The sequence below is a fragment of the Pseudotamlana agarivorans genome, from assembly GCF_001642835.1.
GTDB classification, from domain to species: Bacteria; Bacteroidota; Bacteroidia; order Flavobacteriales; family Flavobacteriaceae; genus Pseudotamlana; species Pseudotamlana agarivorans.
Genome location: NZ_LXEI01000014.1, coordinates 1 through 57,671 on the forward strand (window position 1 = coordinate 1; position 57,671 = coordinate 57,671).

Annotated in this window: 51 protein-coding genes, 2 tRNA genes and 1 riboswitch (1 of these 54 running past the window's edge); of the genes, 21 read left to right on the top strand and 32 right to left on the bottom strand. The window is 32.6% G+C overall.

The genetic code is table 11. The annotated features are described in order from the left end of the window. Window positions 1–251: 251 nt before the first annotated feature. The 14 genes from A6I66_RS13155 to A6I66_RS13225 all read right to left on the bottom strand — a co-directional run bounded on the left by A6I66_RS13155 (window position 252) and on the right by A6I66_RS13225 (window position 22,657). Window positions 252–428 carry a histone H1 gene (locus A6I66_RS13155; protein ID WP_067150168.1) on the bottom strand — a complete coding sequence of 59 codons (177 nt, stop codon included), beginning with the start codon at window positions 426–428 and terminating at the stop codon, window positions 252–254. A 177-nt stretch (window positions 429–605) separates the two neighbouring features. After that, the gene (locus tag A6I66_RS13160; RefSeq protein WP_067150171.1) at window positions 606–2,936 is read right to left on the bottom strand and encodes a hypothetical protein; all 2,331 of its coding nucleotides are present in this window, start codon (window positions 2,934–2,936) and stop codon (window positions 606–608) included. A 4-nt stretch (window positions 2,937–2,940) separates the two neighbouring features. After that, window positions 2,941–4,152 (bottom strand): hypothetical protein, encoded by a 1,212-nt coding sequence (locus A6I66_RS13165; protein WP_067150174.1) that lies wholly within the window; start codon window positions 4,150–4,152, stop codon window positions 2,941–2,943. Between the two features lie 257 nt (window positions 4,153–4,409). Beyond that, complete coding sequence (locus A6I66_RS13170; RefSeq protein WP_067150177.1) at window positions 4,410–5,090, bottom strand: hypothetical protein; 681 nt, start codon at window positions 5,088–5,090, stop codon at window positions 4,410–4,412. After that, on the bottom strand, window positions 5,044–11,511 hold the full coding sequence (locus A6I66_RS13175; RefSeq protein WP_067150180.1) for an AAA family ATPase: 6,468 nt from the start codon (window positions 11,509–11,511) through the stop codon (window positions 5,044–5,046). Before A6I66_RS13175 ends, A6I66_RS13170 begins: the two co-directional genes overlap by 47 nt. Before the next feature lie 347 nt (window positions 11,512–11,858). Further along, window positions 11,859–13,145 carry a site-specific integrase gene (locus A6I66_RS13180; protein ID WP_067150184.1) on the bottom strand — a complete coding sequence of 429 codons (1,287 nt, stop codon included), beginning with the start codon at window positions 13,143–13,145 and terminating at the stop codon, window positions 11,859–11,861. Window positions 13,146–13,453: 308 nt separating this feature from the next. Next, window positions 13,454–13,528, bottom strand: a tRNA-Pro gene (locus A6I66_RS13185). 182 nt (window positions 13,529–13,710) lie between these two features. Continuing rightward, a complete protein-coding gene (gene trxB / locus A6I66_RS13190) occupies window positions 13,711–14,691 on the bottom strand; it encodes a thioredoxin-disulfide reductase (RefSeq protein WP_067150191.1) in 981 nt (326 codons plus the stop codon). A 156-nt stretch (window positions 14,692–14,847) separates the two neighbouring features. Next, entirely contained in the window at window positions 14,848–16,977 is a 2,130-nt protein-coding gene (locus A6I66_RS13195) for a peptidylprolyl isomerase (protein ID WP_067150194.1), read from the bottom strand. A gap of 132 nt (window positions 16,978–17,109) precedes the next feature. After that, window positions 17,110–18,399, bottom strand: a complete 1,290-nt coding sequence (locus tag A6I66_RS13200) for a hemolysin family protein (RefSeq protein WP_067150197.1) — start codon at window positions 18,397–18,399, stop codon at window positions 17,110–17,112. Between the two features lie 270 nt (window positions 18,400–18,669). Beyond that, entirely contained in the window at window positions 18,670–19,224 is a 555-nt protein-coding gene (lptC, locus tag A6I66_RS13210) for an LPS export ABC transporter periplasmic protein LptC (RefSeq protein ID WP_067150203.1), read from the bottom strand. After that, complete coding sequence (locus tag A6I66_RS13215) at window positions 19,224–20,603, bottom strand: hypothetical protein (protein WP_067150207.1); 1,380 nt, start codon at window positions 20,601–20,603, stop codon at window positions 19,224–19,226. The genes lptC and A6I66_RS13215 overlap by 1 nt, the downstream gene beginning before the upstream one ends. A 15-nt stretch (window positions 20,604–20,618) precedes the next feature. Then, window positions 20,619–21,929: a hypothetical protein gene (locus tag A6I66_RS13220; protein WP_067150210.1), complete on the bottom strand. Its 1,311-nt coding sequence runs from the start codon at window positions 21,927–21,929 to the stop codon at window positions 20,619–20,621. Further along, complete coding sequence (locus A6I66_RS13225; protein ID WP_067150213.1) at window positions 21,926–22,657, bottom strand: type III pantothenate kinase; 732 nt, start codon at window positions 22,655–22,657, stop codon at window positions 21,926–21,928. The genes A6I66_RS13220 and A6I66_RS13225 overlap by 4 nt, the downstream gene beginning before the upstream one ends. A 180-nt stretch (window positions 22,658–22,837) precedes the next feature. Here A6I66_RS13225 and A6I66_RS13230 point away from each other — a divergent pair. Next, a tRNA-Phe gene (locus A6I66_RS13230) sits at window positions 22,838–22,910 on the top strand. 340 nt (window positions 22,911–23,250) lie between these two features. On the opposite strand, the gene A6I66_RS13235 is transcribed toward A6I66_RS13230, so the two are convergent. Continuing rightward, window positions 23,251–23,487, bottom strand: coding sequence for a helix-turn-helix domain-containing protein (locus A6I66_RS13235; protein WP_067150216.1), 237 nt, complete (start codon window positions 23,485–23,487; stop codon window positions 23,251–23,253). A gap of 745 nt (window positions 23,488–24,232) precedes the next feature. Between A6I66_RS13235 and A6I66_RS13240 the strand changes: the two genes are divergently transcribed. From A6I66_RS13240 to A6I66_RS13315, 15 genes are all read left to right on the top strand, one after another. After that, window positions 24,233–24,790, top strand: coding sequence for a hypothetical protein (locus A6I66_RS13240; RefSeq protein ID WP_157614213.1), 558 nt, complete (start codon window positions 24,233–24,235; stop codon window positions 24,788–24,790). 23 nt (window positions 24,791–24,813) lie between these two features. Beyond that, a complete protein-coding gene (locus A6I66_RS13245; protein WP_067150222.1) occupies window positions 24,814–25,239 on the top strand; it encodes a hypothetical protein in 426 nt (141 codons plus the stop codon). Between the two features lie 1,003 nt (window positions 25,240–26,242). Further along, window positions 26,243–27,649, top strand: a complete 1,407-nt coding sequence (locus A6I66_RS13255) for a hypothetical protein (RefSeq protein ID WP_157614215.1) — start codon at window positions 26,243–26,245, stop codon at window positions 27,647–27,649. Window positions 27,650–27,766: 117 nt separating this feature from the next. Further along, window positions 27,767–28,345, top strand: coding sequence for a restriction endonuclease subunit S (locus tag A6I66_RS13260; RefSeq protein WP_067150231.1), 579 nt, complete (start codon window positions 27,767–27,769; stop codon window positions 28,343–28,345). 215 nt (window positions 28,346–28,560) lie between these two features. Next, entirely contained in the window at window positions 28,561–28,785 is a 225-nt protein-coding gene (locus tag A6I66_RS13265) for a DUF2188 domain-containing protein (protein ID WP_067150234.1), read from the top strand. A 60-nt stretch (window positions 28,786–28,845) separates the two neighbouring features. After that, window positions 28,846–30,333 carry a type I restriction-modification system subunit M gene (locus A6I66_RS13270; RefSeq protein ID WP_067150237.1) on the top strand — a complete coding sequence of 496 codons (1,488 nt, stop codon included), beginning with the start codon at window positions 28,846–28,848 and terminating at the stop codon, window positions 30,331–30,333. After that, complete coding sequence (locus A6I66_RS13275) at window positions 30,330–30,731, top strand: hypothetical protein (RefSeq protein WP_067150240.1); 402 nt, start codon at window positions 30,330–30,332, stop codon at window positions 30,729–30,731. The genes A6I66_RS13270 and A6I66_RS13275 overlap by 4 nt, the downstream gene beginning before the upstream one ends. 2 nt (window positions 30,732–30,733) lie before the next feature. Continuing rightward, window positions 30,734–31,999, top strand: a complete 1,266-nt coding sequence (locus A6I66_RS13280; RefSeq protein WP_084399685.1) for a restriction endonuclease subunit S — start codon at window positions 30,734–30,736, stop codon at window positions 31,997–31,999. Window positions 32,000–32,010: 11 nt separating this feature from the next. Next, a complete protein-coding gene (locus A6I66_RS13285; protein ID WP_067150243.1) occupies window positions 32,011–32,352 on the top strand; it encodes a hypothetical protein in 342 nt (113 codons plus the stop codon). A gap of 23 nt (window positions 32,353–32,375) precedes the next feature. After that, complete coding sequence (locus A6I66_RS13290) at window positions 32,376–32,669, top strand: hypothetical protein (protein WP_067150246.1); 294 nt, start codon at window positions 32,376–32,378, stop codon at window positions 32,667–32,669. A gap of 4 nt (window positions 32,670–32,673) precedes the next feature. Next, complete coding sequence (locus tag A6I66_RS13295; protein ID WP_067150249.1) at window positions 32,674–33,342, top strand: DUF3800 domain-containing protein; 669 nt, start codon at window positions 32,674–32,676, stop codon at window positions 33,340–33,342. A 4-nt stretch (window positions 33,343–33,346) separates the two neighbouring features. After that, window positions 33,347–33,886, top strand: coding sequence for a hypothetical protein (locus A6I66_RS13300; protein ID WP_067150252.1), 540 nt, complete (start codon window positions 33,347–33,349; stop codon window positions 33,884–33,886). A gap of 167 nt (window positions 33,887–34,053) precedes the next feature. After that, on the top strand, window positions 34,054–37,317 hold the full coding sequence (locus A6I66_RS13305; protein WP_067150255.1) for a type I restriction endonuclease subunit R: 3,264 nt from the start codon (window positions 34,054–34,056) through the stop codon (window positions 37,315–37,317). A 3-nt stretch (window positions 37,318–37,320) separates the two neighbouring features. Beyond that, on the top strand, window positions 37,321–38,025 hold the full coding sequence (locus A6I66_RS13310; protein ID WP_067150257.1) for a M48 family metallopeptidase: 705 nt from the start codon (window positions 37,321–37,323) through the stop codon (window positions 38,023–38,025). A gap of 30 nt (window positions 38,026–38,055) precedes the next feature. Further along, window positions 38,056–38,886: a uracil-DNA glycosylase family protein gene (locus A6I66_RS13315; RefSeq protein WP_067150260.1), complete on the top strand. Its 831-nt coding sequence runs from the start codon at window positions 38,056–38,058 to the stop codon at window positions 38,884–38,886. Between the two features lie 232 nt (window positions 38,887–39,118). On the opposite strand, the gene A6I66_RS13320 is transcribed toward A6I66_RS13315, so the two are convergent. The 10 genes from A6I66_RS13320 to A6I66_RS13365 form a co-directional block, all read right to left on the bottom strand. Continuing rightward, the gene (locus A6I66_RS13320; RefSeq protein ID WP_067150263.1) at window positions 39,119–39,337 is read right to left on the bottom strand and encodes a hypothetical protein; all 219 of its coding nucleotides are present in this window, start codon (window positions 39,335–39,337) and stop codon (window positions 39,119–39,121) included. Between the two features lie 77 nt (window positions 39,338–39,414). Then, window positions 39,415–39,504: riboswitch (SAM-I-IV-variant riboswitch) on the bottom strand. 16 nt (window positions 39,505–39,520) lie between these two features. Then, the gene (locus tag A6I66_RS13325; RefSeq protein ID WP_157614216.1) at window positions 39,521–40,738 is read right to left on the bottom strand and encodes a hypothetical protein; all 1,218 of its coding nucleotides are present in this window, start codon (window positions 40,736–40,738) and stop codon (window positions 39,521–39,523) included. After that, window positions 40,707–40,997, bottom strand: a complete 291-nt coding sequence (locus A6I66_RS13330; RefSeq protein WP_067150269.1) for a helix-turn-helix domain-containing protein — start codon at window positions 40,995–40,997, stop codon at window positions 40,707–40,709. Before A6I66_RS13330 ends, A6I66_RS13325 begins: the two co-directional genes overlap by 32 nt. Window positions 40,998–41,432: 435 nt before the next feature. Next, a complete protein-coding gene (locus tag A6I66_RS13335; RefSeq protein ID WP_067150272.1) occupies window positions 41,433–42,773 on the bottom strand; it encodes a site-specific integrase in 1,341 nt (446 codons plus the stop codon). 222 nt (window positions 42,774–42,995) lie between these two features. Next, the gene (locus A6I66_RS13340; RefSeq protein WP_067150275.1) at window positions 42,996–43,955 is read right to left on the bottom strand and encodes a glycoside hydrolase family 25 protein; all 960 of its coding nucleotides are present in this window, start codon (window positions 43,953–43,955) and stop codon (window positions 42,996–42,998) included. Window positions 43,956–44,360: 405 nt separating this feature from the next. After that, window positions 44,361–44,810, bottom strand: coding sequence for a ferritin-like domain-containing protein (locus A6I66_RS13345; protein WP_067150279.1), 450 nt, complete (start codon window positions 44,808–44,810; stop codon window positions 44,361–44,363). A 204-nt stretch (window positions 44,811–45,014) separates the two neighbouring features. Further along, entirely contained in the window at window positions 45,015–45,452 is a 438-nt protein-coding gene (locus A6I66_RS13350) for a hemerythrin domain-containing protein (protein WP_067150282.1), read from the bottom strand. Window positions 45,453–45,523: 71 nt separating this feature from the next. Then, window positions 45,524–45,727 (bottom strand): hypothetical protein, encoded by a 204-nt coding sequence (locus tag A6I66_RS13355; RefSeq protein WP_067150285.1) that lies wholly within the window; start codon window positions 45,725–45,727, stop codon window positions 45,524–45,526. 53 nt (window positions 45,728–45,780) lie between these two features. Then, window positions 45,781–46,128, bottom strand: coding sequence for a hypothetical protein (locus tag A6I66_RS16860; protein WP_067150288.1), 348 nt, complete (start codon window positions 46,126–46,128; stop codon window positions 45,781–45,783). A 6-nt stretch (window positions 46,129–46,134) separates the two neighbouring features. Beyond that, on the bottom strand, window positions 46,135–46,506 hold the full coding sequence (locus tag A6I66_RS13365) for a YtxH domain-containing protein (RefSeq protein ID WP_317047691.1): 372 nt from the start codon (window positions 46,504–46,506) through the stop codon (window positions 46,135–46,137). A gap of 191 nt (window positions 46,507–46,697) precedes the next feature. Between A6I66_RS13365 and A6I66_RS13370 the strand changes: the two genes are divergently transcribed. After that, complete coding sequence (locus tag A6I66_RS13370; protein ID WP_067150291.1) at window positions 46,698–48,059, top strand: NAD-dependent succinate-semialdehyde dehydrogenase; 1,362 nt, start codon at window positions 46,698–46,700, stop codon at window positions 48,057–48,059. A 25-nt stretch (window positions 48,060–48,084) separates the two neighbouring features. Beyond that, window positions 48,085–49,608, top strand: a complete 1,524-nt coding sequence (locus A6I66_RS13375) for a GH3 family domain-containing protein (protein WP_067150560.1) — start codon at window positions 48,085–48,087, stop codon at window positions 49,606–49,608. On the opposite strand, the gene A6I66_RS13380 is transcribed toward A6I66_RS13375, so the two are convergent. Both A6I66_RS13380 and A6I66_RS17115 read right to left on the bottom strand, forming a co-directional pair. Further along, complete coding sequence (locus tag A6I66_RS13380) at window positions 49,605–50,372, bottom strand: hypothetical protein (RefSeq protein ID WP_317047692.1); 768 nt, start codon at window positions 50,370–50,372, stop codon at window positions 49,605–49,607. The two genes, A6I66_RS13375 and A6I66_RS13380, sit on opposite strands and share 4 nt — an antisense overlap. Window positions 50,373–50,382: 10 nt before the next feature. Next, window positions 50,383–50,700 carry a four-helix bundle copper-binding protein gene (locus A6I66_RS17115; RefSeq protein WP_067150296.1) on the bottom strand — a complete coding sequence of 106 codons (318 nt, stop codon included), beginning with the start codon at window positions 50,698–50,700 and terminating at the stop codon, window positions 50,383–50,385. Between the two features lie 275 nt (window positions 50,701–50,975). Between A6I66_RS17115 and A6I66_RS16785 the strand changes: the two genes are divergently transcribed. The 3 genes from A6I66_RS16785 to A6I66_RS13395 all read left to right on the top strand — a co-directional run bounded on the left by A6I66_RS16785 (window position 50,976) and on the right by A6I66_RS13395 (window position 52,364). Then, window positions 50,976–51,119 (top strand): hypothetical protein, encoded by a 144-nt coding sequence (locus A6I66_RS16785; RefSeq protein ID WP_169815734.1) that lies wholly within the window; start codon window positions 50,976–50,978, stop codon window positions 51,117–51,119. A 178-nt stretch (window positions 51,120–51,297) separates the two neighbouring features. Next, window positions 51,298–51,807: a peroxiredoxin-like family protein gene (locus tag A6I66_RS13390; RefSeq protein ID WP_067150298.1), complete on the top strand. Its 510-nt coding sequence runs from the start codon at window positions 51,298–51,300 to the stop codon at window positions 51,805–51,807. Between the two features lie 104 nt (window positions 51,808–51,911). After that, window positions 51,912–52,364 carry an arsenate reductase family protein gene (locus A6I66_RS13395; protein WP_067150301.1) on the top strand — a complete coding sequence of 151 codons (453 nt, stop codon included), beginning with the start codon at window positions 51,912–51,914 and terminating at the stop codon, window positions 52,362–52,364. 380 nt (window positions 52,365–52,744) lie between these two features. Here the strand turns inward: A6I66_RS13395 and A6I66_RS13400 are convergent, their stop codons facing one another. The 5 genes from A6I66_RS13400 to A6I66_RS13415 all read right to left on the bottom strand — a co-directional run. Then, on the bottom strand, window positions 52,745–53,773 hold the full coding sequence (locus A6I66_RS13400; RefSeq protein ID WP_067150304.1) for a helix-turn-helix domain-containing protein: 1,029 nt from the start codon (window positions 53,771–53,773) through the stop codon (window positions 52,745–52,747). Between the two features lie 26 nt (window positions 53,774–53,799). Next, entirely contained in the window at window positions 53,800–53,943 is a 144-nt protein-coding gene (locus A6I66_RS17120; RefSeq protein ID WP_157614219.1) for a lmo0937 family membrane protein, read from the bottom strand. A gap of 541 nt (window positions 53,944–54,484) precedes the next feature. Then, window positions 54,485–57,079 (bottom strand): ATP-binding protein, encoded by a 2,595-nt coding sequence (locus tag A6I66_RS13405; protein WP_067150307.1) that lies wholly within the window; start codon window positions 57,077–57,079, stop codon window positions 54,485–54,487. Window positions 57,080–57,084: 5 nt separating this feature from the next. Continuing rightward, window positions 57,085–57,531, bottom strand: a complete 447-nt coding sequence (locus tag A6I66_RS13410; RefSeq protein ID WP_067150309.1) for a response regulator — start codon at window positions 57,529–57,531, stop codon at window positions 57,085–57,087. Between the two features lie 17 nt (window positions 57,532–57,548). After that, a protein-coding gene (locus A6I66_RS13415) for a helix-turn-helix domain-containing protein (protein ID WP_067150312.1) crosses the window boundary here: on the bottom strand, window positions 57,549–57,671 show its 3' portion. Its footprint extends 429 nt past the window's final position; 123 of the gene's 552 nt are visible here — the last part of the coding sequence; the start codon falls outside the window, past its right edge — the gene reads right to left on this strand; its stop codon occupies window positions 57,549–57,551.

Sequence of the window (57,671 nt, forward strand, 5' to 3'; positions counted from 1 at the left end):
TTTTTAGGGAAGGCTACATTTTTAGGGAAGGCTACAGAAATGCAGGGAAATGTACTGAAATGAACTATTAATAATACGTTGCATGAGGGGTAGCAGCGGCATCCTTTTGTGATTCCTAAAAATCACAAAAGATATAGCGGATAACCCGGCCCACTTACATTTTACATTTAAAAATGCAAGTGGCGTCATGCCCAAATAAAAATCCCCTCAATAACTTGAAGGGATGCTATAATTCCAAAAAATAAAATTTTTTATTTTTTGGACTCCTCTAAAGATACCTTACGAAATTCTTTCATAAGCTTAGTCATTTCTAAAGTGGCTTTACGAGCTCTGGTTCCTGCGGCTTTATTTCCACTATCTAACTGAGCATTAGCATCTTTGGCGAATGCTTCGAATTGTGCATTGATTTGTTCTACAAGTTCTTTCATAATGTGTTCCTTTTTTATTTTATCACTGCTAATGTAACATAAAATAAGAATATCTAAAGCCTATTCAAACACTTCATCTGAGATATTTCTGAAACCTCCCGCTTCTATAACTACAAGATAATAAACGCTTTTATATTATAAACAACATTATTGATAAACGAAATAAAAAATCACAATTTACCTATAAAACTTAGGCAACAATTTCTTTTCAAGATACATAACAAAACATTCTACAATTTCAACTTGAATTTCACGTTTTAGCAACCTAATTATATCCAATAAATGTTCTTTCTTCAAAGACAATTTTCCAATTGCCATTGCGTATAAAAACTCTAACAAAGCTTCTCCTTGATCATCATCATAATATTTAATAATTGTTTCCAACACTCCTTTCATTTCATAAGATAAATCATCATCTATAAAATAACTTAGTTCAGTAGAAAAAGCACTTCTTAAAATTGAAGCTTGAATAATCCCGTCATTGAAACGGTTAAAATTATTGGGAGAAAATAGATTTCTCACAAAAGGTGTTTGGTTTAAAGATTTATCAATTTTACTAGAATTTCTTAAATCATTTATAACATTATTAAAGGTAAAATAAATGTCTGATTGAGTTACGTGATTGACATAACCTTCAAAATTAAAAAAGGCAAAATTATTTCTAATCTGCAACACATCTTTCAAATTTTTAATTGGTGGAAAAAACAAATTATTAGATAATCCTTTTATCTCTTTTGAATAACTTTTATTTATAACATTCTTTCTTATCTCAAAAAACTTAAGTGAGGAATCATATTTCTCTTCATCTTTCAGTAAATCAATTATACTTTTCAAAAACTCCAATTCTTGTTGCCAATTATTATTTTTCGAAATGTTTGAACAATATATATTTTCTACCTCAATATATGTGCTTGTTTCAGGACCATACATACCCTGCTTTAGGTTAGATTTCAAAACTCTATGTAAAGAAGCATTTGTAACTCTAGTAATTCCGACAAAATAAACCACTCTTAATCCTTCATAGTTCCTCAATGCTCTACTTAAGTACAAAAGGTTTTTTCCATTAGATATACATGAACCAACAACCAAAACACTTCCCTCTGGACTTCTTTGAACCACTTTCGAAAATTCATCTTGGCTTACCACCTCTGGGATTGAATTATTGTTGTAATTCATTTTTATTTTATCTAGAATATAATTAGACAAATCTTTCGAAGAATCATCATTTAAATGAATTATGCACCGTGTATTACTAGGAACAAATTGATTTATATATGCATTTAACTTCTTTTTATAGTCACAAAACCTACCACTGTCACTCCTAATTCCTTTTAAAATTTCAGAATATTCTATATAGATATCATACTTATTTGAAGTTTCACTTTCTTCCTTATAATTTACTTTCAGAACAGTATCTTTCTTAGAGTATGACATAAATTCTTCTACAAAAGAGGAAAGCCTTTTATTTGCATCTGCAATTCCAATTAGAACAGGATTAATTTTTGGTTTTTCTAACAAGAAAACATCTCCGGAGACTTCAACTGGATAAGACCCTCGTTTACAATGCAAACAATCATCTTCTGTGTATGAATTATAAGCTTTAACCCCATTGGGGTTTGTTGTTTCATCATAAGTTAAATTACAAAGAACATTATCCCTTATATCAGAGTAATTTCCTTTTAAATCCAAGTAGTAAAGTACAACAATATTAGACCTTGCTATTTCCTTATGCTTACTGGTAATATAATTTAATATATTTCCTGATGTGGAGGCTGATATTATTAATAAAGCATTATTCTTATAATTAAGTTTATTTGAATACAACCCTTCATAAGAACTAAAACTTTCAATAGAGACTTGTGAGTCAACACCCTTTAAAAATCTACTTTTCAAACTTGACAAAGCTAAACCTATAGAATTTATAGATGAACTATCACAATAAATCTGACTATGTATTTCATCATTAAAATAATTTAACATTGAAAAAGCAATAAAGTTTATCTCGCAGCTATGCAAAAGTATATTTCCCGTTCTTAAAAATTTATCACAATGCTTACCTGATGGGAATACATAGTGGTGGCTTCCTTCTGTTTCTACTAATCCTCCTCTATTTATAAAAATATTTTGCAATCCTTCATTAAGAAATCCTTCCTTAAATTTTCGGGTAATATTTTTCCCTTTTAATTCTCTCAATTCTCCTTGCTTACCAAAGGTCAAAATGTAAATATTATCAAACAAAGAAGTTTCGTCTCTTTTTGGAATTTTTTTAAATGTTTTCTCCTTTCCTGTATCAAAAACCTCCAACAATCGACCCTCTAAATATTCACCACCTAACGCATAAATTTCATCTGTTTGAGAAAAACACTCATAAAACCTTCCTATTTCATCTATTAATATACTTTGATCAATTATTGTATTATCACAAAATATAACAGTGGTTGAAACTGTAACTAAATTAGATTCCCTTAATTTTTTATAATCGTATTTATATATATAAAAATTGTGCATAATATTAGCGATTAATAGATAATGGGTATATTATTGTTATTACTGAACCAGAAACATTTTGATAGTCTGAAAATTTTACATCAGAATTTTTAGACCAATCAAACAATTTCATTTCTTCAATTTTATCCGTTTCAATATTTATATATGGTTCTGTTATCAAATTTCTATAAACACAACTTTTCCCTGTTTTAATTCTTAACCAACCTTTTCCATTTAAAATTTGAAGAATTCTATCCAAACCTATCCCCTTATCAGATTTATTTAATCCTTTTGCTGAAGTATTATGCTTTATTAAACATTTCTTTATTATTTCTAGCTCTGTTAAATCTTCATTCCCCTTATTAAGAGATTTAAACTTCTTTATAAAGCCAGAACCACTATCAAAAACAGAAATTTCTAAAAAATAAACTTCTCCTTTATCATTCTCTTTTAAACGCTTGTTCTCAAAAAAATTTGAAATAGCTTTACTGGAAGAATAATGGTCTAACAATTTTGTACGTACCCTTTTATTCATTTTAATCAACACACCTCGTATATTAGGGTCAAATGGAACTCCTTCTTCATCTGTTTTAGCCCATTCAAAAGTATTCTTCATCAATTCGTAAACAATACTATTCAAATCTTTTTTTACTTCTTTATAAATAGTATGAATATCATTTCCGTAATTTCTTAATACATCATCTATCATCACTTTTTCTAAACTTATAGCCAAATCCCTTTCATTTGATATATAACTGCCATTTGATTCAAAGCATGGTAACCCCCCCATATCTCCAGGAAGGTGATCCAAATTAGTTAATAACAACTTATCACCTTTTAAAGCCTCTACTTTTGCCATTTTAATAAAGACTTTATTTAATTCAGTCCTCAATTGTTTCCTTAAACTATTTCCATCTAAATCATAAACTCCATTATTATTCCAAACTAATCCAATCAAAGGAAATAGATAATCGTTCCTACTGATACTTTCTAAAAACTTGGAATAATCTTTTTTTACGTCGATTATTAATTTTCCACTATTTTCACTTCTCAACCATGTAGATACAAACTGAATAATATTTGGAGTTAAACCCAAATAATCATTTTTCATTTCATAAGGAATAATAAGATCAATTAAAATTTCCTTTCGCTTTTTTAAAGTAGCTAACTCAACATATAATTTGTCAAGTTCTAGAAGATCAATATCCTTATTAATTTTTATTTTATTATTTGCCATAAATTTAAGTTTTACTCTCCTATTTAGTTAACAATAATACATTCAGTATAAAAATTATACAGAACAGGCTTTAATAGTTAAACAATCTAATACAGAGAAACAATCTATTTTAATTCACTAATAAGCTTCGTATACTAACAGTTTCAACCACTGTAATTTTTTATCATAAATCCATTATTAACAAACCGTCTTTCTTTATGTCCTTTGATTGGATTAGTTTCGAATAATTAAAATTAAAAACATATTTAGAAAACATCCTAAATCAGTCTACTTTTTACCTTCAACAATTCTTCTTTCTGCTTGTTTATTAGGGATTCCAATTCATCAAATATAAATTCAACTCTTTGCAAATTATCATCTGACACTTCGAAATTGTTAAAATCTATAACATCATTTTTAGTACGGGTTTTATCCATAACGTCAATAAGTTCAAGAAAATTGACTTGTTCTTTGTTAAGAAACGTTTTGTTCTCTTTCATCCACTCTTTATCCTTGCCCAAAATATCCTTATGCAAATTCATCTGAACAACTTTACTAAAAATTTTTTCAGAGTTATTCTTAACAATATCAACAAAAGTTGCCCATTCATTTTCTCGTTGAAGCGGATTATATTCTAACCATCGAGGTAATATCCTCAATTCTTTTTCTTCATTTATAATTTGTAAAATCTCTATTACAGGCTTTAAATCGTCTAAAGGTTTTCTAATTGGAACATTTTCTTTTTGAGCCCATATTTTTAAAATTATGTCGCAACATTCCGTTTGCAATAGTTTCTTCTCTTCTTTGGACTTTGTCTTTTCAACTTCTTGGATTAACTCTGCAATGTAGTGAGACATCCATCGCGCTAAGGTATTTAGAGAATATTCTAAATCTAATTCCTTTACTATTTTTTCACCCAATTTTAAAATCTCTTCCTCTGAGTGTTTTGACTGTTCCATCTGGCTTTATTAAAAAAAGTTTAACTTTATTTCTGTTATCATCATAATTTTTGCGATAAATTCTTTCTTCAAGCTGCCTTTCAATTACGCATTTAATTATTAATGATTTCTGTTCTGCTTTCAAAAATCTTATCAAGAAATCACTACTCACTTGAAATATACTTCCTGAGGTTAAAACTTGTGAATTGTATTTGCGATTTTCATATTCGTCATCTGTTATTTCGTTCCAATTTTTGTATTCACAGATAAGTTCATTTTCCATATACCCTTTTCTATATAGTACATTATAATCAATATCAAAATAACTATGAACTGTATTGCCAAACCGTATAAAACCTTTTGAAGTACCATTGAATAATGGGTCGTGTTTATCAATTCCTTCGTATTCACTCGTTATATCCAATAGCCATCCCTTTAAAGAAAAACCGTTTTCATCAATTGCCTTATCATCATATCTATACTCATCGTCGAAATCAACCTCTTCATAAGGAATCACATAATCATGACTGTCTTTTGTTGTTTGCAAGGCACGAAGCAGGGCGTCAGCTCCTTTATTGGATACTAAACAAGACTGGACACTCAATGACTCTTCATTAACTCCAATATGTTTGGTTGTTCCTCCGCAAACGATTAACCATTCATTTTCTACAGTGCTAATAAATCCTATCTTTTCATCGAAATACTCGTCTGCAATATTACCCCTCCACTCTTTATCAAACTTATCTATTTCGCTTTTCCAATACTGTGATTCAAGGGGAATAGGGTCTCTTAAATCAGATAACCATAAATCATCAAAAGCGTTAGCCTCAGAATCTAACCAATATTCCCAACTGTCCCAAGATTCTGTTTTTAGTAAGGGTTCTTTTTCTAACAAAAAATTAGCGGAACAGAACATTGCGTGATATTCAAAGTAACTCTCTAAATCCTCGATTTCAGGATTATTTCCGTGTCTTCTATACATTTTGCTCCAATCTCTTTCATATAACTGTCCTCTCAAATAATCATCATCTAAGCAATCGCCTGTGTATCCCCATTTTTCTGTAATAAACTTATCTGCCACATCTGCTACATCATATTCTGATAAATTAAAACACCTTCCAAGCCTACTATACCAGTATGGTAAAGTATCCATTGAATCGAACTTAAATTGCCAATCTTTTTCTGATTTTGATGAATATTTCCTTTGTTCTCTACTTAATGTTTTTTCTTCAACATATCCTAATTTTGTTTGATTTATAGATTTTATGTTTTGAACCTCAATATGTGTAAATAAGCTATCATCATAAGCATTAAGATTTAAGCAGGTCTTCTTAATGAATTGTCTTATTAATACATGAGGTAAATCTTCGTTCATCAATTCATCATAAAAGACATCTTTAAATTGAATAAGAATATTAGGGTTTTCGAGAGAAATTCTATCTATTGCTATCCAAAGGTACAACTTTGCAGACATACAATAATAGATATACTCCTTGTTCTGAAAAGGAAAACAATCTTTCTCGTTTTGTTTTTCTAATAAAACTTTAAGTATTTCTGTTTTATCGAGTTTTGCTAGTCTTCTAATCGAATGAATGGCTCTCCATCGTAATTTCTTATCAGGATAACCTAAAAGGAATCTCAAAAAATAAGCTATGTTTTGATTACTATCTGTTGGAGGTGTTAGTTCATCACGCCAACCACCATCTGCAAAACCGGGCTTAATTTTAGCATTCCATCTTTCAAGAATCCACTCTAATAACTCTTCATTTTCTCTTGGTTTGAGTTTATGTTTAATAACCTCAAAAGAACTATATATTGATTCATCTGAAAGTAAATCTATTTTTTGAGGCAAAATTTCTATCATAACATCTGCCAGTTTTTTAGCATCAATAGAAAATAAGTTAGCGAATTTCTTTAAAGACCAAATACTTAAAGCAATACCATAATCAAAGTGTTGAAGTTTATTCAACAAGATATATTTAAACTTTTCTTGCTTCCATTTTTTAATTTCTGGATAATAATCCCATTCATTTATAGCCTTTTCTATAATATTTTCAAATGTGTGAAAATCGAGTAATTTCTCATTGACATCAACTAAAGCGTTTAGAAATTGGGTGTATTCATTCGGAGCACATTTATCTACAATGTCTGATAGAAAATTTTCAATACCCCAACGATGATTGTAGCTATTAGCACTATTAACAATAATAGAATCAATTGCTTTTTCCAATTCTTTTGTTGAGGAAGTATCTATTGCTGATAGAACGATAATATGCTTAAAATCTCCTTTATTAAAACCGCTGATATTTGTTTCTTTATCATTTTTCTTCTCAAGTGAATCTAAAAAATCTATATAATTTTTGATTTCTGATACTGTGTTTTTATCTATGAACTTTCCAGACTTTACTTCATTATATATCTTTCTCACAAAGTGTTTGTCCTTATCCAATCGCAGATTATGAAATTCTGACTTTATGAATATGTCTTTAGTTTCTGGATTGCCTACCTCATCAAACTTCTGAATAAGCAACTTATATAATTGTTCTAATTCTTCATAATTGTAATTTGTTTTTATGGGGAGTAAAGATGCTGCCGTTATATGGTCAATATATTCATTTTCCAACGCCCTCTTGGACAGGTAATTTATTCTACTACCAATTGAAGCAATATTTCTATGATGCCATCTGCAAATTGTTGCAAACATTGAGGAAGTGTCTATATTACCAATGCCTAACAAACCTTCTAAATATGGAAAGTGCTTTTTATCATAATAGCCCAATTTCACATCACAATATTCAATGAAACGAGCATACTCGTAAGCTAATTTAGGATTTGGTTTCGTTATTCCAGTTCCTGACAAATAATATATAGATAAAATTTGAGTGAATGCCTCGTAATCAATCTCAGAAGTTGCCTTTATTGCTTCGTCAAAGAAATATTGCCCAAATGAATCATCTATTTTGCTACTCAAAAGCAAGCATTTAATATAATTCTCTACCATCTCATTAGCCGATAGTTCAGAGTCCTTAATTATTTTGTCTGATTGGTCTATTAATTGATATGATGTTTTCTCTATATCTCTTTGTAATATTATTTTATTCAGAACTTCAAAACGAAGCCTTAGTTTGTCTGTTTGACTGTCAAAAGAACTAATTACTACATCTATTAACTTAGTTCTATTTTTAAATAACAGAGCCACATCTGCTAATTTTCCAGATAAAAACAATAGTCTGTCATTTGACCAATGCCTGTTTTCATATTTGAAGTGATAATCATTTTTAATTTCACTACAAATGCTTTTAAATTTCGCTAAGCAAACTTTTTCATTAATTCTGTTAGTTAAAATGTCTGAATATAGTTGAAAAACAGGAATAGCGTATTTATAGAATCCTGTAAACTCCCTTTTATCACTTTCTAAATAATTTCTCTTCTCATAGTCTTCAATCTTATCTAAATCATTAAACTTCTCTGGATAGAAATTTTCTAAATCGGCTTCTTCTTCATTTAATGAAAGTATTAAAGTTTCCATGTTTAAAAAGTTACTCATTACTTTTTCTTCATCTTTATCAGAATAGCTATTGTAGAAATATGGAATCCTTTCTAATGGCTTGGTTTTTATTTTTTCCAAAATACCAAGTATTGTCTCTGTATCTATTTTGTGGTATGCTAATATTCCACAAAACTGTATAATTAACTGCTTGAAATTTTCTTTAAATTCAGTTTGAACTCTTGGTAATACATTTGCTAAGCGAATGGCAATAGAATTGATGTCGTAATTTATAGGAATACCATATTGAAAGGATTTGCAAATAATGAATACTTGAGAAACCAAACGAAACTTTGGGTATTTCAACCACGAATTAATTTCTTCATCTTTAGAATAGCTAATAATATTTTCAACTAAATAGTTGCCTACAGAAAGTCTAATCTCTTTTGGTCTCCATCTATTAATCGTTTCAATAGCTTTTTCAATACCAAATATTCTTAAAACAGCCTCCACCTCATATACTATATCAATAGTTTCAATAGTATAGTCTCTTAACTCTTCGTCCTTTTTCGACCTTCTCCAGTTAATCCATTCGCGGGCTGTTCTTAGGTGTTTTAAAACTATTTCTTTGTTTTCTACTCTACGTGAATATATTCCTGCTAATTTTAAATGAAATGAACCACCCCAAGGTTTTTCATTTGATTTCAGCTTAAGTCTGGATAATGAAACTTCATCTCCAAATCTGGAAACTAAGTCTGGATAATCAATTAATAACCGTGTAAGAGCCTTATCTGTTTTAGATTCCTCTGCTGCAATAAATAACAACTTGAAATAGGTTAGACTATCTTGAATATCCTTACTTACTTTTAAAGCCAACTTTGTTCTATTGGCATAAACTTCTTTATTTCGTATAGTGTCTTTTGGAAACTCTAATAATTCTCTCTTTAGAACTATTTCAACTAACTCTTTTTTGTAGTCGGCAGTAAACAGAAGACTTCCTAAATTAATTGAGGCATACTCATCTGTTTTTGATTTACTTAGTAATAACTTAGCTATTTGTTTTAATTCTTCCTTTGTGCTTTGATAAGTTTGCTTTACATAATTCTCGAAGTCCTCGTCTCTAAAACGAAACAAACCATCTTCTAAAATCAGACCGTTCCAAATATCAGACGAAAGGTCGCTTAAGAAACTTATTTCAACATTTAATATTTCTGATAGGTATTCAATAGGAACTGGTCTTGGAAGAGAAATTAATAGTTTAAAAAACTCCTCGACAAGAGGTCTTTTTTCTTTTCCTATTCTAATTACAGCCTGTTCAATCTTGTCTAAAATCAAATCTTCTACGACTTTTCCATTTGGTTTAAGGTAGTTTATAATTTCATTTATTCCCTGCTCTCTAAGGTCTAATGAATAGAATTGAACACGTGGAATGCCCTTTGTATATTTATGAAATTCTAAAATTTCTTCATCTGTAATGTCAGGAAAACTCTTTTTTATAAATAAAGTTGTTTCGTCTAAACTAAATGGCTTTAATTCAATATCAAGATATTTATCTGGTAGGTTAAGAGACTCCTTTCGGTAAGTTCTTGATGTCGCAATAAAATGACATCCATCTGGAATATCAATATTAAAAAGGTCTTCTATAAAACTCTTTTCCCCAAAATTTTGGGCAGCCGTTACACTATTATCTGCTGCATCTATTATGAATACAAGAGAAGCAAGGGGATTTCTATTTCGTAATATTTCTACACCTTTTTCTATTCTCCTAATAAATTCTGTCAAATAAACATCATCAGATTCATTCTGTACAAGTAAGAAATCAGTCCCAACATTCTTGGCTAGTTCATTTGCTATTTGGGTAATAGCGTTCTTATGCAGATGCCTCTTGTCTTCGGGATTTTGATATTTGCCTGCTCCGTAACTATCAAATAAAATACATTCTGAATATTCAGGAAGTCTATTTTTAGCTTGATTGATAATCGTTGATTTTCCTATTCCTGCTCCTCCGTGAATACAGATTGGTAAGTAGGTCGTATTCTGTTGTATTGCAAAAACGATATCATCCAATTGTTCTCGATTTACAACCTTGGAGTTTTTTTCAAAATTTTGTGATACTGGAAATAGGTTGTCAATACTACTAAACCCAAAATTAGTAACAACATCAATCAAAGTTATTGTTCTTTCTCCATCACTTTCAGGCATCATTTTCCTCCAAATCATTTGAAATAATGAATTGAATTGATTTTGAGACTTGATGCTTGTTTCAGCTATTGATTTTATTAACTCAAAATTTAATTTTTGTCTTGAATCTGCTCCGCAATCTTCAAAATCAAGCAATCTAATAAAGTCAGTAAACTCTGTTAAATTCAATCCAGAAGCCTGTCTCAATTCATCAAATGGTTTTCTGGATAAATTAGGCAACTTATTTAGAACAACATTAAAACTTAGAGGTCTTTTATTCTTACGTAGAAAACTATGTATTTGAGTAAATTGATTAAAGAGGGTAGTGTTAACACCTCTATTACTAACCAATTTTATAATTGTTTTTCTAATTACTTCATTTCTTCCGTATTCGTCTAAAAACACTTTAAAAGTTGTTGCTAACCTATGAATAATAGACCCTTTTTTAGATTTCTTTCCATTGTAAAGTTTAGAGTAAGTAAGACTCTCATTTGCTCTCCTTGTGCTGTATTTCAACTGAGAAATAATTACCGAGTTTGCGGTTTCAAAATCAATGCCTCCATAATATTCGGTAAGGTCTATTCCTAAAAATTTTTCGCCAGTAGGGTCTAATTTTTTTGAGGCATTCTCTTCAACACCTTCAATAGTTACAGCTTTCAATCCTTTCTCATCAAAATTTAATAAATCAAGAGATTTTTTGATGGCCCATAATATATGAAAGTCATCTCCTGCACTTGATAAATCCGCATCTGGTATTCTTTTGTTTTGACTCATTTGGTAGAACGATAAATTATAAGTTGTTCAATTGAAGATATTTTTTTAAATGTAAGAAAACCAACAAAAACCCATAAGCTAATTGAAATATTTTTGAACAATACAACTCATAATAAACCCTTAGCTTTACTCCGTAGGTACAATAATAGTCATTTAGAAAATATTACCTAATTACATTAAACAAAGAAGATTTATGGTTTTTACCCAAAAAAAACAACCTATACTTTCAAAAAAAAGATTCAAAATTCACAAAACTTATTTTTATAAGATCTATCTTCTAAATTACGACGTTTGACTGGCCGTATAGAATTATAAAACTCAAATCATCTGTAGTAAATTATAAAGAATTAAACAATCCGTAAATGAACAGATTCGAACTTAGGCGGCTTTACATTATTCTTATGCTCATTTTCTTTTAATACTTGCTTAAGCCGCGAAATATCCTTACTAATTTTTTTCTCCATTACTCGCGCGTATTTTTGAGTAGTAGATAATTTTGTATGACCAAGTAATTTGGAAACAGTTTCCAGAGGCACATCATTCAATAGTGTTACGGTAGTTGCAAATGTGTGTCTAGCAACATGAAAAGTAATATTCTTATCTATATCGACTTCTTTGATAATTGTTTTTAAGTATTTATTTACTGTTTGATTTGAAAAAACAGGTAATAAACCAGAAAATCTATCATTTTCGGCATTACTCAGATACTTATTAAGAATTTCAAGTGCCTGAGGTAAAAGAGGCACTTTCACCTTCGTTTTAGTCTTTTTTCGCCTTACATCTATCCATAATTTACCATCAACACCTTCAACAATACCTTCTTTCGTTAAACTTTTAATTTCAATGTAACTCAGACCAGTATAACAAGCAAACAAAAACATATCTTTTACAGTCATTAGACTAGAGTCATTTGAATTGAATCCATTTAAACATTTTAATTCCTCCGGTTCTAAAAAATCACTATCGTAATTTTCAAATTTTAATGAATACATATTAAATGGGTTTGTAATGATGCAACCTAATTTAACAGCTATATTAATTAACTTTTGAAAGCGCTCCATATGTTTCATTATCCCATTATTACTTAAAGGCTGTGATGCTTTCAACGAAGGTGTGGTTCTAAGAAATTGCTCAAACTCAACAATAAACTGGTAATCTATAAAATTTAGATGCAAATCATCTTTTTTATATTTATGCCGTATAAACCTCTTTAAATATTTCTCGGTTGCATTATAATTTTTAAGAGTTCCTTTTTCCAATTTAGTAGACTCTACTTCCCAATGGTACTTAATAATATCACATAGAGTGTCGAGTGATTTATCAGTCCCTAAATACCTTGACTTAATGGCTTGCGCAGAAATAGGTTTACCCTCAAAATACAATTGTCTATGACATTCAATTAGATTGGCATACACCTCATCAAGATAAAAGTTCACATTTTCGGAGCCTTTAATTCGTGGATTTAAACGAGAAGTTTCTAAACACCAGTCTGACTCAAGTGTTGATCTTTTAACACTTAAATCAACTCGCACTCCTTCAACATGAATACGGGCATAAATAGGAATATGACCATTTGGTCTAATGGATCTTTTTTTTAACCAGAAGGTTACACTGAACGTTTTTGGGCTTTTCATCACATTTCACTTTAGTTAAACAAAACATTAAAGTGAAAGTCAAATCTAATTTTACATGCTAATAGCCTGATGATTAGTACATATCTTCTATTAATGAGGACACCTATTAGGCATCTAAACAACAAGAAAACAAACTAACACAATTCATTAACATTCAGCAATTTATAAAAAATATCCTTTATAAAAAAGGACACCTAATAGGACACAGTTATATTCGATTTCAAATGAAATCAAACAAAACCAAAAAATATTAAAACACTGAAAATCATTTAATTAAGATTTTATTAGTTTTAAAAAATCGGTTTTTGTCGGGATGACAGGATTTGAACCTGCGACCACACGGCCCCCAGCCGTGTACGCTAACCGGACTGCGCCACATCCCGATATAAATCATTAAATAAAAGTATTGTGAGATTTTAATAAAATTGATTTAAAAGTCGTTAACTTGATATTATTTGTCAGGTTGAGCTTGTCGAAACCCACAATTGGTGTGGGTACAAGAAGATATTTCGACAAGCTCAATATGACACAGTCTTGAACTTTTAAATCAATTTTAGATTTTATTTTAATTGTAAGTTGAAGTCGCTACTTCAAAATCGGCATCCTTAGACGCTAAATAGCGTTCTGCATCAAGAGCTGCCATACAACCAGTACCAGCCGCTGTAATAGCTTGTCTGTATACATGATCGGCTGCATCACCAGAAACAAATACACCTTCAATATTCGTTTTAGAAGTACCAGGCACATTAATAATGTATCCTGTTTCATCCAAATCTAAGAATCCTTTAAAAATATCGGTGTTTGGTTTGTGTCCAATGGCTACGAAGAAACCAGTTGCTGGAATCTCATGTTTTTCTTTAGTCACTTTATTATAAACTCGCACACCGTTTACAACTTGTCCGTCACCTAAAACTTCATCAGTCTCCGTGTTAAACAAAATCTCGATGTTTTCGGTATTCTTAACACGATTAGCCATAATTTTAGAGGCTCTAAACTCATCTCTACGAACAAGCATCGTTACTTTTTTACAAAGTTTTGATAAATAATGAGCTTCCTCACAAGCTGAATCTCCTGCACCTACAATTACAACTTCTTGATTTCTATAAAAGAATCCGTCGCAAACCGCACAAGCAGAAACTCCGCCACCTAGTTTTAAATATTTTTGTTCTGAATCTAATCCTAAATATTTAGCAGAAGCACCTGTTGAAATAATAACCGTATCACAGTGAATTTCTTTTTCGTCGTTTACCCATACTTTATGTACATCGCCAGAGAAATCAACTTTGGTAATCCAACCATCGCGAACATCAGCCTCGAAACGCTCTGCTTGCTTTTGCAATTCCATCATCATTTCCGGACCTGTAACACCTTGTGGATATCCAGGAAAATTCTCAACTTCATTCGTTGTTGTTAATTGACCTCCTGGTTGCGTACCTTGATATAAAACAGGATTCATGTTAGCACGAGCTGCATAAATGGCTGCTGTGTAACCAGCAGGTCCCGATCCTATAATAAGGCATTTTACTTTTTCTATTGTTTCAGACATAATCTTAACTTTTTAACATCACAAAAGTAGCTTTTTTGTTAGAAAACTTACAGTTAATTTATCAACAGTTTTTATATGTTGATAATAATAACTTATAGCTACAAAAAAGCCCCGAAAAACGGGGCCTTTTAAATTTATATTTTAAAGTAATAACTTTTACTGAATTTGCGCTTCAGCTCTGTTATCTTCAATCTCGGCAGCATCTTTTAAAGCATTGTAAAGTCTCGCATTTACGATACTCGTTTTTTGTTGCTCAACACGATTAGCAGCTGCTTGATAATTTTCTAATTTTACTGCTGGTGTTACTTTAGTAACCTGTACAGCATACACCCCTTTTTCACCTTCTAATAAACCAGAAGTTTCACCTTCATTCAATCCGAAAGCAGCACCTACAATAAAAGGCTCTCTTCCTGCCCCAGAAATTGTTGGGTTTTTCATATTGATTCCAGTAGCTGTTTTAACAGACGTTTTTTCCGCAGCAGCGATATCTTCTAAAGAAGTTGCTGAAATTCTATCTTTAATCATTTCAGCTTTCTTTTCTTTTCTAAGAATTGGTAAAACTCTAGCTGTAGCATCATCAACAGACATTAATCCTGCTTTATTTTGAGCAACAACCTGTGCGATAACATAACCTCCAGGAATATTAAAACGTTTGATATCTCCTACTTCAATATCTTTTTCAAATGCCCAACGTACAATTGGTCTTTGGTTTCCAACACCAGGAATACTTTCGTCTAACACTTTAATACCGTTAACAGGTCTAACTGTGAATTTATTTTCTTTAGCAACAGCTTCAAAATCACCTTCACCAGCTTTTATTTCGAAGTTAGAAGCGTCTCTAAACACTTTATCAGTAGTCGCTTCTGATGGCTCAATTTTTCTAGCAATCGTTCCTACTTGAACGGCTCTTTTTGGATCCTTAAGACCTTCAATTTCTATAATATGAAAACCGAATACGGTTTTAACGACACCTAAATCTCCTACTTTACCACCAAACTCAAAATCGTTGAATTCTGGTACCATAGATCCGTAAGCGTGCCAATCGTAACGCCCTTCATTTGAAACACTTCCTTGATCTGTAGAATATTCAGTAACAAATTCTGGGAATTTAGAACGATCTGTTTTTAAAACAGCTAATAAACTATCGGCTGTAGATTTCGCTTGCTCTTCAGTTTGTGTCACCTCAGCAGTAGCACTTCTAGACCCTAAGAAAGGGATTAAAATATGTCTAACTTTAGCTGAATCTGGAATTTGTTTTACTGCAACAACCTTTGAGATTTTGAAGAAACCTGATTCTTTGTATGGTCCGTAAACTTGACCTTCTTCTAAATTAAAAATATCATCAGCAAATTCTTCAGGTAAGTTTTCTTTAAATAAGAAACTCTTATTGAATTTAATATCTGAAGCAGCAACAGAGTTGATATAATCTTCATTATCGGTAGCTTCAGCAAAAGCTGTAATAACATTTTTTCTACCGTTAGCATCAACTAACTGTCCTTTTTTATATCTGTTAAGTTCTTCTTTAATCATGTTTTCATCTTCTACAGATGCTTCCTCTTTGAACTCAACAAAACGAATATCTCTTGAAGCCTCAACTTCAAATTGTTTTTTATTGTCATTAATATAATCAGAGATATCCGATTTACTAACTTTTACAAGGCTATCTGGAATAGTTGTATACGCCACTTGCACGTATTTCAAATCTACTTTATTACCTTCTAATTGGTGCTCTAATTCCCCTTCGGCTAAAGTTCCTGTTAAACCAGCTTTAACCATATTGTAATAGTTTTGGTTAAGCGCGTTTGCAGCGATTTGTTTTTCGTAATTCACCCAGCTTTCAAAACCTGCAGGCGAAGTTTCCTTAAGGTTAGCGATATATTCATTTAATTTATTCTCATCGAAAATGCCAGCCTCATTTAAAAACTCCGGGCTTGTAGCTAAAGATGTTCTTAACAAATCTCTCATTTGATCTTTCTCTACAGTAATTCCAAGCTCTTCAAACTGAGTTTCCATAATGGCTTGTCTTACTTCTTGCTCCCAAACACGGTTCATAACTTGAGTGTTTGTTGCTGTTGGTCCCGCTTGTCTTTGTGCGACTTCAACTTTTTGTAAAAAAGCTTCACGTGTAATTTCTTTACCGTTAACCGTAGCAATAACATTTTGAGATTTTGCGGTTAGCGCATCAGAGTTTCTGAACAAATCTGCTAATACAAAAGCAAAAAGTGCTAACGCAATAATTAATATTAAGAATAGTGAACGTTGTCTAATCTTGTTTAAAACTGCCATTTGTAAATTAAATTTTTAATGTCCCCATGGGGGAATTCTAGTTAAATTGCTGTCAATTATAGACTAACTGACAAAAATATCGTGCGCGAAAATACCATTTTCCTTTTAATAATAAAAGTAGAACTTTGTATTTTAATCGTCATCTAATACAATAAGTTCGACCAAATCAATTTTAGTATTGGAGACTTCTAAAATCGTGAATTGAAAGTTGTCTATTTTTACGATTTCATTTTGTGCGGGAATCTCTTCGGTATGGTTAACTATAAGCCCTCCTAGTGTTTCATAATTCTCACTTTCAGGAAGTTCGAGCTTATAATTTTCATTGAGATAATCAACTTCTAAACGCGCAGAGAATTTATAGGTTTCATCATCTAATACATCTTCAATAAGGTCTACCGAATCGTGTTCATCTTCAATTTCACCAAATAATTCTTCAACAATATCCTCTACAGTCATCATCCCTGAAGTTCCACCATACTCATCCAGCACCACAGCAATACTTCTTCTTTTTTTAGTAAGCACACTAAGCACATCTTTAATCAGTACCGTTTCTGGAACGAATTCAACAGGGGTAATCATCGATTTGATGTTTGTAGATTTTCTAAACAACTCGAAGGAATGCACGTAGCCAATAACATCGTCGATGGTTTCTTTATATACCAAAATTTTAGTACGCCCTGTTTCTGTAAATAAAGCGTTTAATGATTTAATGGAATCATTAATCTCAACGGCAATAATTTCTGTTCTAGGAATCATCACCTCTCTAGCTTTTACTTCTGAAAACTCTAGGGCATTTTGAAAAATCTGAATCTCACTATCAACATCATCATGCGCTTCAACAGACTGCATTTGTTCACTGATGTAATTCCCCAACTCGACTTTGGTAAACGCCAATTGAATTTGATCGCCTTCTGTTTTAAAAAATACTTTTAAAATGAAATCGGAAATCCAAATCACAAAATCGGACACTACTGAAAAAAAGAAATAGAAAAAATACGCTGGAATAGCCAAGGCTTTAATGAGGCTATTGGCATAAATTTGAAAAAAAACTTTAGGTAAAAATTCAGCTGTAATTAAGATTACTAAAGTGGAAATAATGGTTTGTGAGAGCAAACTTAAATCGGTTAATAGATAATCTAGAAAACCATAAGAAGTTGGTAATAAGGATTGAAACCAACTCACTAATAAATCGCCCATAAAAAAACCATATACTACTAGGGCAATATTATTACCAATAAGCATGGTAGTGATAAACTTTGATGGCTTGGCGGTAAGTTTTCTTAAAACCCTTGCCAATACACCATCCTGCTTCTTTTCAATCTCGACATGGATTTTATTTGAAGACACATAAGCAATCTCCATGCCTGAGAAAAAAGCAGAAAGTATTAAAGTTACAATGATAATGACCACGTAAATACTCATGTACTTTTACCTCTTATTATGGTTATCGTCGTATTTCTTTCGGAATTTAGATCGAAAAAAAAACATAAATACTGCTAAACCGGCTAAAGCAAAAGAGAGGTATGCCCCATTTTGGCTTACAGGCCATTTTGTAATACCGTCGTATATGAATAAAGCAGCAAAAACTAAATAAGCATATTGAAAAATCTTATAATATTTCATTATTAGTAGTGAATTGTAATAGAATGTAAAGGTAATTAAATTTGAATAGCTTAAGTTGAATAATAAAAATTACTCTTCTAAGGTAATGATTCCTGTTACTTCAAGCACTTCAGCATTTGTGAATTTTGTATTGGAATCGAAGCCATGACCATTAATAATATCTTGCTCCGATTTGAATGAAACAGCTTCATTAGTATACAGCCATTCATTTTTTTGATCGTAATACAATTGATCAGTTTTTAAAACACGATTATCGTGGGTAGTAATTACGACATTACTTTGCATGTCGATTAAGTCGGTATCGGTATATACAATAGCATAATCGGCTATCACGACACTTTTTTGATTTTTTTCATCGAAAATATCTAATTCAACACCATCAACAAACTCATGAAAAGGAAAATCTCGATTAGAATAATCTAAGGCCTTTGTACTAATTAAATTAGCTGTTACTCTTCCTGAATCAGTATATTTTAAATTCAGATTATAATCGACACCGATGGGTTCATTTTCAGAAATCCCAATTTTTTGTACTTCCTTGAAATTATCTTGGCATGAAAAAAACATAGCCACAGTAAAAACTGTGACTATGTTTAAAATTTTATATGAAATACATGTTTTCATTAGATACTTGGTACAGTTACCGAAGCACCAATCCAACAACCAATGTTGATTGTTTGACCTGCTCTTCCTGAACTGAAAATTTCAGATTTTTGTGGTGCTTTAGCTTCGTAACTTGCTGAAGACTTAGATGCCGCACTAGACATTGTAGGATCTACTTTAGAAGCTTTTCTTGCTTCACTTGCAGCTAACCAGTAAACAGCTCTTTTATCGAAGTTAGTCTCTCCACAGTTATTTGCACTCGCAGCATACATGGCAGCAATAGCGATGTGAGGTCTTCCGTTAGAAGGGTTCAAACTAAGAGCTTTTCTATAATAATCTCTTGCTTTAGAATAGCTGTGCTTTGCTTTAAACTTAGTTGCTACTCTGTAGTAAAGTTTAGATTTCTTAAAGCTATCTTTTTCTAAGCTAATCGCTTGTTCGTAAAACTTAATAGCTTCATTCGTTTTATTTTCTTTATCCTTTAAGATCCCTAAGTAATAAGCCGAGTTTGCAGACGGACTTAACTCATGGTAAGCATTTACCAATTTAAAGAATAATGGATCGTCTGTACATTCTTTTTCAGACATTTTTCCTGCAGCTCTTTGTAACCAAACAGCATTAGATTTGTTAGCTTCAAAGTCTTTTGTATATAAAGGAATAAGGTTTTCACAGTTTGCTCTATCTCCTAATTTTTGATCGATACCAGAAGCAATTTGATCGTAAGCTTTTAAGTAACTTTCATAGTACTTTTTATATTTAGCTTCCTTTTTAGTTAAAGCTGTACCAGCTTCTTCCTTTTCGATTAATTTGTTTAAGTCTTCAGAGTAATTTTGAATTTCTCCTTCAACTTTTTCAGCGATATCATCATATTTATTGAATAAATCGGCTGCAGGTTTTTTACCAGCATCATACAAATCAACCATTAAAGAGAAATAGGTATATAAACTCTTAGGGTTTGTAAAAGTATCTTTATCTAAGTTATAGGCGTCATCAAAACATTTGTATAACTCCTCATCAGTCTTCTTTAATACATCTCTGTTATCGTAAAGTAACTGACAAGATTTAGCTGCATACTCTCCCTTAGGTGTTTTAGAAGGATAGTGTAATGCACGCTCATCCCATAATTTTACAAGATCATTAATGTAAGCTATTTTATCTGCTCCAGTTGCGTTATCAATTTTATGGTTTAAAATTTTCTCCCCATCTGAATAAATAGCATTACTGTACTTTGGACATTTGTTTCTAACGGCCATCCAAGGCTCGTAAGCCGCGTCGTAATTTTTCGCTTTAGCATACTCATGAAATATTGAAAGTTTTGAGATGCACTCTTCATCTTGCTGTGCAAAACCAAAATTTAATCCAATAAATAAAAGTGTTAAAAATGTGATTTTTGTCTTCATAATTATTTTAATCTGTTAATCGTACTTTCTCTTTTGAAACCATCTATCGTTCAAAGATAGACTTATTTGAAAATTTATATAATTCTCTTGTATCAAATTGCTTTTTGTTGTTCCGCGTTTACCAAATTCAAGTCCTAGGTTTGCATTTGAAAAAAGTCTAGAATCTCCAACTGGTAATCCTGTTCCAAAAGATATGCCAAACTCTTTAATGGTCTCACCATTAATATTTAACCCTGTGTTTTCCAATCTTAAACCTCCCCTATAAACAATACGTTTAAAGTAGTTTGAGAATGAATTATACTGTGGGATAAAAAAACCTCCTAAAGAAAATCTGGAACCGTTTTCGTATACAGCTCCTGTGGTAGTATACAAAGGGTTTGAGAATTCACTCGTATTTTGAGCCATATATTCGGCTCCTAAAAACCAGCTTCTTGGCTGGCCAATCCCTACCCCAAAAGTAATTTTTGAAGGCAAAGTTAAATCGGTTTCTCTTAAACCTTTAGCCTCTAAATTGTCTTCAACCGTATTAAATATGGACTCTACCCCTGTACTTGAATTGATAATTATAGATGAGTAGCTACGTTCATTCACAGAATGTAAATTACTTTGAGCCGTATATGTTAATCCTGATACGATCTCTAATCTTTCGGTAATCTTTCTTTTGTAAGACACCCCAAGATTAAAATTAACGCCACTTAAATCCGATCGGTTATCTTCACGAGTTTGGAATTGTGTAGGTACATCGCCATCATATTGAAAAGCGATAATACTATTTTGAATATTCCCAAAATTATATTGTACATCAAAACCAACTGAAAGTCCGCTCATCACTTGGTAACCTACACCGACAAACACCTTGTTAATACCACCTTCACCTCTAAATCGATTTCCAATGTTACCATTATCATTTAAATTATCTAGTTTATATCCTACCGAGCTATACGGCATGATACCCACACCAAACCCGAACTTCCCTACTGGGAATGACATGGCTAAATAATTAAAAGTTGTAGATGATGTTTTTCCTGTATCAGTTTCACTCTTTAAGGTTGTACTTTGGTAAGACCCTCCAACCGTATACTTAACTGGCCTACTTTGTCCGCCCCAAGAAGCAAGATTCTCCCCTGCAAAAGAGGCTGGGTTTCGTAAGTTAACGTGAATACTATCGTTATAGATACTCAAACCACCCATACTCCTATTTTCTACTGTACCTTTAAAATTGAGATTACCAATCCCATAATATGAATACGGAGAAACTGTTGATTGCTGGCTATGACCTTTAATTGCAAAAATTACAATAAAAACTAATACAAGTTTTTTTATCATTCGTTTGAGTTAAGTTGTAAAATATAGTTCAATCCTTCCAAAAGAAAATTTGAATGGGCAAATATGCTACTTTTTAATTGTTTAGACAAGAATTTCGTGTCGCCTCCTGTTAAAATAACTGTTAAATCTGAATATTTATTTTTATAATTTGCTATAACACCTTCAATTTCATTAAGCACACCATATACCACACCCGAATGAATTGAAGCTGCTGTAGAGTTACCAATAAAATCTTCTGGAACCGTTAATTCTAACAACGGTAATTTTGCAGTTAAATTATTTAAAGCTTTGTAGCGCATGTTTAATCCTGGGGAAATAGCTCCACCCAAATACCTGTTTTTGGCTGTTATAAAATCGTAAGTAATACAAGTTCCAGCATCTATAATAAGCACATTTTTATGCAGAAAGTGTTTTACGGCGGCACAAACTAAAGCGATACGATCTACCCCTAAGGTATTAGGAGTCCCATAATCATTAATGAATGGAAGTTTTAATTGCGCGTCTAGAATTAATAAGTTGAATGTTTTTTTTAAGGTATCTATTTGGTCGGAATTTAAATGACCTACGGAAGAAACCACCGCTTTATTAAGCTGGGGCATATCTGCTTTTAAGGTACGAACAGCATTTAAAAGATTTTCTAACGCTACAATTCTTTTTTCCTGAAGCTCATCGGCATCAAATACCGCCAGTTTCACGAAAGAATTCCCAACATCAATAACTAAATTCATCTGTAAATCAAAAAAGGGTAAATTTACAAAAGAAGAAACAATAACAAAGGCATACCGTATTTAATTAACATTAAATTAGTTAGCTTTTGAATCAAAAAAAATTTAAAAATAATTGATTTTTTTAGCTTTTAGATTTGGCAGAATCTAAAATAGGATATATATTTGCAACCGCTTTAGCGAGGTACCTTAGCTCAGTTGGTAGAGCAAAGGACTGAAAATCCTTGTGTCCCTGGTTCGATTCCTGGAGGTACCACACAAGTTAACCCCTAATTACTTTATAGACAAGTTTTTAGGGGTTTTTTAATTCTTTCAAGGGACAACATTCGGGACAACATCTAATGATTTACCTAAAAATTAACCTACCTAAACCTATCCAGATTTAACACATTACCATTTCCTATAGCACCCCAATCCTATTCTCTTATCAAAAAACATTTTCTTAAAAATCTCAAAAAAATTTAATGTTTTACAATGAAAAGCAACGATTTAAAAAGTCTATTTTTTGATAGGGGGACGGTTCAGAAAATTGAACATGGGGGCGGCTTACATAATGGGTACCTTCTCCAGACCTTAGACGTGGTTCAAAAAAAATTTTATATTATTTTTTTTTTCAAGTCTATAATTTCAGAAAGGCTCACATTAAGAGCCTTAGCAATTTTTATTATTGTAATGATATTTGGAATATGCTCTCCTCTTTCAATCCTGCCTATTTGGTTTTTAACTACGTTAGCATCTACCTGTAATTGAAATTGACTTAAATGTCTTTCAAGCCGAAGTTGAGGAATATTATCGCCTATTTGCTTGATTATTTTCTTTTCAGACAATTGCATGTCCAAAAGTGACTCTATCTACAAAAATTATCAACCCTACATTTGTGGTATTTACTAATAATTCTTATCTCTGCATTAAATATTGGTAGTTAATCAGACAAGGGAAACCGTAAATCAATTCTACCGATTTATGTTATAATTGAATGCCTTAACTAAACCTTTTAATATGTTTTTTTAAAAAGAAAAAAGCCTCACTCAAAACATATATAATAAATGATTTGAATTCTGGTCTTAGAAAGATGATTAGAGATAGATTGATTGATATTAATAGTCCGTTGTCTGGGATGCATATTGTAAATTATATTAACCATATGAAAAAAACTATGCAGAAACAAGACCACTACTTCAAATAAAATATTCCTTAGATTGTATTGAGGTTTCCAAAAGAGTATTAGAAGTAGTAAACGAATTTAAAAATGAATGGATTGAACCTTAGATTATGCGCTACATTATCATACCAATCACCATATTTCTAGTATTCCTGTTTTTCAGAGACAAGCAGAACGAAGTAAGTCGAATCCAAAGTCAAGGAGGTTTTAATCTTAAATACGGAGTCTTAATCCATCATTATTTAAGTATACCAAGAATGCAAGTAGAAAGAAGAAGAAGTAAAAGCTCGATTACAATGTCAGTAAAAGATTCAACAGCCATAATCTGATTTCGGCAGCAAATCATCTTGATGATAACTATGTATCAGGATTCAATAGAATTGCGTCAATTATAAATAATTAATAATAAGAAACAAATGAGAAAAGTACTTACCTATAAATTAATATTGTTGTTTATATTTAGCCTGTCTTTTAATTTGCATTCTCAGACTAACAGCAATTATTTAGAAGTAAAAAATGGTTTCAAAATTTTCACTTTTGGAGATTTGTATACTACATACAGCAATAATTTAGTTAAGAGTAAAATATCATCAAGTTTAGACCCTTTTTATAGGACTACCTACTATTCATATACAGCATCTGTGCCCAATGAATTATTTGGTGTTAAATGGCATGATATCATATTAGGATTCACAAGAGGAAAACTGACAAATATCCGTGTTCAATGGAATTATAATAGCAGACATTTTGATGCGATAAAAAAAGACTTGGAAAGCATATTTGGCAGTTCAAAAGTGTCTGATAGTGGATATTTGACCTCCTGTTTATGGAGGAGTAAAAATATTATCATGAAATTTACTGGAAAAAGTTCCACATACCCGAAGGATTATGGAGATTTCAAACACTTCACTCTTACAATTGACAACATTGGGTTGAAAAACTATATCCTGAATAATAAAAAAAAAGATTTCTAGTTTAATTTAAAAACATCTTAATTATGGAGAGTGAGCTAATCAAATTAAAAATAAAGCTCAAGTCAGACACAAATTATATCAAAGAAACCTTCATAAAAGCTTGTCAAATCCTTGATGCGTCTATATTTGAACCACTTATTGATGAAGACCAGTATTTTGAGGAATTAGACAAATACCGCTTCCTCCATTCCATGAAGGAGCAGTTTGATTACCTAAAGGGAAATGGTGTAAAGAAAGCACATATGGCTATAGGAACCTGTAAAATGTGCTTCACTGGAGAGAAGGTCTACGAGTTTTATAAGGAACCTAAAAAAGGGAAACCTGCCTTTGCCTATAACATCCAGGAGCAAGATGGAAATATAAAGAACATATTTAGATGCAACTTCAGTGATGGATATCAGAGAGATGCAAGAACCAACAGAAATCCAGATATCACATACTTATTTTAGAACATAAACTCTCCGTTAATCCATTAACTAAAATTTAATGATGATATGAACAGGGCTTTTCTATACTTATTCTTATTGCTGGCACCAATTATAATATTGGTGATGGTTAATGAATCTGTTAGACCTACTCTAAAAGAAACACCATTTCAAATTAAAGGTGTGAAAGCTATGAATCCTTATGCGGCTAAATTGGACAGATGCACATGGCACTGCTACAGAGAAACAACCAGTCATTGTAAAAAATATCACACTACATTTGCTAGACCATATTTCAAACACATAGACCCACTATATTTTACAATTATTAAATCCATGCATTCTGGGGGAAACTATCAGCTAATGAATGTTGTATTCTTAGTGATTTTTATACCGTTGTTAACATTCTATCTATTGGTGAAGTCCATAGAAATGGGCTATTGTATTAAAGCTTTAAAAAAGAACCCATGATAGATATAATAAATAAAACCTTTGTCTACTGTACCGACTTTGTAATCAATCTAACAAGCCCATTAGGCATATCATATTATGAAGCAAACACTCTTATTTTTTGCATACTATATCCAGTAGCCCTGTCATTATGTCTGGTGCTATTTTTAAGAAACTGGTATATTCTCCGAAAACTAAATTAGTCACAAAATGTAATACATGTATACTATAGGGCAGTTTTTTTTTGTGAAATTTGGTTAAAAAAGAAAGGTTTGAGGTACGGTTGTCTTCCAAGGAGATAAGCAAGGTTGTTAAAGTCCTCGAATTTTTTACCTTTCATGGTCGTTGTAAATTAACTCTATTAGTTTTAAAATAAATCAACAAAACGGTACATTTCTTACAAAAAATACTTACATTTAAAATCTCCCCGCACAAAGACAATAATTAAGAGCAATAAATTATTTGTTAACCCTTATTTTTTTTCGATATGAATAAAAATCTATTCATTAGTTCGTTGCTACTAATTTTTACTTCAATTTCATTTAGCCAAATTGAAATTCAGAAATATAAAGACTTAGTGAGTCCTGAAGCTTACAGCAAAAAAATATCTGAAGATTTCAATTACTTATTACTTGGTGAAAACTCGCCAAATCAAGGTATAAGCGCCATTCTCAATGACGATAAAAGTAGTTTAAAAATAAACGGTTTACTCTATACAGGTAAATATGGGGTTTTAAACATAGAAGCTGACCTTAAAGCAAGTAATGGCATTTATTTTTTCGACCAAGAAAATGGAAGTGAGCAAGGAAAAATAACATTTAATTACTACAAGCCAGTAATAAGGTGGTCTGAATTTTACTCAATAAATGACTTTACCAAAGCAAATATAAAACTACAAACTTTAGAACTAATTACACAGGCTAAATCTGATTTTGAAGGTTTAGAAGAGTTGGTAAAAGAAGTCCTTGGTGAAGAAGTTAAAGAGGATAATAATGCCATAATCAAAAAACTTAAAAAATTGTCTGAAAAATACATCAATGAAGATGACGCTATTGGATTTCACAAATTAGAAGAAAGAAAGTTTGACAAAAGCAGTTACTATCTTAAAAGCGGCGAACCAAGCGAAAAAACAGAAAAAGAAGCAACTCAAATTATCATAAAGGATGGTATAGATTCAAAAAAAGACTTGATAATCAAGAACAAAGACAAAAAAAACATAACTAAAATATTAAGAGATTATGCTGCAAAAAAGAAGTTCATACTGAGAAAATTAGAAGATAGCATAAATAAACTGGAGCTGGAATCCGTCAAATCCCAGTGGGCTGGCAATCATATTATTTTTATGGGCGTTAGTCCTTTTTATGAAAGACAAAGTTTCAAGAGGTTTTTATACGATAACTCTAAGACCTTCTCAGATATGTTTACAAATGAAAGAGGAAATGTATATGGGATAACTCTTTCGTTGAATTATAGCTTAGAAAAAGGCAAAGGTTCCAGAAATATATACAAGCCTAAAAGTCTTTTCCTCAGGCTATCTACATCCCTAAATAGAGCATCAAATATAACAAATTTCAAAAGTAGCACACTAGACATTAGTACTCCTATCGGCAATGATGTAAATGGAAACCCTATAGAATTCACTAACTCAGACAAAGCATTCATTGGTGATTCAGAATACGAATATGGGTTCGGAAGTACATTTAGTTTTGAAGCTTACTACTACCCTTTTCCTGTTTCAGTTGGTGTATTTGGGAGGATAGCTTATAACAATATTAAGTTTAACAAAGGAAGTGTTTTAGATGATATTGAAGAATACCCAATGAGGCTTGGTATGTTATTCAGTCTAAAGAATAAAGAAGGGAAAAAACCTTTAATTACTATTCAGGCTTTTCTTGATAGAACCGATTTAAATTTAAGCCCTAATGGAACAGACAATGATTTAAGGTTTGGTCTAGGTATTGGGCTTCCGATTAACACAAAGTAGCTAATATGAAACGCTCTACAAAATAAAAAATATCAAAAAAATGTGATTTGAAACGCTCTACAATAAATATTTTTTATACATTTACACCAGAACAATGATAAAAAGTAGAGTGTTTTTATGATAAAAAAACTTGGAAATATTGCAGAAATACAGTTTGGTTCTTACGATAAGCCTAAAGAAGAAGGTAGCGTAAAGTACTTGCATGCTGGTCATTTTGACAAACTTTTTAAGCCAACAAAGTTTGAAAAAAGTTTTGTGGAGCTTGATGATAAAAATGACAAGTTCTTGTTACAACCCAACGATGTTATTTTAGCTGGTAAAGGACACCGCACTTTCGCTTGGGCTTACAATGTTAGCTTTGGTCAAGCCACCCCCTCTTCCCTATTTTATATAATCAGAACAAATTCTTCGGAAGTTTTAGGAGCATACCTTGCGCAATATCTAAATACAGAAAAAGTACAGTATAAGCTTAAGCTTATTGGAGCTGGAGCAACAATCACATCCATTCCTAAAAAGGAATTAGCACAGTTAAGTATTGTTTTGCCATCAATAGAAGAGCAAAAAAAAATAATTGATTTTATAGAGCTTCTAGATGAAGACTTAAAATTGACACAAGACTTATTAAATAAGAGAACAGCTCTTAAAAAAGGACTTGTCAATAGATTAATTAATAACCAAATAAAAATGAAGACATAAAAAAAAGCCTTAAAAAGTTAGTCCCTTTTTAAGACTTAGTATAAGGTATCGTTTTCTTTCAGTGGCTTGTCAACCGAACTGAAGCTAACAATGTTTGTGACAAAACAAAAGTATGCCTTATTAGTGACATATCAAAACAGAGATGTGTTTGGACTCGGAAAACGAGTTACCCTAATCCGTAAAAATTTTGGGTAGCATATTAAAAAATAAAAATTATGTCTAAAACAAGGCACGTAGTACCGAATCCTGATGGTGGTTGGGATTCAAAAAAAGGTGGAGCTGATAGAGCTTCTAAACATTTTGAAACTAAAAAGGATGCTGAAACCTATAGTCGGGATTTATCTCGTAAAGAAGGTTCTGAATTGTTTATCCATGGGAAAGATGGAAAAATTCAGAGAAAGGATTCTCATGGTAGCGATAAGTTTCCACCAAAAGGATAAGTTAAACCAATCTGAAGGGAGCAGCAACCCTGCTCTCTTCTTTTTAAAGAATATAAAAACATGAGTAAATCAACACAACAAGAAATAAACTATCAGGTTTGGAAAGCCTGTGATACGTTTAGAGGCACCATAGATGCAACCCAGTACAAAGATTACATTCTAACAATGCTCTTTATTAAATACATTTCTGATGTAAATAAGGAGAAAAGAGCAGATTATTTAAAGAAATACAACGGAGATAAGGAACGTGTTGAGCGTGCTATGAAGCATGAACGTTTTAAAGTACCCGAAGACAGCTCTTTTGATTTTCTATATGAAAATAGAAATGCCGACAACTTGGGTGAGCTAATCAATATTGCGTTAGAAAATATTGAAGATGCTAATCGTTCTAAGTTAGAAAAAGTATTTAGAAACATTGATTACAATTCCGAACCTAATTTAGGGCAAACTAAAGATCGTAATAGACGATTAAAGCACTTACTTACTGATTTTGAAGGATTGGATTTAAGACCTTCCAATCTTGAAGGTAATGATGTTATCGGTGACAGTTACGAGTACCTTATTGCAAACTTTGCTTCAGATGCAGGCAAAAAAGCGGGCGAGTTCTACACACCATCACAAGTCTCAACCTTATTAGCTAAACTGGTAGAACCAAAAGAAGGCAACAGAGTGTGTGACCCTACTTGTGGGAGTGGCTCATTATTATTAAAAGTTGCTGATGAAATAGGTAGTAAAAATGTTTCCCTTAATGGTCAGGAGTTAAACGGAAGCACTTGGGCATTAGCACGCATGAACATGTTCCTACACGAAATGGACAATGCTCACATACAATGGGGCGATACGCTAAATAATCCACTTTTAAGAGAAAATGATAGTGCTTTAACCAAGTATGATGTCGTGGTTGCAAATCCACCATTTTCATTAGATAAATGGGGAGCAGAAAATGCCAGTGCAGACAGATACCAAAGATTCCACAGAGGTGTTCCGCCAAAAAGTAAAGGAGACTATGCTTTTATAACCCATATGATTGAAACGTTGAATGAGCACGGAAAAGCTGGAGTCGTATTACCTCATGGCGTATTGTTTAGAGGGAGTTCAGAAGGTAAAATTAGAAAGCAACTTATTGATGAAAACCTTTTAAAAGCAGTCATTGGATTGCCAGCAAACTTGTTTTTTGGAACTGGTATTCCTGCTACTATCTTAGTGTTTGACAAGAACAAAGGAGACAATACAGATGTATTATTCATTGATGCAAGTAACGAGTTTGAGAATGCTAAAAACCAGAATAAGTTGACTGATGATAATATTGAAAAGATAATTTGCACTTACAAAAATTGGGAAATTGTTGATAAGTATAGCTATGTGGCAAGTTTAGATGAGATTATAGAGAACGAATACAATCTAAATATCCCTCGTTATGTAGACACTTTTGAAGAAGAAGAACCTGTTGATATTAAGGCTACGCAAGAAGAGATTAAAGCTATAAAGCTACAGATTGAAGAGGTAGAAAAGAAATTGGAACAGCATTTAGAAGCATTAGGGATATGAGTAGTTTACAAGATTATTTTTTAGCAATAGATGGTAAAATTAAAGGGCACATGCTGGAGATTGCAAGTTTGCATGATTTAAGAGTAAAATTTACAGGTTATTACATTGAAAATAATAGCAGGACAGGAAGCTTTTCACCACAGCCTTTTTATTTAACCTATAAAGAATATAGAGAAGAATGTCCTTACGAGGATGTTACGCATGTTAGATACTTTTTTGAGTTAACCAAAGGAGATGAAAAGCACGTTGCTACAGTTCATTTAGGAGCACCAGATTTTTACGATATTCATTTTTCTATTGAAGAATTAGTGGGTGGTGTTGAAATTAGAGACCCAGAACATACACACCTCTCTGATTTTGACCTTTTAATGTCATATGTTAAAACCAAGTTTAGTTAATCATGAGTGAGGTGATAAAAACATATGAAGAGGAACTTGAAACTAAAGAAGGTTTTAAGAAGACAAAAATTGGATGGATTCCGAGTAATTGGTCATTAAAAATATTAGATGAGCTTGGGAAAATATTTACTGGAGGCACCCCAAGTACAACTAATAACCTATACTGGAATGGAAGCACCAATTGGTTTACACCCTCAGAAATCTCTAAATCTGGAAAACATGTATACGAATCCTTAAGAAAGATATCCAAGGATGGGGTGAAAAAATCTTCAGCCACTTTAATGCCTAAAGGGACAATTATAGTTTGTACAAGAGCAACAATTGGTGATTTAGCTATCACTACAGAAGAATCCACAACAAATCAAGGATTTAAAAGCATATACCCACACGATAGTGTAGATACAGAGTTTTTGTACTATTTAATTGATAGTCAAAAAGCAAACCTAATTAGAAAATCATCAGGTAGTACTTTTTTAGAATTGTCAACCACCAATTTTAGAAGGTTTAAAGTTGCAGTTCCTTCACTTCCAGAACAACAAAAAATAGCCTCTATTTTATCGGATTGGGATAGGGCAATAGAAAACACGCAATTTCTCATTAATAAATTACAGCTACGCAAAAAAGGCTTAACACAACAGTTGTTAACTGGTAAAACTCGTTTAGCTGGATTTAATGATGAGTGGAAAGAAGTTAAGCTTGGAGATATAACAGATAGAATTACTAAAAAGAACGAAGAATTAGATGATACCGTCGTTACGATTTCAGCCCAAAGAGGATTTATTAAGCAAGAAGATTTTTTCAATAAAAGAGTAGCTAGTTCGACTCTTTCAGGTTATTATTTAATTGAAAAAGGGGATTTTGCCTATAACAAAAGTTACTCTAATGGCTATCCAATGGGTGCATTTAAGCGATTAGATGATTTTGATAAAGCAGTTGTAACCACATTATACATTTGCTTTTCCGTGAAAGACAATATCGATTCAGATTTTCTTATGAACTATTTCGAAGGAGGATTAATGGTTAAAAATCTCATGAAAATAGCGCAAGAGGGCGGACGAGCGCATGGGTTACTCAACATAGGACTTAATGATTTCTTTAACTTAAAGTTGACTATCCCATCAAAAGAAGAGCAAGCAGAAATAGCTAAAGTTGTTAACACGGTAGATGATGAAATTAAAAATTATCAAGATTATTTAGAGCAATTACAAGCCCAGAAAAAAGGCTTGATGCAACAGCTGCTAACAGGTAAAATTAGAGTTAAATTGTAAATAATTTAAGTATGGATTTAAAAGATATATATGGTGTTTGGAGACATGTTCATGGAGATGTAATAACAGACTTTGCAGTTCGTGTTTTTGATGTAAAAACAGGTAAAGGCTTATCTCGGTTTGGTATCCATGGTAAAGATGAAAACAGTAATGTAATTGACTATGCATGGGAAGGAATTATTGTTGGGTTAAATGATAATGGTGATGGGACTTTTACAATTGAAATTGAGCAAATAAAATTTACAGAAGATAACCCTAAATACCAAGAACTAAAGGTTTATATGCTCGCTGATAATGTCATGATGTTAGAACTTGCCAATGGTGACGTGGTAGAATTTGAAAAAATTCGATAATTAACAATAAGAAGCTTCGCTAAATGAAAAAAGAATTAGAAATATTAAACAGCTTAACACCAGCTCAAAAGGTAGAGTTAGACAACGATATGCAGCAATTATATGTTAAGTGCTACGAGCAAACCAAAGGTCAAATAGAAAAGCTAAAAGATGTAAGGGTGAATATGCGATTACAAGACAAAGTATTCCTAAAACTAACTTTTGAGTTTGATAGAGCTATTGGCGAAAAAGGTAAAGGTAGAATAATAGCTTTGTCTAAATATCCTAATAAAATAGCATATGAAGCTGCGGTTGCTGCTGAACAAAATTTGAATTAAAACTATGAGCAAAACTTTCAATCTATATTGTGACGAAAGCACACACTTACAACATGATGGCAAGCCATACATGGTGATAGCTTATATAAAATGTGCTTACCCTCAAATCAAGCAACACAAAGACTACATCAAACTACTTAAAGCCAAACATAAGTTTCATGGCGAAATGAAATGGTCTAAAATATCAAAATCCAATGCAGAGTTTTATGCCGATGTGATAGACTATTTTTTTGCTACAGACCTTAACTTTAGAGCTATTGTAGTTGATAAAACGCATATTGATGAAAATCGTGAAGGCTTTACCTATGACGATTTTTATTTTAGAATGTACTATCAATTGGTAGTTCAAAAAATGGCTACAAAATACACTTATAACCTTTATTTAGATGTAAAGGACACCAGAAGTCAAGCTAAATTATCAAGACTCAAAAATATACTGGATAACCACCACAACATTAGAAATATTCAGTTTATCAAATCTTACGAAAGCTATCTAATGCAAATAGCAGACATCATGATGGGTGCCATAAACTACCATATTAGAGGTTTAAATAGGGTTACGGCTAAAAATAGGGTTATTGAAAAAATGCAGTCCCATGCTAAAATCAACCTTAAAAAATCTACCCCAAAAGAAGCAGAGAAGTTTAACCTATTCTATATAGACTTAAGATAGTGGTATGCCTCATAATCAAATTAAAAAATATCCACAGCTATTAGAGATTATGCATCTTAATGAGTACGCAAGAAAAGCATCGTTAAGAGCCATTTTTGATAGAGACATAACCGAAAACGACAAATTCCTGTTCAATAATAAAGTCATTAGACCAACAAAATTGGATGGTGAAATAGATTTAGGCAACGTATTTACTCACCTGATTACAGAAGATATTTATGAGACTGATGAAAATGGGAAGGAGATTAAACGCAGGGAGTTTGAAAAAGATAGAGCGCACCGTTTACACTGGTTAATACCCCATATAGAAGCAAAAATTAAAGATGAAGTTCATTGTTTTTCTGTAGAGGAAAGAGACCAAAGAAAGCGTAAGGATCTAGTTAGAACCTATATTCTTAATGTAACCGAAAAGTATGTCATCGTGTTGGAACCACAGAACTCGAACAAAGACTACTATTTGATAACTGCCTACTATTTAAACAAGAAATACGGCTTAAAGCAGATGAAAAAGAAAATGAAACAAAAACTTGATGAACTCTATTAAAACCGCAAGGCTCGGTACAAATCTTGTTGTATCGAGCCTCGAAACTCTGTCTTCCTATATTCGGTAAGATGAGCGGAGCAAATTTATGATATTTTAGCTATAAAGCAAATAAATTAATAGTTTTTAACAAGTTATAAACAAAAATAACACCAAAATATTAACGTGTCGTGAGCAAAACACCATCATTTTTAGAAGACCATATATCTCAAATTCCAGCAATTCAATTGTTGGTTAATATGGGGTACGAGTATGTGTCACCAGAAAAAGCTTTAGAATGGAGAGGTGGCAAAAAGTCGCATGTTCTATTTGAAAATATTCTAAAGAAACAGCTTAAAGAAATAAATAGCATTAAACGTAAAGGACAGGTTTATGAGTTTTCAGATGCTAACATTAATTCGGCAGTTATATCTTTAAAAGACTTACCTATACATGAGGGTTTTTTAAATGCCAATGCTGCATTTTACGACTTAATCACATTAGGCAAGGCAATGGAACAAAGTATTGATGGTGATAAAAAGAGTCACACATTACAATACATAGATTGGAAGAATCCTGAAAATAATGTGTACCATGTAACAGAAGAATATGCTGTTTTACGAACTGGAAGAACAGACACTTATAGACCTGATGTGTTGCTATTTATAAATGGAATTCCTACTGTAATTATTGAGTGTAAAAGCCCATCGTTAAAAGGTACTAAATCGCCAACTGAATTAGCGATTGAGCAACACATAAGAAACTTTGGTAAAAAGGGAATTAGGTCTCTCTATATATACTCTAATTTATTACTAAGCATTGCAACTAATGACGGAAGTTATGCCACAACAGGAACTAGTAAAGAGTTCTGGGCGAAATGGAAAGAACAGTTTGCTACTAAACAAGCAGAATCAAATTATTGGAAGGAATTAAATGCTTTAAAAAACAAGCCATTAAAGGAATCTGTAAAAGATGATTTATTTGCAGACAGAACAAACGGATTTAATTATGCAAGACGCTATTTCGATGGTCTAGAGCAAGAAGATAGACTATTAACTAAACAAGATGAGTTATTGTATAGTTTATGCAGACCAGAGCGCATTATAGACATAATAAGAAACTTTACAATTTATGATGAAGGGATTAAAAAGGTTGCAAGATACCAGCAGTTCTTTGCAGTTAATGATACCTTAAATCGTGTTACTCGTTTTGATAATGCAGGAAGGCGACAAGGCGGTGTTATTTGGCACACTCAAGGAAGCGGAAAATCTCTAACCATGGTCATGCTAGCTCAAATGATTGCATCGAGTCCAGAAATATCAAACCCAAAAATACTTCTTGTAACTGATAGGATTGATTTAGATGACCAGATATCAGATACTTTCAAGAAATGCCAGAAAGAAGTTAAGCAAGCCAAAACAGGCTCTCATTTAACAGAGCTTTTAAATGATAAAAGTGATGCGATTATTACAACAATCATTAACAAGTTTGAGGCAGCTGTAAAACAATGCAAAAATCCATTTTTATCACCAGATATTTTTGTGATGATTGACGAAGGGCACCGTACTCAATACGGTAGTTTTAATGTAAGTATGCAACGTGTATTCCCAAATGCTTGTTTTTTAGCCTTTACAGGGACACCTTTAATGAAAAAGGAAAAAAGTACTGCGCATAAGTTTGGAGGCTATATAGGACTTCCTTACACGGTTAAGGATGCGGTTGAGGATGGTGCTGTAGTTCCGCTTTTGTATGAAGGCAGGCACAATTTAATTACAGTAGATGAAGACCCAATTAACAGGTATTTTGATAAATTATCTGAACCACTTTCAGATTATGGTAAAGCAAACCTAAAGAGAAAGTTCAATACTATTAATGAGCTTAATAAAACCGAAAAGGTTATCTATGCTAGAGCTTGGGATATTTCAGAGCATTATAGGAGTTTCTTTCAAACTGAAGGTGATAAGTATAAGCCTAAAGCTCAGTTGGTAGCACCAAGTATTAAAACCGCCTTATTATACAAGCAGTTTTTGGATGAAATTGGTATAGTAACTTCTGAAGTTGTAGTCACCCAATCAGACCCTCGTGAAGGCACTGAGGATGGTTTTTATAATGTAAATGAAGAAAAGGAGAGAGAGGATGCTTATTTTGATGCTATGATTGATAAGTATGGTGATTTGAAACGATTTGAGAAGAGCATTATCACACAGTTCAAAAAACGTGAACACCCAGAAATACTTATAGTGGTTGCTAAATTATTAACAGGTTTTGATGCACCAAATAATACCGTATTGTACCTATGTAGGTCTTTAAAAGAACACACATTATTACAAGCAGTTGCGAGAGTAAACAGGGTGTTCCCAGGGAAAGATTATGGTTACATCATTGATTACTATGGTAATTTAGAGAATTTGGATAATGCATTAAGCACATATTCTGGATTAGCTGAATTTGATGAGTCTGAATTGGAAGGAACCTTGACCAATCTAAATGAAGAAGTAAAAAAACTACCTCAAGCGCATTCTGAGCTTTGGGATATTTTCAAAACACTCAAAGACAAAAATCTGGAAACAACAGCTTATGAGGAGTTACTATCGCCTGAAGATGTTAGAAATAATTTTTATGAGAAGTTAAGTCATTTTGCTCGCTTATTGAAGATGGCTTTGTCATCAGTCGATTTTGTTAATAATACGGATGCTAAGAAAGTTGATATGTACAAAAGAGATGCAAAATTCTTTTTGAAACTTCGTGTTGATGTTAAGAGACGTTACAATGATGATTTATCATATAAAGAGTTTGAGCCTCAAATACAGAAATTAATCAATAAGCATATTTCTACAGAAGGTGAAATCATGAAAGTAACCGAATTGGTTAATATTTTTGATAAAGAGGAAAGGGAAGCTGAAATAGAAAAAATCACTGGAAAGTCAGCACAAGCAGACCACATTGCAAGCCGAACAATTAAGGCGATTAATGTTAAGATGCAAGAAGATCCAGTATATTATAAAAAGCTTGCAGACTTAATTAAAGAGACTATTGAAGAGTATTATTTAAAGCGAATTTCCGAAGCCGAATTTTTAAAACGTGCTAAAGAATATGAAGATAAGCTCTTACATGGAAGGTCTGAAGATGCTCCAGAAGAATTGGCAAACAATGATGCAGCATTAGCTTTTTACAACTTTAGTAAATCGGTATATGAAGATACTGAATTACTTAAAACACCATTTCATATTGAAGTAAGTTTGGCTATCGATAACATGGTTAAAGAGCATATTTATATAAATGGCAATAAAATTATTGAATGGCATAAAAACAATGATGTTACAGGAAAAATAAATATTGATTTAGGAGATGCCTTATATGAGCTTTTAAAGAAATTTGACTTGGACACGGATTGGGCAAAAATAGACCATTTGATTGATGAATGTATGAAAGTAGCCATATTGAAATATAAGTAGTTTATGAAAGACCAGATACAATACGGTAATACATTAATAGACTATAATTTAGAGTTTGCAGAACGTAAAACTTTAGGAATAAAAGTATACCCTGATAAATCTGTAAATGTTTCAGCGCCACATGAAAGTTCAATTGAAAAGGTAAGAGAAAAGGTTAAACATAAAGCTTCATGGATTATTAAGCAACAGGACTTCTTTTTATCCTTTCATCCGTTAACACCAGAGCGTAAATTTATAAGCGGAGAGACCCATCTATATTTAGGAAGGCAGTATAGATTAAAGCTACATTTAGCTAAAAATGAATCAGTAAAATTGGCTGGAGGCTACATTCATATTTATATAGATAACTTAGATGATAAAAATGCTATTCAGGATGTTTTAAAACGATGGTATAAAGAGAAAGCTGAACTACACTTCAATCAGTTGTTTAATGAGCTTAAACCTATCTCAAAAGGCTTTTATGAGCAAGAACCTCAATTAACTTACAGATGGATGAAGAAACGCTGGGGAAGCTGTGATAAAAACGGAAAAATACATCTTAATCTAGAACTTATTAAAACACCTAAAAAGTGCATTGAATATGTAATCATGCATGAACTTTGTCATCTTAAATATTTGAACCATAGTACTGCTTTTTACACGCTTTTAGAAAAGGTTTATCCAGATTGGAAGACTACAAAGGATAGGCTTGAGAGGTTGATGGTTTGAACTAAATAAGATTAAAACAGATTACCTAAAATGAAAAACAGCAAATTACAAAATTCAATAATTGAGTTGTTAAGCACGAATGTTATAAAAACACCAAAAGAGCAACTTGATTCTATTTATAGCGCATGGCAAAAAGGAGAAAAAGCTAGTGAAATAGAAATTGATGGACTCCCAATTACCACGCTACACAGAAATTCACTTATAAGTGACGAATTAATCCCCAAAGGCACGGGTTTATTAGGAGTTGATTTGCCTTATTGGGAAGGTGACTTTGAAAACTCCCAAAATAAAATAATGATTATAGGAATCGACCCATTGAGAGATGAAAATGCTTTTAAGAAAGCTGGTGCGAACACTTACAATCACGTGTTATTGAGTTCGCCATTTGCCTATCATGCTAATAAAAAATCTAGTTTTAAAACTTTTATTAACCATTTAGCAGAGAATAATTTCATTTATCTAACTGATGTGTATAAAACTTTTTTTTCAAAAGGTTTAAAAGCATATAAAAGCTATAATTACTATAATAAAAAGACTAAGGAATTTCCACAGATTACAAAAATGCTTTTTAACGAGATTAAACTTATAGAACCTGATTTGATAATTACTTTAGGAGCAGACACATATAAACAATTGACAAAGTCAAAAGGAATTACCTTAACACGTAATATAATGACTGAGCAACGCAGATATCATGAAGGTATCCCTACGCTTCCTTTGATGCATATTTCAGGCTGTTATGCTCATCATTTAAAATCATTTTTAGAAATTAATGAAATAGATTCTAAAATGAATATTGGATTAGCCTATTTTATATTGGTTAAAAAATTTCTGGATAATATGCCAATGAAATCACATTAACTAATATTTCACACTTTAATTATCCAGTATAAGTAACAAAATGGCAGAAAAGACAAACCAAGATTATTTACCACTTCTAACAATTTGACTTTATTCTATTACAGATAGGAAAGACAACTCAAATCTTCAGGCTAAGTATGATAAATAGTTTTGTTCTATAATAAAAGCTTACTTATTACCTAATTTAAGTTATCTTTCTCACCTTTCTCTAATTGTTGCAAAATTCATACAACTAATACATATAATGCATCTCTTCAAGCTGCTCAAACCAATCTTGTAGCTCTTCTAGAGTCTTTTCTTTAAAATTGGGATAACTAAACCAAATTTCATCAACCAAATCTAGTTGATTTTCAGCAAATATTCCTTTTGCTTTTTCCTCTTGTAAGTCTACAAAATTTAATACGTCTTGTAAGGTGCCAATTAATTCTGAAATTAGTGTTTCTCTTGTCATTTTATTAAGTTTTTAAATGCTAACACTCTAATTAGCAATGTTTTTATTTTTAGAGCATCAGGACAAGAAATTGATAGGATTGGTCATTTTTTTGACGAAGTCCGCATTCTAAACCACCTTTGCTTTTGTGCTAGGTTGGTACGCTAAAAGCGTTCCTGATGCTTTGTAGTTGTTATTTATACCCTACTTAAGAGCTTTATATGCTATTTTTAAGCTTTTGATTTTTTTATCAAAGTGACGATAATATTTATTAACGGTATTTTTACTCATGCCAAGTTTTTTTGCAAGTCTCAATTGAGATATTTTACCGTCAACTTTCGAATCCCAACCATTAATTCCTTCCTCTATTTTCCTAATGGAATTCTTGCTTTTAATCTTACCAACTACAGAACCTATCACTTTGTGCTTAACTTTTTTTGATAATTTAATTTCTGGATTAAAAGCAATCCTTCGTTCTTTGTTAAGAATAGGCTCTATATCCTTATTATTTAAAGTTCTCTGAATAATGATTTCTACTTCTTTGTCTGGAAGTGGTATATCGCACCTACTTCTATTAATTCGATAAATTAAACTTCTAAATCTTTCTTCCGATTGAGAAGGATTTAAAGCATAGCTCTGATGCGCAAGCAATGAAATAATATTATTTCGAGAGCCTTCATAAATTCTATAAGGAATATAAAATGATGCATATTTTAACTTTTCCTTCTCAAAAACCAAGAATGGTTGATTGTTGAATTCAATATCCCCTAAATTGTCATATCTTAAATTTACACCCAATTCGTTCACATCCTTCTCCTTCTTTTTTTTGTATGAATACGTAATGGGGGTGTTTTTATCAATACCAACATTGGTTGTACTAGTATCCCACACAATAGAATTTTCATTATAGTATAGATTTGGGTCATAGCTTTGTGCATTAAATTGAGATGCTTTACCTGCATAAACATCGGAGTAAATGTTTAATGCATTTGATATAGCTATATAACTCGATTTAAAGTTATTTAAGCTTAGTTTATCCACTTTCACCAGGATACCCATCCCAGTATTAGATAAAGACTTCCAAGAAGCACATATTAGCTTATTAGTCAAATCAATATTGGTACAATCATCTATGTCGATATAGATGTAGCCAGAAGGTGCTTTTATGTTTGAGTCCTTCTTGTACTTATCGTAACAAAAGTTAAGCGTGTAGCAAGGTAGTTCAGTAGTTTTAATAATATTATATTGTTCTTTACTAGCATTCTGGTATAGTTCCCTTGCTCTAAATATGACGTCCAATACTTTCGAGTTTGGACTGACAATTCTTTCCAAAAACTCTTCCATTTCTATCTCTCCTAATACTTGAGGGCTTTTTACATTGTTAAAGTAATTAAACATAACAACCTCCTTCCATTGCATCATCAATATCCTTTCTTTTATAGTATACCTTACTACCAATTTTTGTAGCTCGTAAAACACCATTTTTATTATACTTCCATAATGTTGCATAACTGACCTTTAATAAGTCCTTTGCCTCTTCTCTAGTAAAATACTCCTTATCTTCTCTTGGATTCTTTTGAACAATAGAATCCTTCTTTTCTATAAGGGACAATATCTCTTTTCTAAATACTTCAAAAAACTCCTCAGTAGTCATTTGAAAAATATGCTTCTTATTACTCATAATATTTACTTTTTAAATGTTGAACAAATAGTTCAGAATTTTTCTAAACCTTAAAAAGTTAATTGTGCACTAATAACTTGAAGACATAATTAATATTTTTAAATGCTAAAAACAACCACTTTGAAGACTTTAACAAATTGACAATCAGCATTTTAAATTAACTAATTCAATTTAACTAAAAAGCTCATAATTACTTGTTTTTTAGTTAGTTAAGAAGATTCTCAGATTAACTAATATGGAATAGACATTGAATTAACTAATCCTTTTAACATATAAACAATGCATTAACTAATTCAAAAACAGTTTGTAAGAATAAACATGTTAACTATTTATTGATTATTCTAGTTTTACTAATTGACTCAAAAAAACAAACAAAAAAAGAACTAATATTTAGTCCTTTTTTGATTATTATTCGCTTATGAATTTTAGAAAATTTTATACAGGAATACAAGAATTCTGAAATGCCTCCGTGGAAGTTATTTGAGAAGCTCTTTCTACCTTGGGATTACGAATATACTTCATGAATTCCTTAAGCGTAGAATGTCCACTAAGTTCCATAATAGAATGAACAGGAACTCCTGCCTTAAATTTTAGAGTACAAAATGTTCTTCTAGCTGTATGACCCATTATTAATTGATGCTTAGTTATTTTTCTTTCCTTACGCTTCCCTCCCCTAGTAATTTCAACTTTAATTTTTTTATCGATTTTAGCTTTTTCGCCAACTATTTTAATATAATCATTAAGCTTTTGTTCAGTAATTTTCGGAGGCAACTTACCTTCATATCTTTCATTCATAATGGCTTCAATTACAGGCGTAATTTTACACCAAACCGTCTTATCCGTTTTCTCTTGTCTAATCTTTATATATCTTTCGTTTTCACGAATCTCAATTTCATGTTCTCGCAAATTATGATAATCACTGATACGCTGACCAATCTCACAGCCAATAATAAAAACATCTCTTGCTAACTCTAAATGAGGCGTTTTACTTAAATCCAATTCATATATTCTTTTGAGTTCATCAATTTCCAAATGAATTGCTTTAGTTTCTTCAGTATGAACCTTGAACCTCTTATATTTCAAATTAGTATGATATTCATCCGCTAAAGCTGCTCCCATAAGAACTTTGAGATTTTTGATTTGTTTCCCTATCGTGTTGAGCGAATAATGCCTTTTCTCCGTTTTACTAAATTGATATGTTTTCAAATTCATATATTCAATAAAATCAGAATAGAATTCCCTGTCTAAGTCAAAACTTAAAACACATTCAAACTCTTTTTCAAAACCCTTTAAATGACCTAAAGTCTGTTCATAAGATTGTATCGTAGCATTTTTATGTCCTGTTTTAGGTTTAGGGAGTTCCTTTTCCTTTTGTTTAATATGCTTTTCAATAAATGGGATTAATGTTTTTATTTCGCTTTCCTGCTCTTCAATAACTTCTTCCTCTTCATTTCTAAAATCATCTAAACACGCTTTCATAATAGGGTTAGTCAAAGGAATCTGATTAGAATCACAATTCCTTATAAATTCTTTTAGTGTACGAGTTAAATCATCAATTCTATCATTTATAATTGTTGCATTAGCAACTGCACGAACATTTTTAACTCTTCCTTTGTCTCCAACCCAATAGTCTGGATTGACTGAATAACCTATAGAATACTTAAACCGCTTCTTTCTTCCATATGAATAATCAAGGAATATTGGCTTCTCTGGTCTGGTGGATGCTTTAAGTCTAAATACTGGTTCAGCTCCCTTAGTTCGTCTGGATTGAATCATTGAAGAAATCTTTTCACAAAGATAACTAAAAGGGACAACATTAGGGACGACATTTTTAAATTTATATAGGCTAATTAAATTCACTTACATTTAAAACCCTTATATTTACTACAATTAAAGATGTTATTAAAATTTATCAAATCCCATAAAACAACATATTGTGGTACTGGAGGTACCACACAAGTAAAAGCCCTGAAAATATTTTCAGGGCTTTTTTTATTTCTATTTAATTTTATATGGTTTCCAGTATTTCTTAGAGTGGTCTTGCTCGCCTAAGCACATACTTTTTAAATCATCCATACTAAGATTAAAACTATTACCATCGACATGCGTATCGATACCTGGAATTTTAACCGTTTCAGAAAACTGATGGAAGGTCCAGTTTACATCACTCACCCTACCTTTTCCTGAGTATGCTGCAATCCATAAAGGATAATCTTCAATATACCCTTTTAAATGCGTATCATAAAAATGTTTCCCTGTATAAACTACAGGTTTGATACCGTACTTAGCTTCCGCCAAATGCAACCAATTTAAAACACCTTCTCTCAATTTCTTATCACCAAACTTACTTCGCTCTTCGATGTCTAATATTGGTGGGAAATCACCATCTACTAAAGAAACCGTTTCTGCGAAATTTTGAAATTGCTCGGTAGAATCTTCATTCGGACGATAATAATGATAAGCTCCTCGAACAAAGTCATGCTCCTTAGCATCATCCCAGTTTTTGTGATAATGAGTATCCTTTCCATCCTTACCCATCGTTGAACGAATAAACACAAACTCTACAGGATGATCTGACCCTTTAACCTCATGCCATTTTATCTCACCTTGGTAGTGTGAAATATCAATTCCAAAAAGGTAGTGTGAATTTTCGTGACCGATATGCTCTAAACTCTCAATAGCCTCAATCTCTTCGGCAGTTCTCACAATTTGACCAGATTCATTCTGGCTATTTACCTCCAAAGCCGTAATACTCCCTATAATAATAGCTCCAATTAGAAGCGTAGAAAAGATTAAAGGAGATGCTTTTTTTTCACGAATATGCCTTATTCCTCGTTTCTTTCCAGATTTTTGAGTCACCAAAAACAAGAAAAAAACAGTCATTAACACTATAAAAAACCACATTAAAAATTTAACGGGATCTTCCACCCCAATTAAATCACCCATAAAAAGTTTCATCGTTTTATCATTTTACCTACTAACAAAATTAGTTTAAAGGCCCCTTTCTGATAACGACATACCGTGTCTTATTTGTTTTTAACCGTGTAAGATTATCATAACTAAATGTATAAATAAAAACATTTGAAAATGATAAAATTTTAATGATTGATGAAAATATTTTCACCCCTAAAACAAGTGATTATTTCCTGGGTTTTCACTGGGTTTCAGACAAAAAAAAAAGACCCCGGCTTTAAAGAATTTAGCCAAGGTCTTTTCATACTAACCAACCGATTCAAAGATAAAACTCTTATACAGTACTGATGTTCTCAATACATTTTATAATGAACTGTTTTAAACAAAAAAGAGCTGCCGATAAATTCGACAGCTCTTAAAATTAGTTTTCGGAACTAATAAGCTAAAAGATTACCTCAAATCTTCTAGTGTTTTGATGTTTGACAAATCGTTTTCAATTTGTTTCTTTTGATTTAACAGAAGTGATTTTGTGCTAGACGGTATAGACATATCGTTAAGCGCTTCCTGATATTCCTCAACCGCCGCACGTTCTCCTCGAATAGCTTCTTCTAGCATGGCTTCTTCACTATCCAGACTAAGAAAATCTTTTATATCCATCCAAACACGGTGTGCGGTTCCTGTAACACTACCGCCTTTATCGACATCGCCACCGTAGGATTTGATTTCGGTTTTTAAAGCGTGCCCGAAACTATAGCGTTCATCAGATTTTTTCGTGAAATAATTTTTTAATGCTGGGTTTTCAACATTTTCTGCAGCTGTTTTAAAACCTTTTTCAGCATCATAAGTTTTCTCTAATAAATCATTTAGCTTATCGCTAACTTTTTCTGTGTAAGTGCTCATAATAATTTTGATTTTAGTTTAATTTTTTCTCTTTTAGGCTTAAACACATCATGTTATTCACCTGTCACATATCAAAATTAAACCATAGAAAATCAACCCATTAACCCAATAAAACGAACTATTAATCCTTTTAAATAAAAAAAGACTTTCTAAAACTAAACGTTCTAGACAGTCTTCAATATTTTTGATCTAATTCGGGAAACTTTAAACATTTTCAGCCATATAGGCTTGGTAATCTTTTGCCAGCTCTGTTTTTTGTTTTTCTGTAAACACCTTTCCTGCTAATTGAAAAAAAGCATGCTCTTCATCTTCTAAATGGTGTTCCACTTTATGCTTTAAGTCTTTTGCTATTTTTAACCAAGCTGACGACGTATAGTCTGTTTCCTCTAAAGCTTCAATTAACTCATCAATTTCATGATGTTCTGCAATACCGTGTCTGGCTTTTTCTTGCATTTTATCGCTACTAATTAAAGGCTTGTAGAAGTGACGTTCTTCCGCATTGGCATGCATATCCAATTCGTGTTTCAACTGTTTAAATATCACATCTCTTGACTCGGTGTCGCCAGAGGTGGCCACCAAACGCTCCAATAAATTTCGTTGGGTATCGTGGTCTTTTCTTAAGGCTTCAAATATGGTTGTCATGTTTTTAAGTTTTAATGGATTGAAGAAGTTTTTATTATTTCAGAGGAAATTACAGAGTTACCTAGAAAGCTTTACCTATTCATTATTTTTTTAAATAAAAGCACGAGTCCATACTGACCTCCTAAACGAAGTGCCGTATGCAACCAGTGTTCTAATTTAAAATCTTCTTTATAGTCTTCCTTTAAGCCTTTAATTTCCTCCCATGCAATAGCCCGTTGTAATTTTAAAATTTTCAACTCCTGATCTACATGTTTCATATCCTTATATCGTCTCATTTATAAAGGTTTAAAAGATTAGCTAATTTTAGTGTCTAGTATTTAATCGAAGGTTAATCAAAGAAAAACTCCGATAATTTGCGAACTACCAAGTGATTGATGACCCGTCGAAATAGAAAAGCTAGGATTGATAAAACCATAAAACCCAAGGCTACAATAATGAATCCCAAGGGATAACTCTCGATAACCTCACCGATATACAAGGCCAAACTTACGGCGCTAAGTATTGCAAAAATCCCACATAAACACCCAATAAAAAGCACTTTAAGCATCAGACTAACTGACATAGAAAAATGCTTAAAAACTTTTAATCGATAGTATTTGTATGAGGATTCCGCATAACGTTCCCCCAAGTTCACAGCCTTATTATTAGTTTCATTTATAGCGTCTATCAATCCCATAATATATTATGATGTTTTTTGCAACTTTTTATTTTTAGCTTTTAACTCTGTAAGTTTCTTTTCCAAAGTGCCTATTACATCATCGGCTTTATGAGTTACATCTGAAACAATAGCATCAACCTGCTCCTCTAAAGTCTGTTTTTTAGCCGATGTATTAGTCAGAACACGGTCTTTTAAATCTACCGTTGTTTTAGCAATAACATCTTTCGCTGCGGCCAATTCGGCTTCAAGTTTAGTTTTTGCAGTAACAGCTTCGTCAGCTATCATTTGTCTTGTTTTACTTCCTTTATCTGGCGCAAACAACACACCTACAGCTGCTCCTACTAAGGTTCCTGCAATAATTCCTAATGCTGTACTCTCATTATTATTCATATTCATAAAATTTAAAGGTTAATATTAATTGTTACTATCACAAATTTAAAGACATCGCTAAAGCTTTATTAACGCAATTCAATAGAATATGAGCTGCTTTGAAAACATTTAAAATCGTTCACTTTTTTAATTATAACGTTAAACTCCACCCTTATAAATACCTATATTTAGACTTCAATTTTGAAAAGGAATTCCAGATGAAAAAAGCCATTACAACAACAAACCCCTATACCAACGATATTATAAAGTCTTACGATTATTTCTCTGAGCAAACCATAGCAGACATTTTAGAACAAGCTCAAGAAAGGTTTCATAAATGGAAAACCGTAAAGCTTTCTAAAAAAGCCCGTTTATTAAATAAAGTGGCCGACAATTTATGGGAGCATCGTGATAAGTACGCCAAACTGATTACTACAGAAATGGGCAAACCTATTAAGGAGAGTCATTCTGAAATTGAAAAATGCATTTTATTATGTGAATTCTACGCTAAAAACGCTGAAGATTTATTAGCCGACGAGCTTATTGAAACTGAAGCTCAAGAGAGTTTTGTATCTTACGACCCCTTAGGTGTTATTTTAGGCGTAATGCCATGGAATTACCCTTTTTGGCAAGCCTTTCGTTTTGCCCTTCCAACCCTAACAGCTGGAAACACCGCCATTTTAAAACACGCTTCTAATGTTACCGGTTGCGCCTTAGTTATTCAAGATATTTTTGAAGAAGCAGGCTATCCTAAAGGCTGTTTCACTACAGTTTTAGCCAATCACGATACGATTGAAAACCTTATTAAAAATGACATTATAAAAGCCGTCTCGCTAACTGGAAGTGAAGCTGCTGGTCGAAAAATTGCCGAAATCGCTGGTTCACAACTCAAAAAACTCGTTTTAGAGTTAGGCGGAAATAATGCCTGCGTGGTTTTAAATGACGCCGATTTAGACAAACACTTAGACACCATGGTCAATGCCCGTATGCAAAATGCAGGGCAAAGCTGCATAGCAGCGAAACGATTTATTGTTGAAAGTGGTATTTACGATGATTTTATTGAAAAGTTCACAGCAAAAATTAAAACCATAAAACATGGCGATCCGCTGTTAGACACAACGCAAATAAGCACTTTAGCTAAAGTTGATTTTGCCGACACACTTGAAGACCAAATAAAAAGATCGGTTGAAAAGGGCGCCAAAGTTTATTTTGGAAACCATAGAAATGGCGCTTATTACCAACCTACCATAATTACAGAAGTCACCGCAGATATGCCTGTTTTTAAGGAAGAGACTTTTGGCCCTGTAGCTGCTGTTATTAAAGTTGACAACCAAGAAGCAGCTTACGAGATGGTTAGTGACACCAGTTTTGGCTTAGGCACAATGATTTTTACCGAAAATATAGAGGATGCTAAGAAAAACATCATCCATATTGAAGATGGAGCCTTTTTTATCAATGAAATGGTTAAATCGGACCCGCGATTGCCTTTTGGTGGCACTAAAAATTCTGGTTACGGACGCGAACTTTCAAAAGAAGGCCTTTTGGCATTTACCAACAAAAAAACAGTATACATTAAATAATAAGCTAATCTTAAAAGAAAACAACATGGCTATTATAGGTAATATTATTAAAGGGGTTATCAATTTAAAAGAAGCGATAACTTTTGAAACCAATGCTGTTGAAGAACAACAAAAAGTACTCAAAGATTTACTTGAAAAAGCTAAAAACACAGCCTTTGGTAAACACTATAAATTTCAAGATATTCTGGACAGTGAAAATCCTGAACAGGCCTTTTCTGAAAATATTCCCTTTCACGATTATAATAAAATGAGTGAAGAGTGGTGGCATAAACTCGTAGAAGGCGAAAGTGATATTACCTGGCCAGGAAAACCAGATTATTTCGCGTTAAGCTCAGGAACTACAGGAAAAACAAGCAAACGCATTCCTGTAACCGACGATATGATTGAAGCCATACAACAAGCCGGAATCAAACAGGTTTTTGCGCTTAGTAATTTTGATTTGCCCGCCGAGTTTTTTGAAAAAGAAATTATGATGCTGGGTAGCTCTACCGATTTAAATCAGAACAAGGAACACCTGGAAGGTGAAATTAGCGGTATTAGCGCAAGCAGAATTCCCGATTGGTTTAGAGGTTACTACAAACCTGGAGAAAAAATTGCAAAAATAGACGACTGGGATGAACGGGTTAGCCATATTGCCAAAAATGCTAAAAACTGGGATATTGGCGCTTTAAGCGGAATTCCTTCATGGCTAGAGCTCATGTTATCAGAGGTTATTAAATACCATAACGCTAAGACCATTCACGATGTCTGGCCAAACTTACAGGTTTATACTTCGGGTGGCGTTGCTTTCGGGCCTTATGAAAAAAGTTTTAATGCCTTGTTAGAAAAACCCATTACTGTTATTGATACCTATTTAGCTTCTGAAGGTTTTATTGCCTATCAAGAACGTCCAGACACTAAGGCAATGAAACTTATTGTTGACAACGGCATTTACTTCGAGTTTGTACCATTCAAACCAGAGTACGTGAACCAAGATGGTTCTATTAAAGAAAGTGCCCCTTGTTTAAGTATTGCCGATGTTGAGTTAGATCAAGATTATGTGCTCATTATATCTACAGTAAGTGGTGCTTGGCGCTATTTAATTGGCGACACCATAGCATTTACGAATCTTGAAAAACACGAAATTGTTATCACGGGACGCACAAAATTCTTCCTGAATACCGTGGGATCTCAGCTTTCTGTAAACAAAATGGATGATGCGGTGCAATATTTGGAAGAAAAGTTGGATGTAAAAATTCCAGAATACACCCTAGCGGCTAAACGTATTAATGATGAATTTTATCACTGCTGGTATTTGGGTTCTGAAATGGACAATCCCGATACCGAACAAATCGCTAAATACCTAGATGACTTTCTTGCGGAAGCCAATAAGAATTATAAAGTTGCTCGATCTAAAGCTCTAAAAGGTGTTAAAGTGACTGTTGTAAAGCCAGCTGTTTTTCACGAGTGGAGTGGTTCTAACAAGAAAAAAGGTGGACAAGTAAAAATGGAGCGCGTAATGAATGAAGAAAAATTTGAAGCATGGGAAGACTTTGCAAAAGGCCATTAACTGGCCTCTTGTTCTGTTTCTTCCTTTTCTTTGGTTTTTTCTTCAACCATTTCCATGATTTCTTCGGGTGAGAGGTAATATTTCTTAATTCTTAGTTTATAAGTATTATCGATATCTGCATGGTTTAAAATGAAGTTTTTTGTAGCCACAATATAATCGGCCATACCATGTGAAACAGCAAAGGTATCGGCCGCGCGCTCGGCTTCAACAATGTGCTTATCAGACAATAAATAATTTACACCAAACCACATGAGTTGGGAATTACTCATATTCTGATAATCCATAATATGCCCCAATTCATGACCTATCCAACCCACCATAACGTCTTCAGGAATGTCTTCAGTTTTAAACTCGCGATCGGCAATCTTTATTCTTTCACTAATTCGTACTAAGTAAGAACGGTTTTTTCTACTTTTAAAAAAGCTACCAAACACCGGCTGAGCCTGCATGGTCGATTTTTTAATATTTTTTTTGAACTTAAACGTGATGGCAACATCACTGAGTTCTGGATAAAAAGACAAAGCTTTACTAACTTCTTTGGCAATACTATTTGGTATGGTGTGTTTAAGGTTTTGAGACATAGAACGGGTTACTGTACAGGTAAGAATGATAAAAATTAATAATGATTTCAGCTTGAGGTGAATTCCACTAAAACACACAGACCTGATGCCTGAAGTTTTATAAGTTTGAGAGAAGTCGCGCAATAGGTGAATCATTTCTAAATTAAAAAAAGATAATAATGTAACTGATATAAATCTAATCATATTTAAGTAATTATACCATATGCACTCTACATTCTTGTGCACATTTAACACAAGCCTCAGCACATTTTTGACAATGCTCATGCTCGTGTTGAGCGCATTGCTCGGCACACCATTCGCATACCTCCGCACATAAGCGGCTATATTTCTTAACAAATACCGAATCTGAAATCATAAATTTTATACAAACCATACAGGCTTCAATGCAAAGCATACAACAGGTTGGACAATCATTATCACTTGCTTTACCCATCATTTCCGAAAGGCATTTTTGACACTCGATTAAGCATGCTTGGCAAGCTTCAATACAATTTTCATAGCTACGTACCATAATTTCTAAGGTTTAAATTCATACTCTAGTAATTGACTCTTTCTTTTTAAACTTTCGATTAAAGAGCCTGTTTAAATCTAAACCTTTCAGGCAAAGCACCTTTGCTCTAAAACACAAATAATTAACGACATCAAACTCATTTTTAACACTTTACAATACCGCCGCGTTTGAGTTAAGGATCTTTTTATAAGCGCTAAAGGAAAGCACTCTAAAATTGTAATTTACACTTACATCAAAGTGATGTCATTTGATTAATAACTTAAAAACCTAAAATCATGGGAGATATAAAAGACAAAAAGAAATTTAAAAGTAAAATAGAGCAAAAACATCCTACCAACCCTAATGGTAATACCGATATAAAAAACAACACTTTTGATATTAATAAGAAAACCATTAAGGAACAACAAAATAAAAAGTAGCCAATAATCTTAAGGCCGTCTAGGACACCTAATTAATTAGTTGTCAAGTTGAGCTTGTTGAAACCTTCCATGGCATGTTGCCTATAAAGAAGTTTCACCAAGCTCAATATGGCATCTAAACTAATATTCCAGACAGCCATATCCTGAGCACCATTATAAATCACAAAAAAAAATTGATATGATAATTCCAAAAACAGAAGTACCAGAATTAAGTTTACCTCTAACCAATGGATCCTCATGGGATTTAAAATCTGAAAAAAGTGAAAACTTCACCATTTTAGTTTTTTATAGAGGTCTACACTGCCCCGTTTGTAAAATACAACTTAAGGCTTTAGAAGAAGATTATGAAAAATTTAGCGATCGAGGTGTAAACCTGATAGCTGTGAGTTGCGATAGTGAAAAACGCGCTAAAAAAGCAGCCGAAGAATGGGGGCTTTCAAAGTTACGTATTGCATATAACCTACCCATTAAGAAGGCAAGGTCATGGGATTTATTTATTTCTGAAGCCATTTCAGATAAAGAACCAGAGCAGTTTTCTGAGCCAGGATTATTTATAATTCGCCCAGATTTCACGTTATATGCGAGTTCTATTCAAACCATGCCCTTCGCCAGACCGCAATGGAACGATATTTTAAAAGCCATTGATTTTGTTACCGAAAATGACTACCCAGCAAGAGGAGGAAAATAAAATGGGTCCTGATGCATTAGTGCTGTCGCTTTAAAAATGGAAACAAAAGCACTAAAAACCTAGCCACTTTTAGTAATACAAATCTGAAACTTAAAATAAAAATCATGAAAAATATGTCGATTTTAGCAAGAGATAAAAACCAACTTACTTATATATACAGCTCTAAATCACACCTAGGAAAACAGGTTTTAGGTTATATTCAAGGGATAGACAAAAAGTTTGAAGCTATTGATATTAGCAACGAAAAAATAGGTGACACCATATGGATAGAACTTTGCGAGCAGTTAAATATGCCTTTCAAAAAACTTTTATCCATTGAAGATGATAATTTCGGAGACTCCGAAAATTTTCATGCCGAAGACTGGCTTAAAATTCTAAACAACAAACCCGAGTTATTACAAAAACCTATTGCGGTTCTTGGTAAAGAAGTTAAGCAAATACAGCATCGATCGGACATATTAACCTTTTTTGGTGTCGATTCGGCTGGGTTAGAAAAAAAGCAAAGTGGAGAAAACCCTACAACCTCATCAACTACCGAGGATGAGAGGTTTATATAAAAATTAAGACTTGAAATTGAAGCTGAATTCTAATTTAAAAACCAAATAATTCAGTTACTAAATTAAGGTTCTTCATTTTATGGAGAACCTTTTTTAGTTATTTAATTTAGCAAAGGGTTCTTCTTTTAAAGATTTAAACAATTGCCATCTGTGAGCAACAGAGATTCTCATAATATTGAAATCCAATGATTATGAGAATCTGAAATAAATTCAGATAGACGCGAACCGACTTTTATGGCAGTCCTCTTTTTTCCCTAAGGCATATCAACCAACATTGTCCTTTAGACTTTATATTTATTAAAGCCACGCCAATAATACTTATGCAATAAAAAACCACGCCATTAAGGCGTGGTTTTTACTTAAAATATATATCGTTTGGTTTATGCCGAAATAGGCATATCACGTTGTGCCATTTTGTATTCGCTAGGACTACAGTTATAGCTTTCTTTAAAAATTTTAGAGAAGTAACTTCTACTTGAAAAACCGATGCTGTAAACCACTTCTGAAATATTCATATCTGTATTTTTCAGATAGTCTTCAGCTTTTTGCACACGAACGGTTCTAATATGATCGGTAACGGTTTTACCATGCATCAATTTAAAACCTTCTTGAAGTTTTGATGGTGAAATTCCGAAATCTGAACACAGCATTGAAATTGAAATCTGACTATCAAAATTCTTATCAATATAAGCTGAAGCTTCTCTTATAGCTTCCATTTCTCTAGTCGTTAATGTACCTAATTGTTTGTCTTCATTTCTTAAATCCTCAGTATGTTGTTGTATTTCAAGAGCTAAAATAACATGAACCAAACCTTGAATTAGCAAGGTTTTTACGATACCTTCTTGCTTAATGGCATTAATTTGTTGAATTTTTTCAGCAATTTTTAAATTTTGAGAACCTACATAAACAAAATTCTCTACAGCCTCATCTTTATAGAACGTTTTATAAAGCTTGCCTTTTAAGCCTTCTTTATTAGAATTTTGTGCTTGTTTAGTCGTTTGAACCGTAATCAAGGCCACTTTTAAACGCTTATCTTTCTTAAAATGTAATAGGTTTTCATCTCCTGAAGGACTAGCGATAATACCTGTTTGAAAACTTTCTAAACTCACAGTAGGCTGCCCTGCACCAAAACTATGCTCTAATTGCCCCTCTGAACAGTAGGCAAAATAAATAGGATTTTTATTTGGTGTGCTTATTGAAATGGTAACATCTTCTGGAAACGTCATATCAAATTCAACAAACGAGATACCTCCAGCCAAGGCGATTCCTTGAATTTTTCCTGAAGCAATGTCACTATTTGTTTCTAAAATATACTCTTTAGCGTTTTTTACAACCGAACCTCCAAAACTAAGTTTCAATTGATTAAACATCGCATCTATTGTCGTGGTATTTAAATGTGTGGTTTTCATAATATGATATTTTAAGTTTGTTTTTTTTAATTTCTAAGTACTCTAATTGAAGCAATAACAACGGCAGCCAATAATAACAAATGAATTTCTACACCCAGACCGTAGACAAAGAAGCCTACTGCCCAAACGAATAAACACAAAATGATTAAAAATGCTGTTGCTCTAAACATGATATTACTTTTAAATTTTTAGTCTTATTTTTCAATTCGAGCACTGTGATTTCTGTTTATTCTCTCTAGAATTTTTTTTAGAAAATGTGTTTTCATAAACCCGGTACTCGGCCACGATTTACCAACTCTGGCAAATTGTTTTGTTGTTTTTAAAGTCCCTTCCATAATCTTATGTATTTAAATTTTTAATTATGTAGACTTACCAAAAACCTACATGACAAAGATCGCTAGGAAGAGAAGCTTATCTGTTATGCAACTTTTGGATTGTGTTATACAACTTTCGGATTCGAGTGAATTTTGTGTTAAAAAGAGTTAAAAAAGACGTTGAAAGGTATTGAAAGAGCAGGATTAAACCTGTAGAACGCCCTGTGTAAGTAATTATACCTTTATATTATGGAAACCTAAAGTTTCTGAAAGTATACCTTAAGACTAAGACATATAGTCCCTCAATGGCCCTTATAACCATAAAAGCATGTATTTATAAAATGTGATGATTAATAAGGAAGGATAGCTCTCTAAGAAAAGCTAATCTACTAAACTTTTAAAACGGTAAGTAAATAATAAAGGTCGCACCTACACCAGATTCGCCTTTAGCGCGAATAAAGCCATTATGGTTTTCTACAATTTTCTTGCAGATGGCCAGGCCGATGCCATTTCCTGAATATTCTGTCTTTTGATGAAGGCGCTGAAAAACTTCAAAGATTTTTTCGGCATGTTCTGCATCGAAACCAATGCCATTATCTATAAATGATATTTTATGATAACGCTTTTTTACTTTTAACACATGACCTGGTAACTTGGACGCTTTTACTTTCTTATAGCGTATTTCAAGTTTTGGCTCATCCGTTAGACTTCTATATTTTAAGGCATTAGAAATTAAATTGGTAAACAGTTGTTCCATTTGAAAAACCACTGCTTTTACCTGTGGAAGTTTATCAACAACAATCTCGGCGTTGGCATCATGTATTCGGGTGGCTAAATCGTCTTCAACTTTTTCGAGAATCTCGTTTAAATCGATTTTTTCAAAATTACTCTTACTGCTATCGATTCTAGAATAGGCTAACAAGTTTTTAATTAAGGATTCCATGCGTTTTACACCGCTAACCACCTTTTCAAAATAAAATCTTCCCTTTTCTGAAAAATGGTCACCTTCCCGATCCTCAATACGTGAAATAAACAGTTGTATTTTACGTAAAGGTTCTTGTAAATCGTGACTCGCCACACGGTTAAACGATTCCAATTCGGCATTACTTTGCTTTAATCGCAGGTTACTTTTTACCAAACGTTCTTCAGCTTCTATACTTTCGGTAACATCCTGAACCACACCAATCATAACCTTTTTGTCATTTTTAATAACAAACTGTCCGTTGGTTTTAAAATGTTTCACTTCGCCTTGCTTGGTAATAACACGGTACGTATGTTCGGAAGCCTTTAATTCAGAAACAATTTCAGCCCCTCGTTTTTCATAGAGTTCTACATCATCTGGATGAATAAAATCTTTATACCGCACTAGAGAAGACTTAAACTCATTAGCCTCACAACCAAGCATAGCATAAAAATTATCGGAGAGTTCCGAGGAATCACTACCCATATCCCAAATAAAACTACCAATTTTAGCCAAACTTTCGGCATCCGACAATATGGAATTCTGAATAACAAGCGTTTCATTAACCTGTTTTAACTCATCCGACTTTTTCTTTTCTTCGGTAATATCCCTAAGGGTTACCGTAACCCCATCGCCCAACTTAATAGCGGTAGCGCTAAACCATTGTGCGTAATCGTTACCATTATAAGGCACTTCATAAAACATGGGCTTATTCGTTTCAATAGCTTCTTTTAAATGTTTAAAAATTCCCGTTTCAAAAATGGAAGGATATACCTCAGAAACCTTTTTATTTTTAATATCCTCTGGTAAATCTCCTGTAACCGGATTGATACGTTCGTTAACAAATAGAATCTCGAAGTCTACAATATTATTTTCAGCATCTCGAATACTTTTAAAATGCATCACGATGTGGGAAATACTCTTAAAAATATTCCCTAAAAATGCGCGACTATCTAATAATTCTAAATTCTGACTTTCTAAACGTTTTTTAAAGATCTCCTGTGCCGCATCGGCCTCTTTTTCGAGAGTCGTGTTTCTTGCTGTTAACAAAACACCTTCTGTTAAGGGCGTTGCAAAACAGCTAAACCACATGTTTTTTTCATCAATAAAAACCTTTCTTTCAAAGTCGATTTTAGTTTGCTCATTATAAACTTGTAAAAGTTCGTCAAACTTACCATCAACATAGAAAAACGGAAAAACCTCAGAAACCCTTTTTCCTATAATAGCTTCGGGATCTATGCCTAAATAATCTCGATTACAATCGTTAGCATAAACAATTTTAAAGTCTTCAACCTGTTCGTTGGCATTAAAAATAGGTTCAAAATAATTTATAATGTTATCTGTAGTCGCTAGTATATTTTTTAAAAAGGCCTCAGATTGCCTGATCCTAAGCTTATTTTTATAAATTCTTGTAAAGGTTAGAACACAAATAAATAGTGCTAAAAAAGCTAAGATTAAAGAGGTTAATGGTGCTAAAAACTTATGTGATTCATAATCGGCCTGCCGTTCCTGCATCAGGTACTTTTCATTTTGCAGCACTTGATTTTTAAGCAAACGAATGTTACTTATCGTTTTATTAATTTCAAGTTTTTGGGCCTCTTTAGCTTTAAAAAATTCGGCTTCATCTTCAATATTAAGGGTGTCCAAAACAAGAAGCTGGTTGTTCATTTTATTCAACAAAGCCTCCATAGGTTGCAACCTGGCTTGTTGTAAATGATTATCTTGGGTTAATATTTTTAAACTATCTAAAACTAAACGTCCTTCGGCTTTGTAATTTTTAAGTGCATGACTTAGATAAGCATCCTCCAACAGAGCCTCACGAAACTCATCAGAATCGGCTTGCGAATAATGTTCGGCAAGACTTCCAATAGCGTTGTAAACCTTTAAGGTTTGCGCCACCATATCGGCAGATTCTTGCATACGCATGATTTGCTTGTATGCCGTACTAGCCGTAAATAAAAGCAGAGCGAGGGCTCCAATCAATAATATGATATAAGTTTTGGTGGAAGTATATACGCGTTTAAAATCCATAGAATTTAAATACGAAATAAAAAGGTATCTTTATTTAGGTTGGACGTATGGTACTGCCAATTTAGTTGCAGTACTTTCTCTATTGCTTCTCGCAATTTACTATAGTTATTGGGCTTATTCACATAAATATTTGCCCCATTTAAAAAAGTTTCTTCTATATCAACTTCCGAGGAAGATGTCGAATAAATAGCCACACACAAATCCTTTAAAACGGGATTATTACGAATCTCCTTTAAACATTGCATACCGTTTTTTATAGGCATGTTCAAGTCTAAAAATATCAAGTTTGGCAATTCTATTTTCGGCTGTGTTAAATAATCCATTAGCTCTTGCCCATGGTTAAACAGCATCAATTTAGTTTGTATGGCGATTTCTTCAATAGCTTCACTAAATAACATTCTGTCATCGTCGTCATCGTCTGCCAACGCTATGTTTAAAAGGGATGTACTCATGGATTACTTATAAATATTTAAGTGTTTTGCGTTTGTTTCTTATTCATAATACGCTTAAAAGCACTAGGTGTTAAGCCTGTTGTTTTTTTAAACTGGCCCGATAAATGAGCCACACTACTATAATCGAGTTTAAAGGCAAT

Coding starts and splice junctions, on each gene's coding strand:
- A6I66_RS13310 (WP_067150257.1), top strand. CDS start 37,321: ATGAAAGACCAGATACAATACGGTAATACATTAATAGACTATAATTTA.
- A6I66_RS13315 (WP_067150260.1), top strand. CDS start 38,056: ATGAAAAACAGCAAATTACAAAATTCAATAATTGAGTTGTTAAGCACG.
- A6I66_RS16785 (WP_169815734.1), top strand. CDS start 50,976: ATGGGAGATATAAAAGACAAAAAGAAATTTAAAAGTAAAATAGAGCAA.
- A6I66_RS13235 (WP_067150216.1), bottom strand. CDS start 23,487: ATGCAATTGTCTGAAAAGAAAATAATCAAGCAAATAGGCGATAATATT.
- trxB (WP_067150191.1), bottom strand. CDS start 14,691: ATGTCTGAAACAATAGAAAAAGTAAAATGCCTTATTATAGGATCGGGA.
- lptC (WP_067150203.1), bottom strand. CDS start 19,224: ATGAAAACATGTATTTCATATAAAATTTTAAACATAGTCACAGTTTTT.
- A6I66_RS13405 (WP_067150307.1), bottom strand. CDS start 57,079: ATGGATTTTAAACGCGTATATACTTCCACCAAAACTTATATCATATTA.
- A6I66_RS13325 (WP_157614216.1), bottom strand. CDS start 40,738: ATGATGCAATGGAAGGAGGTTGTTATGTTTAATTACTTTAACAATGTA.
- A6I66_RS13345 (WP_067150279.1), bottom strand. CDS start 44,810: ATGAGCACTTACACAGAAAAAGTTAGCGATAAGCTAAATGATTTATTA.
- A6I66_RS13200 (WP_067150197.1), bottom strand. CDS start 18,399: ATGAGTATTTACGTGGTCATTATCATTGTAACTTTAATACTTTCTGCT.
- A6I66_RS13245 (WP_067150222.1), top strand. CDS start 24,814: ATGGAGAGTGAGCTAATCAAATTAAAAATAAAGCTCAAGTCAGACACA.
- A6I66_RS13410 (WP_067150309.1), bottom strand. CDS start 57,531: ATGAGTACATCCCTTTTAAACATAGCGTTGGCAGACGATGACGACGAT.
- A6I66_RS13170 (WP_067150177.1), bottom strand. CDS start 5,090: ATGGAACAGTCAAAACACTCAGAGGAAGAGATTTTAAAATTGGGTGAA.
- A6I66_RS13225 (WP_067150213.1), bottom strand. CDS start 22,657: ATGAATTTAGTTATTGATGTTGGGAATTCTTTCGTGAAACTGGCGGTA.
- A6I66_RS13380 (WP_317047692.1), bottom strand. CDS start 50,372: ATGATTAGATTTATATCAGTTACATTATTATCTTTTTTTAATTTAGAA.
- A6I66_RS13365 (WP_317047691.1), bottom strand. CDS start 46,506: ATGAATATGAATAATAATGAGAGTACAGCATTAGGAATTATTGCAGGA.
- A6I66_RS13340 (WP_067150275.1), bottom strand. CDS start 43,955: ATGAAACTTTTTATGGGTGATTTAATTGGGGTGGAAGATCCCGTTAAA.
- A6I66_RS17120 (WP_157614219.1), bottom strand. CDS start 53,943: ATGTTTAGAGCAACAGCATTTTTAATCATTTTGTGTTTATTCGTTTGG.
- A6I66_RS13330 (WP_067150269.1), bottom strand. CDS start 40,997: ATGAGTAATAAGAAGCATATTTTTCAAATGACTACTGAGGAGTTTTTT.
- A6I66_RS13285 (WP_067150243.1), top strand. CDS start 32,011: ATGGATTTAAAAGATATATATGGTGTTTGGAGACATGTTCATGGAGAT.
- A6I66_RS13400 (WP_067150304.1), bottom strand. CDS start 53,773: ATGAAAACCACACATTTAAATACCACGACAATAGATGCGATGTTTAAT.
- A6I66_RS13350 (WP_067150282.1), bottom strand. CDS start 45,452: ATGACAACCATATTTGAAGCCTTAAGAAAAGACCACGATACCCAACGA.
- A6I66_RS13375 (WP_067150560.1), top strand. CDS start 48,085: ATGGCTATTATAGGTAATATTATTAAAGGGGTTATCAATTTAAAAGAA.
- A6I66_RS13220 (WP_067150210.1), bottom strand. CDS start 21,929: ATGATAAAAAAACTTGTATTAGTTTTTATTGTAATTTTTGCAATTAAA.
- A6I66_RS13155 (WP_067150168.1), bottom strand. CDS start 428: ATGAAAGAACTTGTAGAACAAATCAATGCACAATTCGAAGCATTCGCC.
- A6I66_RS13260 (WP_067150231.1), top strand. CDS start 27,767: ATGATAAAAAAACTTGGAAATATTGCAGAAATACAGTTTGGTTCTTAC.
- A6I66_RS13265 (WP_067150234.1), top strand. CDS start 28,561: ATGTCTAAAACAAGGCACGTAGTACCGAATCCTGATGGTGGTTGGGAT.
- A6I66_RS13275 (WP_067150240.1), top strand. CDS start 30,330: ATGAGTAGTTTACAAGATTATTTTTTAGCAATAGATGGTAAAATTAAA.
- A6I66_RS13300 (WP_067150252.1), top strand. CDS start 33,347: ATGCCTCATAATCAAATTAAAAAATATCCACAGCTATTAGAGATTATG.
- A6I66_RS16860 (WP_067150288.1), bottom strand. CDS start 46,128: ATGGGATTGATAGACGCTATAAATGAAACTAATAATAAGGCTGTGAAC.
- A6I66_RS13180 (WP_067150184.1), bottom strand. CDS start 13,145: ATGAAAAGCCCAAAAACGTTCAGTGTAACCTTCTGGTTAAAAAAAAGA.
- A6I66_RS13195 (WP_067150194.1), bottom strand. CDS start 16,977: ATGGCAGTTTTAAACAAGATTAGACAACGTTCACTATTCTTAATATTA.
- A6I66_RS13215 (WP_067150207.1), bottom strand. CDS start 20,603: ATGAAGACAAAAATCACATTTTTAACACTTTTATTTATTGGATTAAAT.
- A6I66_RS13240 (WP_157614213.1), top strand. CDS start 24,233: ATGAGAAAAGTACTTACCTATAAATTAATATTGTTGTTTATATTTAGC.
- A6I66_RS13335 (WP_067150272.1), bottom strand. CDS start 42,773: ATGATTCAATCCAGACGAACTAAGGGAGCTGAACCAGTATTTAGACTT.
- A6I66_RS13355 (WP_067150285.1), bottom strand. CDS start 45,727: ATGAGACGATATAAGGATATGAAACATGTAGATCAGGAGTTGAAAATT.
- A6I66_RS13280 (WP_084399685.1), top strand. CDS start 30,734: ATGAGTGAGGTGATAAAAACATATGAAGAGGAACTTGAAACTAAAGAA.
- A6I66_RS17115 (WP_067150296.1), bottom strand. CDS start 50,700: ATGGTACGTAGCTATGAAAATTGTATTGAAGCTTGCCAAGCATGCTTA.
- A6I66_RS13175 (WP_067150180.1), bottom strand. CDS start 11,511: ATGAGTCAAAACAAAAGAATACCAGATGCGGATTTATCAAGTGCAGGA.
- A6I66_RS13295 (WP_067150249.1), top strand. CDS start 32,674: ATGAGCAAAACTTTCAATCTATATTGTGACGAAAGCACACACTTACAA.
- A6I66_RS13320 (WP_067150263.1), bottom strand. CDS start 39,337: ATGACAAGAGAAACACTAATTTCAGAATTAATTGGCACCTTACAAGAC.
- A6I66_RS13165 (WP_067150174.1), bottom strand. CDS start 4,152: ATGGCAAATAATAAAATAAAAATTAATAAGGATATTGATCTTCTAGAA.
- A6I66_RS13160 (WP_067150171.1), bottom strand. CDS start 2,936: ATGCACAATTTTTATATATATAAATACGATTATAAAAAATTAAGGGAA.
- A6I66_RS13395 (WP_067150301.1), top strand. CDS start 51,912: ATGAAAAATATGTCGATTTTAGCAAGAGATAAAAACCAACTTACTTAT.
- A6I66_RS13290 (WP_067150246.1), top strand. CDS start 32,376: ATGAAAAAAGAATTAGAAATATTAAACAGCTTAACACCAGCTCAAAAG.
- A6I66_RS13270 (WP_067150237.1), top strand. CDS start 28,846: ATGAGTAAATCAACACAACAAGAAATAAACTATCAGGTTTGGAAAGCC.
- A6I66_RS13370 (WP_067150291.1), top strand. CDS start 46,698: ATGAAAAAAGCCATTACAACAACAAACCCCTATACCAACGATATTATA.
- A6I66_RS13390 (WP_067150298.1), top strand. CDS start 51,298: ATGATAATTCCAAAAACAGAAGTACCAGAATTAAGTTTACCTCTAACC.